The 55,772-nt window shown below is 64.5% G+C and carries 61 protein-coding genes and 2 tRNA genes (1 of these 63 only partly in view); 38 read left to right on the forward strand and 25 right to left on the reverse strand.

The window, feature by feature from the left end; genetic code table 11:
- The first annotated feature begins 629 nt into the window (after positions 1 to 629).
- The 19 genes from BOSE46_RS21470 to BOSE46_RS14280 all read left to right on the forward strand — a co-directional run bounded on the left by BOSE46_RS21470 (position 630) and on the right by BOSE46_RS14280 (position 18,927).
- Positions 630 to 2,261 (forward strand): hypothetical protein, encoded by a 1,632-nt coding sequence (locus BOSE46_RS21470; RefSeq protein WP_236551756.1) that lies wholly within the window; start codon positions 630 to 632, stop codon positions 2,259 to 2,261.
- 11 nt (positions 2,262 to 2,272) lie between these two features.
- A complete protein-coding gene (locus BOSE46_RS14195) occupies positions 2,273 to 3,715 on the forward strand; it encodes a phage portal protein (RefSeq protein WP_159540856.1) in 1,443 nt (480 codons plus the stop codon).
- Between the two features lie 67 nt (positions 3,716 to 3,782).
- Complete coding sequence (locus BOSE46_RS14200) at positions 3,783 to 4,688, forward strand: hypothetical protein (RefSeq protein ID WP_159540857.1); 906 nt, start codon at positions 3,783 to 3,785, stop codon at positions 4,686 to 4,688.
- Between the two features lie 58 nt (positions 4,689 to 4,746).
- A complete protein-coding gene (locus tag BOSE46_RS14205) occupies positions 4,747 to 5,361 on the forward strand; it encodes a hypothetical protein (protein ID WP_159540858.1) in 615 nt (204 codons plus the stop codon).
- Between the two features lie 12 nt (positions 5,362 to 5,373).
- On the forward strand, positions 5,374 to 5,736 hold the full coding sequence (locus tag BOSE46_RS14210; RefSeq protein ID WP_159540859.1) for a capsid cement protein: 363 nt from the start codon (positions 5,374 to 5,376) through the stop codon (positions 5,734 to 5,736).
- Between the two features lie 19 nt (positions 5,737 to 5,755).
- On the forward strand, positions 5,756 to 6,673 hold the full coding sequence (locus BOSE46_RS14215; RefSeq protein WP_159540860.1) for a hypothetical protein: 918 nt from the start codon (positions 5,756 to 5,758) through the stop codon (positions 6,671 to 6,673).
- A complete protein-coding gene (locus tag BOSE46_RS14220) occupies positions 6,673 to 6,882 on the forward strand; it encodes a hypothetical protein (protein WP_159540861.1) in 210 nt (69 codons plus the stop codon). Before BOSE46_RS14215 ends, BOSE46_RS14220 begins: the two co-directional genes overlap by 1 nt.
- A gap of 15 nt (positions 6,883 to 6,897) precedes the next feature.
- On the forward strand, positions 6,898 to 7,305 hold the full coding sequence (locus BOSE46_RS14225; RefSeq protein ID WP_159540862.1) for a Gp19/Gp15/Gp42 family protein: 408 nt from the start codon (positions 6,898 to 6,900) through the stop codon (positions 7,303 to 7,305).
- Positions 7,302 to 7,718 carry a DUF6093 family protein gene (locus BOSE46_RS14230; RefSeq protein ID WP_159540863.1) on the forward strand — a complete coding sequence of 139 codons (417 nt, stop codon included), beginning with the start codon at positions 7,302 to 7,304 and terminating at the stop codon, positions 7,716 to 7,718. The genes BOSE46_RS14225 and BOSE46_RS14230 overlap by 4 nt, the downstream gene beginning before the upstream one ends.
- The gene (locus BOSE46_RS14235) at positions 7,715 to 8,092 is read left to right on the forward strand and encodes a hypothetical protein (RefSeq protein ID WP_159540864.1); all 378 of its coding nucleotides are present in this window, start codon (positions 7,715 to 7,717) and stop codon (positions 8,090 to 8,092) included. Before BOSE46_RS14230 ends, BOSE46_RS14235 begins: the two co-directional genes overlap by 4 nt.
- A gap of 26 nt (positions 8,093 to 8,118) precedes the next feature.
- Entirely contained in the window at positions 8,119 to 8,490 is a 372-nt protein-coding gene (locus BOSE46_RS14240; protein WP_159540865.1) for a hypothetical protein, read from the forward strand.
- Positions 8,491 to 8,492: 2 nt separating this feature from the next.
- Positions 8,493 to 8,708: a hypothetical protein gene (locus BOSE46_RS14245; protein ID WP_159540866.1), complete on the forward strand. Its 216-nt coding sequence runs from the start codon at positions 8,493 to 8,495 to the stop codon at positions 8,706 to 8,708.
- Position 8,709: 1 nt separating this feature from the next.
- A complete protein-coding gene (locus tag BOSE46_RS14250) occupies positions 8,710 to 9,237 on the forward strand; it encodes a hypothetical protein (protein WP_159540867.1) in 528 nt (175 codons plus the stop codon).
- Between the two features lie 95 nt (positions 9,238 to 9,332).
- Positions 9,333 to 9,836 (forward strand): hypothetical protein, encoded by a 504-nt coding sequence (locus tag BOSE46_RS14255; protein ID WP_159540868.1) that lies wholly within the window; start codon positions 9,333 to 9,335, stop codon positions 9,834 to 9,836.
- A 104-nt stretch (positions 9,837 to 9,940) separates the two neighbouring features.
- Positions 9,941 to 10,282: a hypothetical protein gene (locus BOSE46_RS14260; RefSeq protein ID WP_159540869.1), complete on the forward strand. Its 342-nt coding sequence runs from the start codon at positions 9,941 to 9,943 to the stop codon at positions 10,280 to 10,282.
- Positions 10,283 to 10,463: 181 nt separating this feature from the next.
- Positions 10,464 to 13,229 carry a phage tail tape measure protein gene (locus BOSE46_RS14265; protein WP_159540870.1) on the forward strand — a complete coding sequence of 922 codons (2,766 nt, stop codon included), beginning with the start codon at positions 10,464 to 10,466 and terminating at the stop codon, positions 13,227 to 13,229.
- Positions 13,226 to 15,034 (forward strand): DNRLRE domain-containing protein, encoded by a 1,809-nt coding sequence (locus tag BOSE46_RS14270; protein WP_159540871.1) that lies wholly within the window; start codon positions 13,226 to 13,228, stop codon positions 15,032 to 15,034. The genes BOSE46_RS14265 and BOSE46_RS14270 overlap by 4 nt, the downstream gene beginning before the upstream one ends.
- A complete protein-coding gene (locus BOSE46_RS14275) occupies positions 15,034 to 16,182 on the forward strand; it encodes a hypothetical protein (RefSeq protein WP_159540872.1) in 1,149 nt (382 codons plus the stop codon). The genes BOSE46_RS14270 and BOSE46_RS14275 overlap by 1 nt, the downstream gene beginning before the upstream one ends.
- A 75-nt stretch (positions 16,183 to 16,257) precedes the next feature.
- Complete coding sequence (locus BOSE46_RS14280; protein ID WP_159540873.1) at positions 16,258 to 18,927, forward strand: hypothetical protein; 2,670 nt, start codon at positions 16,258 to 16,260, stop codon at positions 18,925 to 18,927.
- A 3-nt stretch (positions 18,928 to 18,930) separates the two neighbouring features.
- Here BOSE46_RS14280 and BOSE46_RS14285 read toward each other — a convergent pair whose 3' ends face one another.
- Positions 18,931 to 19,107, reverse strand: a complete 177-nt coding sequence (locus BOSE46_RS14285; protein ID WP_159540874.1) for a hypothetical protein — start codon at positions 19,105 to 19,107, stop codon at positions 18,931 to 18,933.
- 262 nt (positions 19,108 to 19,369) lie between these two features.
- On the opposite strand from BOSE46_RS14285, the gene BOSE46_RS14290 reads away from it, so the two are divergent.
- From BOSE46_RS14290 to BOSE46_RS14315, 6 genes are all read left to right on the forward strand, one after another.
- Positions 19,370 to 19,669: a hypothetical protein gene (locus BOSE46_RS14290; protein ID WP_159540875.1), complete on the forward strand. Its 300-nt coding sequence runs from the start codon at positions 19,370 to 19,372 to the stop codon at positions 19,667 to 19,669.
- The gene (locus BOSE46_RS14295; RefSeq protein WP_159540876.1) at positions 19,666 to 19,986 is read left to right on the forward strand and encodes a hypothetical protein; all 321 of its coding nucleotides are present in this window, start codon (positions 19,666 to 19,668) and stop codon (positions 19,984 to 19,986) included. The genes BOSE46_RS14290 and BOSE46_RS14295 overlap by 4 nt, the downstream gene beginning before the upstream one ends.
- Before the next feature lie 9 nt (positions 19,987 to 19,995).
- On the forward strand, positions 19,996 to 20,772 hold the full coding sequence (locus BOSE46_RS14300; RefSeq protein ID WP_159540877.1) for a head decoration protein: 777 nt from the start codon (positions 19,996 to 19,998) through the stop codon (positions 20,770 to 20,772).
- The gene (locus tag BOSE46_RS14305) at positions 20,772 to 22,529 is read left to right on the forward strand and encodes an SGNH/GDSL hydrolase family protein (RefSeq protein ID WP_159540878.1); all 1,758 of its coding nucleotides are present in this window, start codon (positions 20,772 to 20,774) and stop codon (positions 22,527 to 22,529) included. Before BOSE46_RS14300 ends, BOSE46_RS14305 begins: the two co-directional genes overlap by 1 nt.
- A gap of 157 nt (positions 22,530 to 22,686) precedes the next feature.
- A complete protein-coding gene (locus BOSE46_RS14310) occupies positions 22,687 to 23,193 on the forward strand; it encodes a hypothetical protein (protein ID WP_159540879.1) in 507 nt (168 codons plus the stop codon).
- Between the two features lie 52 nt (positions 23,194 to 23,245).
- Positions 23,246 to 23,563, forward strand: a complete 318-nt coding sequence (locus BOSE46_RS14315; protein ID WP_159540880.1) for a hypothetical protein — start codon at positions 23,246 to 23,248, stop codon at positions 23,561 to 23,563.
- 57 nt (positions 23,564 to 23,620) lie between these two features.
- Here BOSE46_RS14315 and BOSE46_RS14320 read toward each other — a convergent pair whose 3' ends face one another.
- Both BOSE46_RS14320 and BOSE46_RS14325 read right to left on the reverse strand, forming a co-directional pair.
- Positions 23,621 to 23,773 (reverse strand): ribbon-helix-helix protein, CopG family, encoded by a 153-nt coding sequence (locus BOSE46_RS14320; protein ID WP_159540881.1) that lies wholly within the window; start codon positions 23,771 to 23,773, stop codon positions 23,621 to 23,623.
- A gap of 250 nt (positions 23,774 to 24,023) precedes the next feature.
- A complete protein-coding gene (locus BOSE46_RS14325) occupies positions 24,024 to 24,326 on the reverse strand; it encodes a hypothetical protein (RefSeq protein WP_159540882.1) in 303 nt (100 codons plus the stop codon).
- Positions 24,327 to 24,513: 187 nt separating this feature from the next.
- On the opposite strand from BOSE46_RS14325, the gene BOSE46_RS14330 reads away from it, so the two are divergent.
- Entirely contained in the window at positions 24,514 to 25,941 is a 1,428-nt protein-coding gene (locus tag BOSE46_RS14330; RefSeq protein ID WP_159540883.1) for a hypothetical protein, read from the forward strand.
- 21 nt (positions 25,942 to 25,962) lie between these two features.
- Positions 25,963 to 26,148, forward strand: a complete 186-nt coding sequence (locus tag BOSE46_RS14335) for a hypothetical protein (RefSeq protein WP_159540884.1) — start codon at positions 25,963 to 25,965, stop codon at positions 26,146 to 26,148.
- 422 nt (positions 26,149 to 26,570) lie between these two features.
- On the opposite strand, the gene BOSE46_RS14340 is transcribed toward BOSE46_RS14335, so the two are convergent.
- The 4 genes from BOSE46_RS14340 to BOSE46_RS14355 all read right to left on the reverse strand — a co-directional run bounded on the left by BOSE46_RS14340 (position 26,571) and on the right by BOSE46_RS14355 (position 28,052).
- Positions 26,571 to 26,777 carry a hypothetical protein gene (locus BOSE46_RS14340; protein ID WP_159540885.1) on the reverse strand — a complete coding sequence of 69 codons (207 nt, stop codon included), beginning with the start codon at positions 26,775 to 26,777 and terminating at the stop codon, positions 26,571 to 26,573.
- A 47-nt stretch (positions 26,778 to 26,824) separates the two neighbouring features.
- Positions 26,825 to 27,265: a DUF6221 family protein gene (locus BOSE46_RS14345; protein WP_159540886.1), complete on the reverse strand. Its 441-nt coding sequence runs from the start codon at positions 27,263 to 27,265 to the stop codon at positions 26,825 to 26,827.
- Between the two features lie 285 nt (positions 27,266 to 27,550).
- Entirely contained in the window at positions 27,551 to 27,754 is a 204-nt protein-coding gene (locus BOSE46_RS14350; RefSeq protein WP_159540887.1) for a hypothetical protein, read from the reverse strand.
- A gap of 101 nt (positions 27,755 to 27,855) precedes the next feature.
- Positions 27,856 to 28,052 (reverse strand) — tRNA-Ile (locus BOSE46_RS14355).
- 27 nt (positions 28,053 to 28,079) lie between these two features.
- Here BOSE46_RS14355 and BOSE46_RS14360 point away from each other — a divergent pair.
- Complete coding sequence (locus BOSE46_RS14360; protein ID WP_159540888.1) at positions 28,080 to 28,820, forward strand: PIG-L deacetylase family protein; 741 nt, start codon at positions 28,080 to 28,082, stop codon at positions 28,818 to 28,820.
- 3 nt (positions 28,821 to 28,823) lie between these two features.
- On the opposite strand, the gene BOSE46_RS14365 is transcribed toward BOSE46_RS14360, so the two are convergent.
- Both BOSE46_RS14365 and BOSE46_RS14370 read right to left on the reverse strand, forming a co-directional pair.
- The gene (locus tag BOSE46_RS14365) at positions 28,824 to 29,336 is read right to left on the reverse strand and encodes a hypothetical protein (RefSeq protein ID WP_159540889.1); all 513 of its coding nucleotides are present in this window, start codon (positions 29,334 to 29,336) and stop codon (positions 28,824 to 28,826) included.
- A gap of 94 nt (positions 29,337 to 29,430) precedes the next feature.
- The gene (locus BOSE46_RS14370; protein WP_159540890.1) at positions 29,431 to 30,267 is read right to left on the reverse strand and encodes an alpha/beta fold hydrolase; all 837 of its coding nucleotides are present in this window, start codon (positions 30,265 to 30,267) and stop codon (positions 29,431 to 29,433) included.
- Between the two features lie 447 nt (positions 30,268 to 30,714).
- On the opposite strand from BOSE46_RS14370, the gene BOSE46_RS14375 reads away from it, so the two are divergent.
- From BOSE46_RS14375 to BOSE46_RS14390, 5 genes are all read left to right on the forward strand, one after another.
- Positions 30,715 to 32,478, forward strand: a complete 1,764-nt coding sequence (locus BOSE46_RS14375) for a hypothetical protein (RefSeq protein WP_159540891.1) — start codon at positions 30,715 to 30,717, stop codon at positions 32,476 to 32,478.
- A 64-nt stretch (positions 32,479 to 32,542) separates the two neighbouring features.
- Positions 32,543 to 33,061, forward strand: a complete 519-nt coding sequence (locus tag BOSE46_RS14380) for a hypothetical protein (RefSeq protein WP_159540892.1) — start codon at positions 32,543 to 32,545, stop codon at positions 33,059 to 33,061.
- Positions 33,051 to 35,588, forward strand: a complete 2,538-nt coding sequence (locus BOSE46_RS14385) for a tetratricopeptide repeat protein (RefSeq protein WP_159540893.1) — start codon at positions 33,051 to 33,053, stop codon at positions 35,586 to 35,588. Before BOSE46_RS14380 ends, BOSE46_RS14385 begins: the two co-directional genes overlap by 11 nt.
- Before the next feature lie 68 nt (positions 35,589 to 35,656).
- A complete protein-coding gene (locus BOSE46_RS21585; RefSeq protein WP_256366725.1) occupies positions 35,657 to 35,785 on the forward strand; it encodes a hypothetical protein in 129 nt (42 codons plus the stop codon).
- A gap of 58 nt (positions 35,786 to 35,843) precedes the next feature.
- A complete protein-coding gene (locus BOSE46_RS14390) occupies positions 35,844 to 36,611 on the forward strand; it encodes an abortive infection system antitoxin AbiGi family protein (RefSeq protein ID WP_159540894.1) in 768 nt (255 codons plus the stop codon).
- 46 nt (positions 36,612 to 36,657) lie between these two features.
- Here the strand turns inward: BOSE46_RS14390 and BOSE46_RS14395 are convergent, their stop codons facing one another.
- From BOSE46_RS14395 to dnaG, 5 genes are all read right to left on the reverse strand, one after another.
- Positions 36,658 to 37,530 carry a hypothetical protein gene (locus BOSE46_RS14395; protein WP_159540895.1) on the reverse strand — a complete coding sequence of 291 codons (873 nt, stop codon included), beginning with the start codon at positions 37,528 to 37,530 and terminating at the stop codon, positions 36,658 to 36,660.
- Between the two features lie 103 nt (positions 37,531 to 37,633).
- Entirely contained in the window at positions 37,634 to 37,918 is a 285-nt protein-coding gene (locus tag BOSE46_RS14400; protein ID WP_159540896.1) for a hypothetical protein, read from the reverse strand.
- 763 nt (positions 37,919 to 38,681) lie between these two features.
- Positions 38,682 to 38,754 (reverse strand) — tRNA-Asn (locus BOSE46_RS14405).
- Entirely contained in the window at positions 38,717 to 39,337 is a 621-nt protein-coding gene (locus BOSE46_RS21730) for a sigma-70 family RNA polymerase sigma factor (protein WP_159542793.1), read from the reverse strand. Before BOSE46_RS21730 ends, BOSE46_RS14405 begins: the two co-directional genes overlap by 38 nt.
- Before the next feature lie 76 nt (positions 39,338 to 39,413).
- Positions 39,414 to 41,297 carry a DNA primase gene (dnaG, locus tag BOSE46_RS14415; RefSeq protein ID WP_159540897.1) on the reverse strand — a complete coding sequence of 628 codons (1,884 nt, stop codon included), beginning with the start codon at positions 41,295 to 41,297 and terminating at the stop codon, positions 39,414 to 39,416.
- Between the two features lie 132 nt (positions 41,298 to 41,429).
- Here dnaG and BOSE46_RS14420 point away from each other — a divergent pair, with 132 nt between their 5' ends.
- Entirely contained in the window at positions 41,430 to 42,935 is a 1,506-nt protein-coding gene (locus BOSE46_RS14420; protein ID WP_159540898.1) for a hypothetical protein, read from the forward strand.
- 6 nt (positions 42,936 to 42,941) lie between these two features.
- Here the strand turns inward: BOSE46_RS14420 and BOSE46_RS14425 are convergent, their stop codons facing one another.
- Genes BOSE46_RS14425 through BOSE46_RS14450 form a run of 6 tightly spaced genes read right to left on the reverse strand, consistent with a single transcriptional unit; the run spans position 42,942 to position 46,972 of the window.
- The gene (locus BOSE46_RS14425; RefSeq protein ID WP_159540899.1) at positions 42,942 to 44,174 is read right to left on the reverse strand and encodes a deoxyguanosinetriphosphate triphosphohydrolase; all 1,233 of its coding nucleotides are present in this window, start codon (positions 44,172 to 44,174) and stop codon (positions 42,942 to 42,944) included.
- A complete protein-coding gene (locus tag BOSE46_RS14430) occupies positions 44,171 to 44,641 on the reverse strand; it encodes a GNAT family N-acetyltransferase (protein ID WP_159540900.1) in 471 nt (156 codons plus the stop codon). The genes BOSE46_RS14425 and BOSE46_RS14430 overlap by 4 nt, the downstream gene beginning before the upstream one ends.
- 13 nt (positions 44,642 to 44,654) lie before the next feature.
- Complete coding sequence (gene mutM, locus BOSE46_RS14435) at positions 44,655 to 45,506, reverse strand: bifunctional DNA-formamidopyrimidine glycosylase/DNA-(apurinic or apyrimidinic site) lyase (protein WP_159540901.1); 852 nt, start codon at positions 45,504 to 45,506, stop codon at positions 44,655 to 44,657.
- A gap of 9 nt (positions 45,507 to 45,515) precedes the next feature.
- Positions 45,516 to 46,190: a ribonuclease III gene (gene rnc, locus BOSE46_RS14440; RefSeq protein WP_256366726.1), complete on the reverse strand. Its 675-nt coding sequence runs from the start codon at positions 46,188 to 46,190 to the stop codon at positions 45,516 to 45,518.
- Between the two features lie 44 nt (positions 46,191 to 46,234).
- Positions 46,235 to 46,420, reverse strand: a complete 186-nt coding sequence (gene rpmF, locus BOSE46_RS14445) for a 50S ribosomal protein L32 (RefSeq protein ID WP_159540902.1) — start codon at positions 46,418 to 46,420, stop codon at positions 46,235 to 46,237.
- 3 nt (positions 46,421 to 46,423) lie between these two features.
- Positions 46,424 to 46,972: a DUF177 domain-containing protein gene (locus BOSE46_RS14450; protein WP_159540903.1), complete on the reverse strand. Its 549-nt coding sequence runs from the start codon at positions 46,970 to 46,972 to the stop codon at positions 46,424 to 46,426.
- Between the two features lie 179 nt (positions 46,973 to 47,151).
- Between BOSE46_RS14450 and dinB the strand changes: the two genes are divergently transcribed.
- Complete coding sequence (gene dinB / locus BOSE46_RS14455) at positions 47,152 to 48,336, forward strand: DNA polymerase IV (protein ID WP_159540904.1); 1,185 nt, start codon at positions 47,152 to 47,154, stop codon at positions 48,334 to 48,336.
- A 158-nt stretch (positions 48,337 to 48,494) separates the two neighbouring features.
- Here the strand turns inward: dinB and coaD are convergent, their stop codons facing one another.
- The 4 genes from coaD to BOSE46_RS14475 are packed head-to-tail and all read right to left on the reverse strand — an operon-like array spanning position 48,495 to position 53,242.
- Entirely contained in the window at positions 48,495 to 48,968 is a 474-nt protein-coding gene (gene coaD / locus BOSE46_RS14460; RefSeq protein WP_159540905.1) for a pantetheine-phosphate adenylyltransferase, read from the reverse strand.
- Between the two features lies 1 nt (position 48,969).
- Complete coding sequence (rsmD, locus tag BOSE46_RS14465; protein ID WP_159540906.1) at positions 48,970 to 49,515, reverse strand: 16S rRNA (guanine(966)-N(2))-methyltransferase RsmD; 546 nt, start codon at positions 49,513 to 49,515, stop codon at positions 48,970 to 48,972.
- Positions 49,512 to 51,653, reverse strand: a complete 2,142-nt coding sequence (gene recG, locus BOSE46_RS14470) for an ATP-dependent DNA helicase RecG (protein WP_159540907.1) — start codon at positions 51,651 to 51,653, stop codon at positions 49,512 to 49,514. Before recG ends, rsmD begins: the two co-directional genes overlap by 4 nt.
- Positions 51,653 to 53,242 carry a DAK2 domain-containing protein gene (locus tag BOSE46_RS14475; protein ID WP_159540908.1) on the reverse strand — a complete coding sequence of 530 codons (1,590 nt, stop codon included), beginning with the start codon at positions 53,240 to 53,242 and terminating at the stop codon, positions 51,653 to 51,655. The genes recG and BOSE46_RS14475 overlap by 1 nt, the downstream gene beginning before the upstream one ends.
- Positions 53,243 to 53,536: 294 nt before the next feature.
- On the opposite strand from BOSE46_RS14475, the gene rpmB reads away from it, so the two are divergent.
- From rpmB to BOSE46_RS14490, 3 genes are read left to right on the forward strand one after another with little or no spacing between them, the layout of a single operon-like run.
- Positions 53,537 to 53,722: a 50S ribosomal protein L28 gene (rpmB, locus tag BOSE46_RS14480; protein ID WP_159540909.1), complete on the forward strand. Its 186-nt coding sequence runs from the start codon at positions 53,537 to 53,539 to the stop codon at positions 53,720 to 53,722.
- Between the two features lie 53 nt (positions 53,723 to 53,775).
- The gene (locus BOSE46_RS14485) at positions 53,776 to 55,191 is read left to right on the forward strand and encodes an amidase (protein WP_159540910.1); all 1,416 of its coding nucleotides are present in this window, start codon (positions 53,776 to 53,778) and stop codon (positions 55,189 to 55,191) included.
- Positions 55,188 to 55,691: a GNAT family N-acetyltransferase gene (locus BOSE46_RS14490; RefSeq protein ID WP_159540911.1), complete on the forward strand. Its 504-nt coding sequence runs from the start codon at positions 55,188 to 55,190 to the stop codon at positions 55,689 to 55,691. The genes BOSE46_RS14485 and BOSE46_RS14490 overlap by 4 nt, the downstream gene beginning before the upstream one ends.
- A gap of 70 nt (positions 55,692 to 55,761) precedes the next feature.
- On the opposite strand, the gene BOSE46_RS14495 is transcribed toward BOSE46_RS14490, so the two are convergent.
- On the reverse strand, positions 55,762 to 55,772 hold the 3' end of the coding sequence (locus tag BOSE46_RS14495) for a thiamine-phosphate kinase (RefSeq protein WP_159540912.1). The gene runs 946 nt beyond the window's last position; only the last 11 of its 957 coding nucleotides appear in the window; its start codon lies beyond the right edge, outside the window; the stop codon is at positions 55,762 to 55,764.

Here is a 55,772-nt window from a genome sequence, read left to right on the forward strand (position 1 = left end):
CCCATCGACCCCTCCCCTCCCCCGCCCGAAACATAGACCGTGGGTAAGGGCTCTTTTCTCTGCGGAGGGTTCAAAGTCTTTCGAACCGTCCCGAATGCCTGCCGTCAGCGAGATGCTGAGCGGCTTTCCGTAGTGCAGCGAGATGCTGCCGAAGGAGTGATCCCGAATGGCTTCTGGTGGTGCTCGTAATCGTTCCGGCCCGCCGGCTGATGAGCGTTCCGGTCGTAGTGATCAGCGCGGCTACTCCCTGACCGCCTTGCCAGCGTCGTTCGATGGCGAGGTTCCGGCGTTCCCTCTCGCTGAGGCTTCGGTCCGTGAGCTTGAGTTGTGGGAAGAGAAGTGGCGCGGCCCACACGGTGCGGCTTGGTCGCAGCCTTCGGAGCGGTGGCGTTGGTGGGATGTGGCGTTGTGGGTTCGCACGGCTGTTCGTTGCGAAGACCCCGAGGCTCCTGCCGCACTCCTCGGCAATCTCCATCGTCTCGGTGATCGTGCTGGCCTTTCCACGGCTGGCCTTGCTGAGATGGGTTGGAAGGTTGCTGTCGATGAGACGGCTGGCAAGCGTTCCGAGAAGTCGACCACGGCAACGAAGCCGAAGTCGTCTCGTGATCGCATGAAGGTCGTCGGCGGCAGTGGCCGTTGATGACCTGACTCTGGACTTTGATCCGCTGCACACGCTCGGGTTCTTGCGAGTCGACTGGATCGAGCGGCACTGCAAGGTGCCAGGTGGCGTGTATGAGGGCGACGATCTCGCGTTCAACGGTTGGCAACTCTACTGCTCGGTGAATCATCACCGGATCGTGCCGGATGCGGTGGTCGATCCGCGCCGACTGCTGGCACCGTTTCACTACCGTCGATCAGTGGTCGTCGGGCCACAGAAGTGCGGCAAGTCTCCGTGGGGTGCCGGCGAGCTTCTCTGTGACGGCGTCGGGCCCTCGCTGTTTGCGGGTTGGGCACTCGGCGACGAGGTCTACCGCTGCGAGGATCACGGCTGCGGTTGCGGCTGGGAGTACGAATACGCTCCCGGTGAAGCGATGGGTATCCCTCGCCGCAAGTCTCTGCTGGGTCTTTTGGCCTATGCGGAGTCGCAGACGCAGAACGTGTATGAGCCGCTGCAGACGATGATCCATTCGGGTCCGCTGAGTGAGTTCGTGTTCGTCCGTGAGGGCTTCATCCGCCTTCCGAATCGCGGCAAGATCGTCCCTCTGTCGGCTGCGGCCCGTTCGAAGCTTGGCCAGCCGCTTACGGGCGGGCTTGGTGATGAGTCGGGCCTGTACACCTCGAGCAACAAGGTTCTCGACACGTGGCAGACGATGCGTCGCGGTATCGCTGCCATGCAGGGCCGGACGATCGAGCTTACGAACCCGTGGGATCCGATGGAGAACAGCGCGGCACAGCAGGCGTTCGAGTCTAAGCGGGATGACATCTTCCGGTACTACCGGAAGCCGCCCGCCGACCTGTCTTACGGGTCGAAGCGGGACCGTCACAAGATCCACGCCTACGTGTACGCCGATTCACCGTGGGTTGATCCGGCCGGCATTGACGCTGAGGCCGCTGAGCTTGTCGAGACCGACCCGACCCAGGCTGAACGGTTCTTCGGCAACAGGCTGGTTCAGGGTCTCGGCGCTTTCATCGACGATGCGTTGTGGACGCGTCAGACCCGGCTTGAGATCATCCCCGACAAGCGGATCTCGCTTGGCATGGATGGCTCGGTGTCTGGTGACTGGACAGTCATCCGCGCCGAGACAATCGACGGCCACCGCTTCACCCCAACCTATGGTCCTGACAACCGGCCCACGATCTGGAATCCGGCCGAATGGAACGGCAACATCCCACGAGGCGAAGTTGTTGCCGCCGCGGACCAATTGTTCCGCGAGTTCAAGATCGCCCGATTCTACATCGACCCGCGCCACTGGGAAACCCAGGCCGATGCGTGGGAGCTCGAGCATGGCGACGAAGTTGTGGTGCAGTGGCCGACGAACCAGATCGGGCGCATGTACCCGGCGCTGAACCGCTACCACACCGACCTTGTTGAGGATTCGACCACCCATGACGGGTGCGTCGTCACACGAACGCACGCGCTGAACGCCCGCAAGGTCGCGAAGGCCGGCGACCGGTACATCCTCGGGAAGCCCTCCGAACATCAGAAGATCGACGCCGAGATGGCTGACGTCCTCGCCCACGAAGCTGCAGCCGATGCCCGTGCTGGCGGTTGGGCGAGGATCCGCACCACCAAACCCCGCCGTATGGCCGTCATCCGCTGAGAGGAGCCGCTGTGAAGCTGAGCGACCTTTCAGACGAGGACTGGTTCAAGCGTCTGTCTGCGCGCCGCAACGCCAACACTGCGCAGATTCGCGACTGGTGGCAGCGGTACGACGGCGAACGGCTCCACTTGTGGGTGTCACGGTTGCTCGCTGAGCAGGATGACCGCTTTCCTGCGTTGACGATCAACTGGCATGAGAAGTTCATCGACACTATCGACCGGCGTTGCATCACGGAGGGTTTCCGGCTGCCTGGTTCCGATGAGTTTGACGAGGATCTGTGGAAGATCTGGCGCCGCAACGATCTGCCTGAGTTCGAGTCCGAGAACAACGTGGCTTCGCTGGTCACGGGCGTCTCGTACATGGTGGTTGGCCCGTCTGATGAGGGCGCGTTGATCACTGTGGAGTCGCCGGATCAGATGGCGATCGAGATCGACCCGCGCACCCGCAAGACGGTTGCGTCGTTGCTGTTCTACAAGTCGGATCAGAACGCGACGACCGACGACCGGGCTGTGCTGCAGGTCGCTGGCACCAATGGTTCACGGATGGTCGAGTTCGAGAACGGCAAGCCTGTCGGCGGTGGGCAGACGATGAAGTGGATGTCAGCACCGGCCAAGCTGCAGTCGTCTCCTGATGTGCCAGTGGTGCGGTTCCTGAACCGTCAACGCCAGCGTGTCGGTCGTTCCGAGCTCCGGGCCTTGGCGCCGCTCACCGATGCTGCGGACCTGATCGCCACCCACATGCTCGCCACCTCGCACTTCCATGCGATGCCGAGGATGTTGGCGATCGACGTCGCTGAGGCGATGTTCTTCAATGACGACGGCTCGATCAACCGGGACGCGGTCAAGTCGGCGACAGGCACCCTGTGGGTTGTTCCGGCCGAAGCTGACGACGATGGTAAGACGCTGCCGAAGGATGAGCAGGGTCCGACACCGGACATCAAGCAGCTTCCGGCCGCGGATCTGCGGAACTTCCACGAGAGCCTGAGCAGCTTGGGTCGTATCGGTGCTGGCTTGTGTGACATGAACCCGGCACAGTTCGGGTTCGGCGTTGCGGACAACCCCGCATCGGCGGATGGTATCCGTGCCGCGAAGGAAGACATGACGACCCGTGTTGAGCGGGTCCACGTGAGCCGTGGCGCTGGTTACGCACGAGTCATGCGCCTCTCTGCTGCTGTCGAGGGCCGCGACCCTGCCGGCATGGAGTTGCTCGAGACCATCTGGCGGGACCCGTCGAAGCCCACCAAGAGCGCGATGGCGGATGCGGCCACGAAGACTTACGCGGCCGGCATCTCAGACCTCCACCAGGCGCGTGTCGACTACGGCTACACGGCCACCACGATCGCCGCCATGGAAGCGCGAGAAGAAGCGGCCGGCGTCCGAGAGGACGACGCGTTCAACCGCGCCAACCGGCCACTGACGGACGACGGCAGTGCAGTCAACAGCGGCAACGCGTAACCAGTACCGGACCCAGCAGCGCATCCAAAAGGATGCACTCGCGGACCTACGCCGAATCTGGCGCAGGATGGGTGGTGACTGGAACACGTCGTGGCAGCGGATCAGCCCCGACGTCGTCGGTGTCGTCTCCTCCGCGCAGTTGAAGATGGCGCGAGAGTCCACTGACTACATGACGGCGTTCCTTGCTGAGGTTGATCTGGCTGATCAGCCCGTAGGCGACGTTCGACCCGCCAGTCTTGCCGGATACTCGTCAGACGGCTACCCCTTGGACGGGTTGCTGTACGGGAGCGTGGTCGCGGCGCGTGAGGCCGCAGCCGAGAAGGGTCTGAACGCCCCTCAGGCGCTCCGTGAGGGCCTGTCGTGGCTTGGTCCGGTGGTCTCGTCCCAGATAGCAGACGTGGGCCGCACGGCGACGATGCTGGGAACGGCGACCCGGTCGAATCTGACCGGCTACACCCGGTTCTTGAACCCTCCTTCATGTCAGCGTTGCGCTGTGCTCGCGGGCCGTGTCTACCGGTACTCGGCCGGGTTCCGCAGACATCCAAAATGTGACTGCGTTCACCAGCCCGCAGCCGGTGTTGATTGGGCGAAATCTGAGGGTTTCGTGTTCGATCCGACTGCGGATCTGTCGCTCATCAAGGATCTGTCTCGAGCTCAGCGGGCCGCGATCGAGGCCGGTGGCGACATCAACCAAGTCGTGAACGCCCGTCGCGGGATGTCGATGGTCGGTGAGGGCGCGAAGCGCCGGCAGATCACCACATCGGGAACGTCGGCTCGTGGCGTGTTTGGCCGTGCTGAGATTGCCCGCACTGGTCAGATCACTCGGGGCACGGCTCGCACACAAGGCGCGGTGTCGAACTATCGGCTCAGTACGACGACCACGGCCCGCCTCACCCCGCAGCAGATTGCGAAGCAGGCGCGTTCACGTGACGAGCTGGTCGCGTACCTGCGTCGCTACTCCTACATCACGTAGGCCCCAGATTTCCCCGGACGCGAGATGCCCCGGGACTGACTCCGAGACGGAGTGCATCATGGCTGAACCCACCACACCCACCCCCCAGGCTCCTGCTGCAGCGAAGCCTGCCGAACCCGCGGCCCCGGCGACACCGCCGGCCGCTGCAGCGAAGACCCCCGAGACGCCCAAAGCGCCACCGTGGGGCAGTGATGAGAACTTCAAGCCTGCAGAGGCGTGGGAGCTCATCCAGAACCTTCGCAAGGAAAAGGCCCCCGACACGTCGGCACTCGAGACGAAGGTGGCCGAAATGCAGGCATCAACAGAGGCCCGCAACAAGGCACTCGCCGAGGCTCTTGGTCTCACCGAACCCCCGAAGTCCGAAGACGCCCTGGCCGAGACGGTCAAGTCGTTGCAGGAGAAGTTCGAGGCTTCGCAGCGCGAGACCACACGGCTCCGTATAGCCGCCGAGAAGGGCGTCCCTGCGGAGTACCACCACCTCCTGACCGAGACGGACACGGAGAAGCTCACCGCCCAGGCCGAGATGGCCGCCGAGTACGCACGGCTCAAAGCCGCCGCTGCCGGCACCCCTGAGTTCCAGACCAATCCCGGTCAGGGCCAGGGCGGGGCACCCGGTTCCCCTGAGGCGCTCGCCGAAGCGGAATACGCCAAGTTCTATCCCCCTCCGAAATAGAAAGGCCATCTCATGGCTGAGTATCTCCCGGTCTACAAGCCAGGTCAGGCGTTGACGCTCAAGGCGTCGACGACGATCACGGCGCGTCAGGTCGTCGCCATCTCTGGCGTCAACACTGTCGCCCCGGCTGGTGCCGCTTCAACCGCCGTTGTCGGTGTGGCCGCGTTTGACGCGGTCCTGAACGACAACGTCACCATCTACGCCGGTGGCGTCCAGGAAGTTCTGGCGTCCGGTGCAGTCACGGCCGGTTCCCCGGTCATCGCCGGTGCAGCCGGCACGGTCGTCGCGTCCGCCACGCCTCCCGCCGGCCAGCAGGTCGGTATCGCCCTTACGACCGGAACTGACGTGGTTGTCCGCGTTCAGTTCGGCCGCTGAAAGCGAAAGGTAACCTCTCATGGCTACTTATCCTCCGCAGGGTCTCAGCTACACAGACCCGCTGCTCACTGCCTCTCGCTTCCTGGCGAACCCGTTGTTCGTCGCGCGGCGCATTCAGGAGCTCGCCGACTTGCGTTACGTCGGCAACCTGCTCCTGAGCGGTCGTCAGGAGACGACCGGTGGCGCTGTCGGCTACGAGACCGTGGAAGGCATCTTCGCTGACGCTGCCCCCGAGGTCGTCTCCCCCGGCGCTGAGTACACGATGACCACGATCAGCGACGGCCCTGCGGGTCTCGCTCGTGTCGTCAAGTCCGGCAAGGACACCCTCGTCACCGATGAGGCGATCAAGCGTCGCAACATGGACCCCGTCGAGAAGGGCCTGCGCAAGCTGGTCAACTCGCAGGGCAAGGCCATCGACGGTTCGGTCATCTCGCTCATCGCTTCGGCAGTCACCGCATCCGCGGCGGCTGGCACAGCGTGGGCGACCTCGACGACCATCCTTCGGGACATCCTGAAGGCCAAGGCCGCGATCCAGGCGAACGGTCTGGGCTACGAGCCCAACGTCCTGCTCGTCGATGACAACGCGTGGGCACTCCTCGCGTCGGATCCGACGATCGCTGCTGCGATGGCTCGTGAGGACAAGAGCAACCCGGTCTACTCGGGTCGCTTCAGCATCCTCGCCGGCCTCGAGGTCATCCCGACGAGCACGGCGAACCTGCCGGGCGCTGTCGGTACGAAGGCGTGGGTTCTGGACACGAACCAGCTGGGCTTCATCGCGACCGAGGATCTCGGTGGCGGTTACCAGCAGGCCACGGACCTCGTCCAGTCGAAGGTCATGCGTGTCGACGAGAACGACGCGTGGCGCCTGCGTGCCCGCGCGAACTTCGCGCCGGTCGTGACTGACCCGCTGGCCGGCTACGCGATCACCGGCATCTGATGTCGGCGGCTGCGAAGAAGGCCGAGTCGAAGTCTGACTCGGAGGTCCGACCGGCCAAGGGTGACTACCGCGTCACCGCACCGCTGGTCGCCGTCAAGAACGGCAAGGGCAGCGTCGTCCACCTGTTCCGTGGCGACGTTGTTCCCGAGGGGACGCAGCAGGAGTCGATCGACCACCTGCTCGACCTCGAGTACATCAGCAACAAGTAGGAAGGCGGGACGGCCATGGCTTACGCGTCAGCATCAGATGTTGAGGTAGAGCTCGGCCGTCCCGCGGTCTCCGCTGCCGAAACTGCGCAGTGGGAAGCATGGCTCGAGCGGGTGGAGCGTGCGATTCGTCGGCGCTTCACCCGTGAGGGCTACGACCTTGACGTACAGGTTGCCCTTGACGCGCCGACCGAGGAAGACGTCATCGATGTTGAGGTCGCCCGGGTCGTCGACAAGATCAACAACCCCACAAGCTCGACCTCGACCACAACTACCCGTTCGGTCGACGACGCTTCGATCTCGAACACGACCCGTCGCGAGGGTGTCGATACGGGTGAGGCTCTGACCATCACGGATGCGGAGTGGGTGTCGCTGTTGCCGGTGCGCCCGCGCCGGTCCAAGGCGTTCTCGATCCTTCCGTCATGACCGCAGATTTCGCCGCTCAGGTGGCGATCGGCCTGTCCGAGGGCCGCGCACTGGCCGAGTCGCTGATGACGGCGAGCATCACCGTGCGTTACAAGACCAGCCGCATGACACAGGATCCAGTCACCGGCAAGGAAGTCCCGGTCATGGCGGTGCGGTTCACGTCGCCGGCCAAGTTCCAGACGACAGGGTCACTCGCTACGAGCGATGTGGACTCGGGTGGCCGGCGTGTGGCTGTCGACCAGCTGCAGATCCACTACCCGGTGAGCAAGCCGCAGGTTGAGCAGGACGACGAGATCACCTGTGACACGAACCCGAACGATCCGCGGCTTGAGGGTCGCGTGTTCCTGGTTGGCGACCCGATGAACAAGACCTACGCCACCGCCACTCGCCTGAATGTGAGGGAGAAGCCGTGATCACTTTCGACACGCACGAGCTCTCCGCCCTGGCATCCGATCTGGGCAGGATGAGCGCCCGTTCCACCGGGGCGATGATCGGCGTCTTCAAGGCTGGTGGCGAGGAACTGGTGCAGACGTGGGCCGCGAATGCACGGTCGACGTCCGGTGAGCATGGCAAGCACTACCCCGACTCGATCGACTCTGAGATGCAGATCGGCAAGGACATCGTCATCGAGGTCGGCCCGAACCCCGCAAAGCCTCAGGGTGGCATGTCGTTCGAGAACGGCTCGAGGAACCAGCCGCCGCACCTTGACGGTCAGCGCGCCGCGGACACAGTGATCCCCCTGATTGACCGACGCATCGACGCAGCCCTCGCCCATCTGGGGCTCTGATGGCTGCCGACCTACAGAAGACGGCCGTGGCTGCTCTGGTAGCGGCGTGGCGTCCTGAGTCGGTCTTCGCTGGCGGTGAGGTGCCTCTCGCTCCATCGACCCCTTACAACGTGGTCTCTGCCAGTTCCGGTTCAGCGGAGAACTACAGCCTGTCAGCGCAGTTCGGCTCGCGTTCGTACCGCATCGCCGTGCAGGCATTCGGCGAAACGGCGGGCGAGGTTGACTTCGCTGTTGCGAAGGCGGACGCCGCGTTCCTCGACAAGAAGCTGACCGTCACCGGATGGGATCTCACGACCGCGCAAGTCGAGGCCGCGTCACCCCTGCTGCGTGACACCGACATCGGCGAACTGCTCTACAAGACCGTCACCTACACCCTCACCGCCTACCCCACGGAGTGATCATGACCAACTTTGTCCGCGTCCGGGACAACGAGACCGGCCACGAGTACAGCGTCGCTGAATCTCGTTTCGACCTCGAGCCCGACCTCTTCACCAAGCTCGACAAGCCCGCGACGGACCCGACCGGGGAACCGCTGCCAGCGAAGCACAAGACCACCGTGGCCAAGAAGGCTGCGGAAAACAAGGCCGCTGCGTCGGTCGACCAGAAGGAGAACTGACATGGCAGCACCTACCAAGCCCGCGCTCGTCAAGGCGTTCGGCAACGAAAGCTGGATCTTCGTCCTCACCATCGCATCGAAGACCGCACCCACCGCGGTCGAGATCGAAGCCGCCACCGGCATCAACCTGTCGTGCGCGCTTTTCGGCGACCAGGACGGCCTCTCGGGCACGACGGACAAGGTCACCCTGCCGCGGCGCTTGTGCGAGACGGTCACGTTTGAGTCGAACGGTGCCACATCGTTCTCGATGGCCGACATGGTCGTCAGCTTCGACGCTCAGGGCGCCCCGGCATCGGCCGGCAAGAAGGCATGGGAGGCACTCGTCGACAACTCGAGCGGCTACCTCGTCCAGCGTCTCGGCAAGTCCGGCACCACGGTCGTCGCTGCCGGCGACTACGTCAACGTCGTCCCGGTCCAGCTCGGCACGAAGGTTCCGACGAAGACCGGTACGGGCGCGGACGGTGTCGTCGCGTTCAGCCAGGCCGTGTCGATCACGGACACCCCGGCGTTCAACGTCGCTGTGGTCTGACCCCGGTTGTGGGAGGTCGGCCCTGCTCGGAGTCCGGCCTCCCACGCTTCACCTCTTTCTGAGCACTTCCGAGCATCCGAGCGCAGGAGTCCAGCATGGCCACCATCGAACCCCGCACCACTGTCGTCACCATCTACCAGGGCGACTACCTTGATCGCATCCGCCACCTCGAGCGCAAGTATGAGGCAGCGTTGGAGTCGGAGAAGTCGTCGTCTCGTCCGCTCGCCGCGGATGGTGAGTCGTCGACCGACATCGCCGATCAGCACGCCGAACTGGTGGCTGAGGCGGAAGTCTCGGCTCTCGACATCAAGGTCAAGGCGTTGGGTCGGCGGAAGTGGCGCGAGCTCGTAGCCGCTCACCCGCCGCGCGAGGACAGCCGCTCAGACCAAGCCGTAGGCGTCAACGAGGACACGTTCAAGGACGTCCTCATCGCAGCGTCGGTCGTCGAGCCGGACCTGTCCGAAGATGATCTGGACCAGTTGTCGGACATCGACAACGACCGGCTCTACTTCGCGGCGTTCGCGTTGAACCGGGCTGAGGCTCCGTCCCCAAAAGCGCACCTCGTCTCGCCGACGAGCACGGAGAGCGACGAGACCTAGAGATCGCGCGCAGCCTCGACACGTCGCTGCGCAGGTTCAACGGGTGGGAGCCGAAGCGCACCACCACGGTCACCGAATGGAAAGACGGCGTACCCGCCGCATGGGTGACCGAGGTCGAGCCTGAGTTCGACGTCAACGAGCGTGACAGCTGGTACGCGCTGGCTGAGTACGAAGCGGCCCTGTGCCCTCAGTGTGGGCAACTCCGGTCGATCTGTTCAGACCCCGCCACCGTGTTCCATCCGCGGCTCCACACGTGCTTCCTGACGAGTGCCCAGCAGATGCATGAACGTCGCTGGCGTCGCAAGTACGAAAAGACTGAACCCGACCGTGATGGCTGGCTGCCCACCGATGGCTCCTTCGTGTGGGTGTCAGACGATCCAGGTGAACCCGACGAGAACCCGTTCAGCGGTGACGACGATCCGCTGTCTGCGCTCCCTTCGCAATAGCGAGAACCGCCCCGCAATACAGGGTGCCGAGCGCGGCGATCGAAGCGAGGATGACCGCCCCGTTTCGCAGTAGGGCGATCGAGGCCATGGTCAGGACGAATCCGGCCATGCCGTAGTCGACCGGCTCCCACTTCCTCCACCTCATCGCCCCACCCTAAACCTTTCGAGAGGCGGTGTCTCCGTGACGAATCGCATCGTCAAGATCGTGCTGCGGGGCGACGTCTCGAATCTGGTTGCTGGTCTGAAGGTCGCATCGACTGCCACGGCGGATGCTGCGAACAGGATGACGGGTGCCTCGAAGGAGGCGACGAAGTATCGGGCGAGCTTGTCGTCTGTCGGTTCGGTCGCGGGCAAGGTCGGTCTGGTCGCTGCTGCTGGTCTTGGAGCGATCGTGGTCGCGACGGCTCGTTTCGACAAGGCCATGTCTGCGGTTCAGGCAGCGACACACGAGTCTGCCTCTTCGATGGAGACGTTGCGTGCTGCTGCGATCAAGGCCGGTGCTGACACGGTCTACTCGGCGTCTGAGGCTGCCGGTGCGATCGAGGAGTTGGCGAAGGCTGGCGTGTCGACGAAGGACATCCTTGCGGGTGGACTCTCGGGCTCGTTGAACCTGGCTGCCGCTGGCGCGATCGAGGTTGGTGACGCGGCCGAGATCGCCGCGACCGCGATGACTCAGTTCTCCCTCGGCGGCGACAAGGTCACGCACATCGCCGACCTGCTCGCTGCCGGTGCTGGCAAGGCGCAGGGTGGTGTCGACGACCTCGGCATGGCGCTGAAGCAGTCCGGTCTCGTCGCATCCCAGACGGGCCTCACGATCGAAGAGACCACCGGCACGCTCGCGGCGTTCGCGTCTGCTGGCCTGATCGGTTCCGACGCAGGTACTTCGTTCAAGACCATGTTGCAGTCGCTCACGCCGACCGGTGCGAAGGCTGCGAGCGAGATGGACCGACTCGGCATCACCGCGTATGACGCGCAGGGCAACTTCGTCGGGATGACCAAGTTCGCTGACAGCCTCAAGAACGGCCTGAAGGATCTCTCGGTCGAGCAGCAGAACGCGGCCATGAAGACAATCTTCGGCTCCGATGCTGTCCGTGCTGCCTCTGTGGTGTTCGCTCAGGGCGGCTCCGGGATCCAATCGTGGATCGACAAGGTTGACGAGTCCGGTTACGCCGCCGAGACCGCTGCGACTCGTCTCGACAATCTCTCGGGCGACCTTGAGCAGTTCAAGGGTTCGCTCGAGACTGCGCTGATCGGTGCTGGCGAAGATTCACAGGGCGGTCTCCGCGATCTGGTCCAAGGCGCCACCAACGCGGTCAACGTTTTCAATAACCTGCCCGGTCCTGTCCGATCCTCGACCGTGGCGCTTCTTGGCATCACCGCCATTCTCGGTGGCGGCCTGTGGTTCACAGCGAAGACCATTGCCGGCGTCGCAGCCATGCGCGCCAATCTGGTCGCGCTTGGTCCTGCAGGTGCTCGAGCAGCGGCTGGTATGCGTGCGGCTGGGGTCGCGGCTGCAGCGTTCGCGGCGATTGACATCGGCACCTCGCTGGCCGAATCGCTCGATGACCGCTCGACGGGCGAGATCGACAAGCTCGGCAAGAGTCTGCAGAGCCTGGCCAAGAGTGGCAAGGCGACCGGCGATCTCGCTGACCTGTTCGGCGATGACCTGCATGGCAAGTCTGTCCGCTTCGGTAAGGACATGGGCGGCATCGGTGACGCGCTGAAGTCGTTCTCGGACCTCTCCGACGACGGGGGTCTAACCGAGACCTTCACATGGCTCAAGGGTGGCGGCCCCGTTGGCAACAAGGGCGGACTGTACGCCCAGGTCGATGCCATAAAGGACATGGATTCCGCGCTGTCGCGCTTGAGTAAGAACGACCCCGAGGCTGCCGCGAAAGCGTTCTCAGAGCTGTCGAAGCGGGCTAAGGACACAGGGGCATCGGCCGCGGACATCTCGGCTGCGTTCCCGTCCATGACCGCTGCAATGGATTCGGCCGGTGATGCATCGAAGCAGACCGCTGACGAGATCACCGCGCTTGGTGGCGAGGCTGACAGTGCGGCGGGTGACGTCAAGAAGCTGAACGACGCACTGGATGGACTCCTTGATCCGTTGCTGGGTCAGGACGCCGCCATGAGTGCATGGAAAGAGTCAATCTCCACCCTGTCTGGCGAGCTCCGCAAGAACGGCAACACGCTCGACTCGAATACCCATAAGGGCCGCGAGAACCGCAACGCCATTCGCGATCGCGTAGAGGCGTTGAAGGCTTCCGTACAGGCAGACGGCGAGGCCGGCGCAACGGCTGGTGAAATGTCAGCCAAGATGCTCCGCGGCGCTGCCGGCATCCTCCGCGCTGGCGAGGCTGCGGGCATCTCGCGCGGAAAGATGAAGTCGTATCTCGCGACGCTGGGTCTGACCCCGTCGCAGATCAAGACCGTCATTCAGGCCGAGACTGGCGACGCGCTGAATAAGGTCCGCAACCTGCAGCAGTTCATCAACGGCATGCACGGCAAGACCGTGAAGATTCACATCGAGGGTGGCACCCCGGGTGGCATCACAAAGGCCAGCGGCGGCATCGTCGACTACTACGCCAATGGTGGGATTCGCGAGAACCACATTGCGCAGATCGCCCCGGCCGGTTCGATGCGCGTGTGGGCCGAACCGGAAACGGGTGGTGAGGCGTACATCCCGTTCGCTTCGTCGAAGCGGAAGCGGTCGCAGGAGATCGCACTCGAAACGGTATCTCGCCTCGGTGGCGTCGCAGCATTCGCAGATGGCGGCACCCACGGCGTGGGCGGTTCGTCCGGCGCCATGTCACTTTCTCTTGTTGGCGCTCGAGTCTCTATCGACAAGAACGGGATTGGCACCTTCGTGGACGGTCGCATCGAGGCTGCGATTTCCGGCCAGGAGAACTTCACTGCGGGACAACGACGGGCCGGTTCACGATGACGTTCACGACTCTTGCTCTCGCGTCTGATGCGTTGGTCCGAGAGAACAACCCGACCACGCCCTATGGTGCCTCCTCGTCGTCGTCGGTCAGTGGCGCCACGAGTGCCCGCCGACGCAGTCTGGGGTATTTCAATCTGCCGTTTCCGCGCGGGGTGCAGATCATCTCAGCAACGCTGACGGTGTTCCAGAAGGAGGCCGCTACGGGTGGCGCGCGGGTCATCGACGCGACACCGTTGGCGGCTGGTTATCAGGAGTCGAAGGTTACGTGGGACGACCAGCCCATCGCGGCTGGGACGGTCGGTTCGTCCCCATCGCAGGGCAATTCGGCGGTCATCGGGCGGCCATGGCCGATTGATCTGACAGCCACGATGCAGGCTGTTGCAGATGGTGCACCGTGGTACGGGTTCCGGTTGTCGTCGACGAATACGACGATTTTGCAACTGTTCGACCGCAGCGATCCCGACTTCGCTCCCGTCGTTGACATTGAGTTCGCCGATGCCCCGCAGGCGCCGACTGAGCTGGCCCCATCGTCTGCACGTTCGGTGTCGATTGCGCGTCCGACGTTGCGGTTCGACTTCTCAGATCTGACCGGTGACACGTCGATGGCGGCCCTGCAGGTGTGGATGAACCTCAGCGCCCCGTCCGTGACGCCATCGTTCGACTCGGGTGTTGTCGCTGCGGACCTTCCCGAGTATGTGCCGACGTTCGATGTGACTGTTGGTCAGGAGTGGTTCTGGCAGGCGGCTGTTCAGGATGGCGCTGGGCTCTGGTCGGATCGGTCCGAGTGGGTGTCGTTCAAGCGCACCGCGAAGCCGACTGTCGCGATCACCGCCCCGTCAACGTCGGTGTTCGAGCCGACGCCAACACTGGCGTGGACTGTGACGGGTGGGACGCAGAAGCAGTATCAGGTGTTCATCACCGACCCTGTCGATACGACGCTGGTTCTGTGGGACTCGCAGAAGCGGACCTCGACCTCGACGTCGTTGACGATGCCGAAGCTGACACCGCCCGTGCTGTCTCCGGGTGGTTCGTACCTGATGGTGTTGCGTGTGTGGGACACGGTCCTGCGCGAAGGTGTGCCGGGCGATCCGGTGTACACCGAGGTCACAAAGGCGTTCACGTTCGGCCTCTCAGGTGCTGTGACGGGCGTGTCATCACTGGTGGCGACTGGCGGCACCAGTCCGGGTATTCCGCTGACGTGGACGCGCGCCACCGCCCCCGACTCCTTCTCGGTCGTCCGTGATGGTGTCACGATCGCCACCAACCTCGACCCTACCGACCTGACCACAGGCGGCACTGGATACGCGTGGACCGACCGCGGCGCCACTCCGCGGCATGCGCACACCTACACGGTGCTCGCTGTGGTCGGCGGCCTCGCATCGCAGACCAACCCCACAGCCAACGCAACCACCACCCCGAACAGCCTCTGGGTTGTCTCCGCTGACGGCCTGCACGCTGTGGCGATTGCCAACCGCGATACGGACACGCCGCCAATTGACACCGTCGCGAGCGAGGTCTCCGAGGTTCACCGCCCGATCGGTGCCCGCAACCCGGTACTGCGGACCCAGTCGGTCTATGGCCGGGCGGGTTCAATCGCCGGTGCCCTAACCGTCCGCAGCTCGGCCGACTCGTTGGACGTGCAGCGTGCTCACTGGCGGGCGATCGTCGCGAACCGGTCCACGCCGGTGTACGTGACTGCTGTCGACACTGCGTTCCGGGCAACCCTGTACAACGTCCCCGACCACATCAAGGACGACCTCAACGATTTCGTCGATGTCGACTGTGACTACTTCGAGGTCCGCTGATGCTGGCGCTCGGTCTGCCCACCACTGAGGCGCGAGAGTACGCGTCACTGTTGGCGTCCACGTGCGAGCTGAAGACCACAGTGCAGATCCTCGACAACGAGCACAACGTCATCTCAACGGTGTCGCAGTTGCTGATGGATGGTCAGGTCAACGGCACTGTTCCCGCGTCTGGTGAGGTGTCCCGGACGGTGACGTTGACGTTCCTCGATCCGGGCCATTCGTTGGCATTGGACTCCAACTCCCCGTCTGACGGTGCCATGTATCTGGACCGCATGATTCGTGTCGTGTACTCGATGCGCGGGTCACGCTGGTTCGACGTCCCGGTCTTCACTGGTCCGATCATCAAGGTTGACCGTGACGGCGACTTCGTGAACGTTGAAGCGCACGGCAAGGAACGGTTCGCCCTCGGTGACGCGTACTCGCCTGGCACCCGGTCGGGGTTGAAGACGACCACGATCAGCGTCCTGTTGGGCATGTCTGGTGAGGTGTCCCGCTACATCAGCCTCCCGTCGTCGCGTCAGAGGTTGCCTAAGCGTTTGTCGATCGCTCGAGATTCGCAGCCGTGGGTGTTGGCAACGAAGGTTAACGCGTCGTTGACTGCTGGGCGGATCTTGTACTACGACGGCCGTGGTGTGTGCCGGTCGGTGAAGAAGCCTTCGAGGTCGTCGTTCACCGTGTCGAACAGCAACGGGATGCTGCTGTCCGACCCGCAGATTTCGTACTCGACCGATGAGATGAAGAACGTCGTGCGGGTGACGGGTGGCAAGCCGAAGGGTTCCAAGACCCCGGTGGTTGGTGTGGCGAAGGCTCCGTCGTCATCGCCGATGAACGCGTACAACATTGGCCGCAATAGCAAGCCGGTGTGGCGGGCGTTGTTCGAGGAGAATGGCGACCTTCGCACCACGGCCGCTGCGACTGCCCGCGCTCGTGACCTGCTCGAGGACTACTTGCTGCAGGTCGTGGATGTCACGTTCACATGCCTGCCCATCCCGCATCTTGAGCCGTGGGATCTGATCACGGTGAAGACGTCCGCGTTCACCCGTGTCGTGCGCGTGAAGTCGTTCTCCATGTCGTTGGTCACGGGTGGCATGACGATCGGCTACCAGACCAAGTTGACCCGGTTGCGCCGACGAGTGGGGAAGAAGTAGATGGAGTCAGGGAAGGTTGTCGCCGTTGTTGAGCGGGCCACTGGTTCCACCTTGGTGGGTGCTCACCTGGCTGGCGTGACTGACCTCGACGTCGATGACATCTACCCGTTCTCGGAGTCCGGTGGACTGCTGACGGTCGGCGCCAACACGTACACGTACCTGCCGTGGACTGAGGACGACTCACCGCTGACCCTGTCGTCACCGTTGCTGGCTGATGCCGAGGATGGCGACCCGGTCCTGTTGTCGCCGCTGTCGTTGACGAAGTACGCCACGGTGGTCCTCGGTTCCGATGACGAGCTCGAGCCTGGCGACGCGATTGAGGCGACGATTCAGCACAGTCTTGTGGCGATGTTCCCTGAGGGTATCCGCGACGATGACCAGTGCGAGACTGTCACCATCGTCGATGGTGACGACGGTTACGAAGTGTCGGACATCATCGGCCGGCCCGTCGTGTTCGACGGTGCGACCATCGACCCCGACACGGTGCCCCCCCATATCCCACCTGCCCCGTCGTCCTCCCCCGACGTGGCAACTCTGGGCGGTCTGAAGCTGATCTTCGTGAAGTGGGATGCCCTGGTGGGTGATGGCCCGTTCACGTATGAACTGCATGTGTCGACTTCGACGTTCACCCCGGTCGCTGGTGATCCTGCGACGTTGTTGGTGGAGACTCCTGCGACGATGGTTGCGGCGAAGACTCTGCCGGATGGTACGCCGTTCGTGTATGACACGGATTACTTTTTCTGTCTGATCGCGAAGACTCTGGGCGGCGTGGCTCCTGCTGGTGCGGTGGCGTCGGGTCGTATGGATCAGACGGCGTCGGGTGACCTTGCCGTGGGATCTGTGACCGCAGACCAACTCGCCGCGATCGTGACGTTCTCGACCCTGTTCCGCACGGCTGAGACGGGTCAGCGTGGCGAGTGGGACACGGACAGTTTGCGGTTCTATGACTCCGCTGACAACCTTGTGACTCGGCTGTCTGGCGATGACTCATTCTTCTCTGGTGACGCGACGATCAGCAGTCTTGAGACGCAGGCCGCGACGTTGGGTGGCGTGACGACTGGTCCTCCGGGTGGCACGTTCAAGGTCGGTTCGTCGATCGTGACTGCGCCGACCCTCGCCCTGGATCATGTGTCGGTTCCGCTGTCGCGTGTGGCGACACCGTTTGCCACGGCCACCAAATACATGACGGACACAGTCTCGACCGACTTGTGGACCTTTTTCACCTTCGGCTACACAGTCGACGACCGAGCCACCTTCGTCAACTCGACGGACGGCACCTCAGCGACGATGACGTGGTTCTCACCCTTCCCGTTCTCCACACCCCTCGCCTCGCGCAGTACCGCCATCTCTCCTACGAGGTTCTACGCTGCGGGAACGTCCGCCGGGTCGCTATACGTCATCCGAGGCGTCCGAGCGACCGGCATCGTCCCTGCGGAGTCCTACGCCAACCTCGGCGCCGCACCCGGCACTGGCGGCTATGCCACCAATGATCCGATCATCGGTTTGCAGGCTGGCACTGGTTACGTTCTTGTCGCACACCGCGTGCAGGGTGCGCAGACCATCAGCGGCCAGTCCTACGCCAACAACGAGGTCATGGTTCGCAAGTATTCGCCGTTCGCCACCGGCACCACCTTGACCATGACACTGACCCAGACCATCAAGACCGGCCTGATCGCGAACGGCCCCCTCGGCACAGTGCTGATGGACGACAACTCCGGCACGTTCGACATGCCCGCATCGGCTGGCAACAAAGCACTCGTACTGTCCGCGCCGGCAGGATTCACGGCAGGCTTCGGTGAACAGCATCGCGCTGTTGCCGTGGCGAATACCGGAGCGACCGTCACCGCCAGCGCGCTCCCGACATCGGGCGCACCCACGGCATGGTTCGGCAGCACCAACGAACGTGGCCTCTACTACGACGGCACCGCATTGTGGGGCACCGAAGGCACGGGCGATGTCGTCCGCAAATACGGCACCAGCAACGTCGTCGCGTCACCGGTCTACCACGGCTACACGTACTGGAACGGCACGCAAGAGACGATGCTGTCACCGACCGTCAACAAGGCCATCTTCGCCCGCTACAAGTCACAGTGGACCATCCCCACACTGCCCACCGGGATCACACAGGTGCGGTTGTACGAGTCCGCAGTCTCCACCCCACGGACCCGGTTCGAACGCGTCGGCACCTACACGGGTACAGCAGGATCACCCCTGACGATCCTCGCCAACCCGATCACCCCACCAGCCGGATCGGCAACCAACCCACCGCCCGCGAGCTCGAACCTCACCAATGGTTCCTCCTACCAAGTGTTCGACGACTTCGGCAACACCTGGCAAGGCGGCATCGTCAACCTGCCCGGACTGGCGACCAACGAGTCATATCAGGTCTCGCTCCCATCAACGGTCAACGTTGCGGTCACCACGAACGTCACATTGACCGGCCTGACCCAGTCGGTCACCTCCCCCGGCACCACAGCCGTGTACGACGTGAGCATCGACGCCGACGTACAAGTCGGTGTCACCGCGACGACCAACACGATCGAATGCCTCGTGGACGGCACCGCAGAGACCAAGCAACTGCTCTCAGGTGGCGTTGCGTTGTGGCGCGGATCAGCGAGTAAGACGTGGCGCATCACTGGCCTTTCGGCGGGCAGTCACACATTCAGCTTCCGGTCGAAGAACACCACCGCACAGTCCGTGAACATCAGCAGTCACACCGCCATGGTCGTCAAGCGAACCGCTTAGGCCTCACTCGCTGCGGCTGTGACTGTCTCGCGCCTTCGCATTCTCCGAGCGGATGAACGCACGGATCTTCGCCGAAGCATCAGTGCCCTCGGCCTCAGCCTGAGCCATGAATGGGTCCCAGTCCTCGTCGTCAACGCGGATGCTGCGGCGGGTCGTGCCCTTGCTTGTCACGCGGCTCATCTTGCCAGCCTGTGGGTTCACGGTGCTGCCGTGTGGTCGAGGTCGGCGCACTGAGCAGTGGCCGTGTCCGAGGGGCACCACGTCGGACGTCCGTCGAAGTGATGTGACACGACGGCCACGGCAAGGATCGCGAAGAGTGCGAGAACGCCGAGAATCCTGACGGCTGATACGTAACCACGGGGTGTCATGACACCCACAGTACGACTCGCGCTGAAGGGTGTCAAGCCACCCCCTCGACCACGACCAACCCACAGGAGTCCTCGTGTCCATCACACTCGGCAACCAGCCCGACTCGCTTCAAGTGGTCCTCACCCGGGATGCCGACTTCGTGTCCACGCTGACCAACAGCGACGGCGACTGGTCCCCCACCTGCACCATCGAACTGCGCATCGGTGACGACACGGTCTGGCCCGCAACGATCGTCGATAACGTCGCCTCGTTCGACGTCGACAAGGTTGCCGTCAACGATCTGCTCGAAGACGGCGCCACGAAGGTGCGACTGTTCTACACCGATGGCGCCGCGGACCTGTGCTGGGCGAAGGGTTCGGTGCGGCGCGCATGATCCTCGCCGCCGACACCAATGTCGTGGTGTCAACGCCTGGCATCCCGAACTTCGTGACCTCCACGCCGCACGTCCCGAACGTGGTGATCGCACCTGTCGTTGGTCCTCCCGGTGCTGCAGGCGGGGCGTTCCGCTTCACCCAGACCGTCCCCGCTTCGACATGGACGATCGCCCACAACCTCGGTCGCTACCCGGTGTTCAACCTCTTCCCGGCCGACTCTCCCAACACGCCGGTCTTCACCGACGTCACATACCCAGACGACAACACCGCCGTCGTCGAATGGCCCACCGCTGTCAGCGGCCGAGCCGAAGCATAAGGAGCAGTCATGGCAGCGAAGTTCGCAAAGGGCGTAGACCTCAACAATCAGCGGGCTATCAACCTCGCAGACGGCACCGCAGCAACCGATGGCGTCACCCTGCAGCAGTTGCAGGCGATGGTTCGTGGCCTGTCGTGGAAGGACGAGGTCCGTGCGGCATCGACCGCCAACGGCACCCTCGCATCCGCGTTCGCCAACGGTTCGACGCTCGACGGTGTCACGCTCGCGACCAACGACCGCATCCTGCTGAAGGACCAGTCGGCCGGCGCTGAGAACGGCATCTACACGGTCAACGCGTCAGGTGCGCCCACCCGTGCGGTCGACGCCGACTCCACAGCGGAGCTCGAGAACGCCACCGTGTTCGTGTCGACTGGCACCGTCAACGCTGACAAGGCATTCACACAGACCGCGACCGTCACCACACCCGGCACGACCGCGCAGACGTGGGTCCAGTTCGGTGGCGGTACCACTGTCACCGCAGGCAACGGTCTGACCGGCACCTCCACCATCTCCGTGCTGCTCGACACCGCATCAGGGCTCGTCGTCTCCGGTACTGGCCTCAAGGTCGACACCGCCGTCATGACCCGCAAGTACGCGGCCGACTGTGCAGCGACCACCAACCCGCAGACGTTCACCCACAGCCTCGGCACCAATGACGTCGAGGTCTACGTGTGGGAAGGCAACACGAAGGTGTACCCCGACATCACCAAGGGCTCAGGCACGGTCATTGTCGACTGGGGTAGCGCCCCGACTGCCTCGCAGTACCGCGTCGTGATCCAGGGCTGATGTCAGCACCGATCCGCAACGGCGTCAGCGTCCCGCCGCTGCCGACGTTCCAGCCTCGCGCTGGTCACTTCGACCCCGCAACCGGCGTCTATGTCCCGGTCGGGTGCAGGGGTCTACCCAAGTTCAACTCTGACCTCGCGAAGGTGCGGACGGGCTCGGCGACCGCCCGTGCCCAGGTCGCCCTCGCAGGCCACTCGCTCATGGCGGGTTACACGTCCAGCGTCGGCACATACGACCCAGGATCGGTCCTCCGCAAGATGCTGAGCCAGTCACTCGGCGTCAAGGCTGGCTCCGGACTGATTCCCACTTTCAACGGTGACGCGGTCGGGTTCACCGACGACTCGCGCTACTCCAAGTCCGGCACCTTCATCTGGCTCGGCAGTGCAGGGAACCTTGTGCCGTGGGCTTACGGCAGCACGCCCAACTGCTCGGTCACCCTCACCTCCAACACTCCCGGCACTGTTGTCGACATGCTCGTGTCGGATGGGTTCGGCAACCTCACCTACACGATCGACGGCTCCCCCGGCACGATCACAGTCGGTGGCACGTCCGCATACAAGCTCGTGACCGTCACGGGACTCGCGGACACCAACCACACGGTTACGGTCACCAGCGCTGCTGGCTCGGAGATCCTCGTTGGCGTCAACGTCCGCTACCCGTCCGACCTCGAGGTGCACGACTTTGGCATCGTCGGAACGTCGGCAGCGGACTGGATCGGCGGCTACAACTACGCAACGTCGCTCGGCACGATCGTCGGCATGGCTCCCTCATGTGTGGCGATCATGCTGGGCCACGCAGAGATCCAGGCGGGTACGTCCCGGGCCACGTACACGGCCAACATGCAGTCGATGATCAGCACGCTCACTGCTGCGGGTTCTGACATCATCCTGATCGGCACCATCCCGCTCGACACATACTCGGATGCTCAGTGGTTGCCATACCGTGAAGCACTGTACGACCTCGCGGACACGAACAACTGTCTCCTGGTCGACCCGTATCCGTACTTCGGCACCTACGCAGGCGGGGTCGCACTGGGCCTGTTCAACGGTGTGGACATTGCGCACCTGACGAACGCTGGCAACGCTGAGCTGATGCGCCTGGTCGCAGGCGCTTTCATGCAAGGCACCGGGAGCGGAGACCTGGCCCTGCAGAAGACGGCGAACCTGTCGGATGTCAGCGATGCTTCGGCGGCCCGCACCAGCCTTGGTCTTGGGACGGCAGCGACACAGGCGTCATCCGCGTTCCAGGCTGCTGATGCAGACCTGGCGACGATCGCCGGACTGACAGCGACAACCGGCAACATGATCCTGTCCGTTGCCAGTGCATGGGCGTCACAGACCCCGGCTCAGGTGAAGACGGCACTCGCACTCAACAACGTCGACAACACATCCGACGCGACGAAGAACTCGGCCACCGCGACCTTCACCAACAAGCGGGTCACCAAACGGATCTCCGCCCTCGCATCCGCAGCGACCATCACGATCCTCGGAGACTCGACAGACCTTGCCACAGTGACCGCGCTCGCCACGAACACCACGTTCGCTGCACCGTCCGGCACACCCACACATGGTCAAGAAATCTGGTTGCGGATCAAGGACAACGGCACCGCGCGCACCCTCACATGGAACGCGACCTTCCGCGCGATGGGCGTCACCCTGCCGACGACCACAGTCATCAGCAAGACCACGTACCTGCAGTTCATGTGGAACGCAACCGATGGCCGCTGGGACTGCCTCGACGTCAAGCAAGAAGCGTAACCGGACCACCTTCCAACCCCCTCGGAGGAATCATGAAGAAGATCGCACTCGCAGTCGTCGCGGCTGTTGTTGTCCTGCTGCCTGTTTCAGCTGACGGCGTACCAAGCCATCACGGCAAGCCGGTTGTCCAGCGCGTCATCGATTGGGACTGACCTCCATGCAGACGCTGTTGCCGATGGTGGAGCGATCGAGAAAGAATCCCTACGAGATCTCCATCGCCATCGCGTTGGCAGCGTTGAGCCTGTACGGCCTGTTCCTCACCCCGGCGTCCGCAAGTCTTGACGCAGGGTTGACGATCGCGCAACGGTTCCTCTACAGCGCACTCGGTCTTCTCGGCTCGGGCATCACACTGTGGGGACTTCGCTGCAAGCAACCGCACACCGGTCTCCTGATCGAACGAGCCGGCCAGTTCATGATGGGCTTCGGCGCCGCTGCGTTTGTCGCCGTCCTGTGCAAGGTGTCCACGTTCGACCAGTCCGGTTTGGTGACCGGGTCCGGTGCCGCTATCGCTGTGGCTGCGTTCTGGCGCTTCCGTCAGATCAATGTGGACCTGCGCACCTGGCACGAACGAGCGACGCACGCGACGGCGATCGTTGAGGCGGCGATTGCTGAGGTGGTCGAGCAGACACCCGCGCCGGGGACGGACCAAGACGATGCCGAGTAACCCGTGGGTCACGATCATCCTTGCGCTGATCGGTGCCGGTGGCGGTGGTGGCTTGGTCCTGCTGCTCAAGGCTCCCGGTGACATCAAGAAGACGAACGCCGAGACCGGGCTCACGAACACTCAGGCCGCGACTCAACTGTCTGAGTCGTGGGCGAAGCTGACCGCCGCACTGCAGGGCGAGGTAGCTAAGGCCGAGATGCGCGCCACGTCGGCAGAACAGCATGCGGTCGGCGCTGCAGCAGAGGCCAAGGGTTACCGCGATCAGATGGCTGCGATGACCGGCGAGATTACTGGTATGCGTGCGCAGATCGCGAGCATGCGCGAGCAAATCATCTCGCTTGAGCACGAACTCGCTGACCGCAACCCCTGATCCAACCCGCTGACCATCAACCCGCCATAGCCGCGGGGATATCGCCGAGCCCGGAGGTTAGGCGTCTTCCTTGATGCCGAGTTCCTTGACGATGGCGCGGCGCATGATCGTGGACTTGTCGACGCCCTCGACCTTGGCTCGTTCGCGCAACGCCTCGCGGATGGGTTCCTCAAGGCGCACGACCTCTTTACCCGTCCCCTTCGTTGGCATGGATGTGATGCTAGCGGGTGTCATACGCCTACTCCATAATCTGCTTTTCGGCCACAGCGCAGACACTCGCGCCATAGCCCTGATGTGCGGGTAGCCCGGTTCGTCCAACGATGACCGAGCCACCCGCACCTGTAGTAGAAGCACCACGGCAGCATCAGCGTGATCGCCACAACTTGATCAGCGCGTCGAGGATGAGAAAGCCAGCGACGAACCCAAGCGCGAATCCCACCGGGTCACTCATGAACGACTCCTAAGCATCCCGAACGACGTGCGAGACACGACGATCCAGGAACGGCGGCAGGTCACTCGCCACACCCTGCGGCAGGTCGGCCTCGATCGTCTCGGCATCGTTGATCTGGTCGCCCGGTTCGATGGTGAGAGTGATCGTTGACGGGCTGCCCATGTCGGCGTAATCGTCGACCGAGAACTCGACGGTCACTTGCCGATGATCGTCAGTCACGAACACGGCACCGCGACCAGTCTCGGGAGTCTGCAACGTGGCAATGCGGCGGTTCTTGATGAGTGTGCTGGTGGTCATTTCGTTCTCCTTCATAGGGGTTAGCCGCGAGCTTGAGCGAACCACAGGAACGCCCCAAGCAACGCAACCGGAATAGCAACGCACGCGCCAATTCCGAACAGGTATGCAAGCACACACAGAACGAGCCGCGTGTCATCACTAGGTGTCATACACCCCAACCTACACTAGGTGTCATACACCCACAATGACCATTGGAGCGCGCATGAGCAAGACTCTCTACCCCGGTGCGAACACGACTGCGCAGAACTTCGCGAGCAAGTACGTGGGCAGCACCATGTCGCCCAACGTCGTCGTCCTGCATTCGACAGAGGGTTGGGACTGGCCGTCGTACTCCGGTGGCGCGACCGCTCCACACTTCACGATCAAGCCGAACTTCGCCAAGAAGACGGTCGAGGTTCGCCAGCACTTCCCGGTCAACAAGTCGGCACGCGCACTGGAAAACCGAGGTGGCGGCGTCGAGACGAACACGCTCAACGCCGTGCAGATCGAACTCGTCGGCACGTGTGATCCGCCCACGCACAAGAAGCGTGGCACGGTCTCTCACATCTTCATGCCCGAGGCGCCGGACTGGTTCATCCAGGGTGTCGCCGACCTGCTGAAATGGCTGCACGCCGAGTGGCCCGACTTCCCGCTCAAGGATGCAGCCAAGCGCGGGTGGGGTGCGTACCCGTCGTCATACGGCGCATCGAGGTATCGACTGTCGTTCACCGAGTGGAACAACGCATACGGTGTCGTCGGCCACCAGCACGTACCGGAGAATAGCCACGGCGACCCCGGCAACTTCCCCATCGCCAAGCTGATCGCTGCGAGCAAGGCCGGGACTAAGCCTGAGCCGCCCGTGGATCCCCCGCCGCCTGTCGACCTTGGCCCCGAAGTCATCTCCACGACCCTGAACGCTGCCTCGTACAACGCGACCGGGGCACGCACCTACAAGGGCCGCGTCGACCGTTACGTCGTGCGCCGGCTCAAGTACCCGGTCGATGTCATGAACTTCCAAGAGGTCGGCAACGGCATCAACCGGGCCAGCAAGCCGAACTGCCTCATGCGCTCACGACTCGACACCAAGTTCGGTGCGGTCTACAAGCGTCGTGCTGGTGACAAGGGCCGCTACAACTACGTGAACCTGCTCCGGGTCAAGCACATCAAGGGCGGGCTCATCACGGCTGCACGGTCCACGCAATTCCGCTCGGACGACAAGCAGGCATCGTGGGAGGTCTACGAGAAGGACAGCATCCGCGCAATGGATGTGTCGTTCCATCTTGAGAACGACGAGGGTGCGGTCGCCGATGCCAAACGCGTCTCGTCCATGCTCAACATCGTCGCCCAGGCACTCGTCATCGCGAAGACGTACAAGGTCGACGTGCGCAACATCCTGTTCACGGGTGACACCAACTCGCAGGGCATGGTCGCCGCAGCAATGAAGGTCGCTCACTGGCGCAACGCTGCAACCGGCACCGAGTACGAGAACGCGCACACGTTCACGGACTGGAACGGTCGCGCACGTGAACGGTTCGACTACGCCTTCGTGCATGAGACCGCTGGACCCGCAACCGTGTCAGCCGTCCACCGCGACACCGACATCTCAGACCACGCAGAACTCGTCATCAGGCGCCACCTCACACGCGTCTGAAACCAACAGGAAGGCACCATCATGAATCCGTTGACAGACATCCTCCCCTCGGCTGTCCGTAGATACGTCTACGCCCTGCTATTTCTGGCGTCCCTGGTCTGGACGATCTATCAGGCGTCCGATGGTGACTGGCGCCAGTTCGTCGGCGGTGTAATTGTCGCGCTGACCTCGGCCACTGCGGCCTCGAACACCGGCAACGACGAGTAGGCAGTGTGATGTGTCAGCACCGTGAACATCGCACCGGCAACTGTGCGGAGTGTCGCGAGCTCGAAGCGTCACGACCGCCCATGCCGCAACTCTGGGGCGACGACGGGGACGACGGCTGATGAGGCTCGAGCGTGCACGTGCTGTCACGGTCGGCCTGCTGCTGATCGGTGGCGTCGCTGTTGTTGCTGCCGTCATCCTCGGTGCCATCGTGCAGGCTGTGACATGACCACCCGCCCACCGTTCCAGTCACCACGCACACTCGCCCACGACCTCGCAATCGGCCTATGGAACCTCATCACCGTGTACGCCGACGACGCATGGCGCGAATGTCGACGGTGGCGGATTGTTCGGATGCCGTAGAGCCTCGACATACAACAACGCCCGGTCATCATCTTCGGATGGTGACCGGGCGATTTCTGCGTTCAGTTGAGGTCGACTCGCAGAGTCTTGGCGTCCTCGGGATCGCACTCAGTCGTCCGCTTGGCGATGACCTGCGTGCCCATCTCGTACACCGCACCACACGTCGGGCAGTGGATGAAGTAGGCGAACATGTCGTCGATGTGCCCCGACTCGCCACACGCGCAGTTGAAGTCCAGACACACCTCGGTGCCCTTCCATTGAATGAACATGTCCACGTCCGAACCCTGTGGCCGGGTGAACGGAAACGGCTGCTCGCTCACAGCGACCACCCCTCCTGAAATCCAGGCTCCCCGGCATAGATCGAGGCAAGGGCTTTAAGCATCTGGTCGCCCAAGTACGGATCGTCAATGGGATCTCGCTTGCCAACTCCGAACTCGCCCTCGACCTGCAAGTCCAAACCCGTAGCCTCCGCTGCCAACTCCACGATCGCACGGTGCGCCTTGCATGTGGCGAGGACGCGGGCCGGATCGTTGCGGGCAAAATGCGCCGCTGTAGACGGGTCATCGCGATACTTCGACCAGTTCCCCATCCCGTCCGCGCTACTCGGAAGGGTGCGGCCAAAGGTGAACCGCTCGTCCTGACGATTGCCGCCCATGTCGAAGTTGTGATCGAGCGGCGGAACAGCCAATGCCGCCGCCTCGTCAGCCGCGATTCTGCTGAGGAGCCAGTCAGTCAGCGTTGCGGTGTCGGTGGTCATCGAGCTACCCGCTCGGCAGCGATAAGGTCATGGATCGAGTAGAGGGTGGCGCTATTCGGCATCGGTGGATGACCATCGCCACATGATCCGTCAGCGCGACGTGGCCACCCACACGCCGTCCCATTCACGAACGCGTTGCAACAGCCGAACTCCCACGCCTCGCCGAACGGTGGAGGTACCCGCACCCACTGGATGTCTGCAGTATCGGTGGTCATGCGTCCGACTCCTCAGCATCGTCCCACCACGGATCAGCGTATGTGTCAGCCGCGTCGTCAGGGTGCGAGGTCATGATGCTGCCAGCTCAACCGTGCGCGTCAGGTAGCCCGTTCCACCGCACGCGGCGTGGAACCTGGCCGGCGCGTAAAGCATCCCGTGGTCACAGTCAGGGCAATCCCGCTGCATGATGACCTCGCCATCGTTCCAACTCTCCCAAGGGGTCTCGCCATCTTCGGCAAGAGCGACGATCTCGGGTGCAGTAATCTTGCTCATGTTCGACTCCTTCATAGTCGGACAAGGCCCGCTGTTTCGCCCCTTAACCGGCGAGATGGCGGGCCGCTTCTTTCGATGGTACTCCCTGGGTGGGGCGGTTGCGGGGAGAGTTGGTGGTCCGTGGGGCAGAACGTGGGGCAGCCAGCGACCCGACAGGGCATTCACAGACCAGACCGCAAAGGTACAAAAGGGCGTCTGACCTGCACCGATACGGCCTAGACCGTGTCATACAAGTATCCACCACCACACACAGGAGGGATTATGAGTCCCCTGCTCTAACCAGCTGAGCTACCTCCCCATGGGAATGCGGGCTTAGCCTAACGGTATGGAACCCACACCCCTCGAACCTGTCGACGAGAGCTGGGAACGCGCGCTGGTCGTCGTCGCGCACCCGGACGACGTCGAGTTCGGCGCTGCCGCCGCGATCGCCCGATGGACCGACCAGGGCAAGTCGGTCGTCTACTGCATGGTGACCAGCGGCGAGGCCGGCATCGACGGCATCACCCCGGATGAGTGCCGCGAGATCCGGATCGCCGAAGAGATCGCATCGGCCAAGATCGTGGGCGTCGACGAGGTCGAGTTCCTCGGGTTGCCCGACGGCATCCTTGAGTACGGCGTGTCGCTGCGGCGGTCGATCACGGAGGTCGTGCGCAAGCACCGTCCGGACGTCATCATCACCAACAACTTCCGCGAGACCTGGGGTGGGTCGATGCCCAACCAGCCCGATCACATGGCTGTCGGACGCGCCGCGCTCAACACCGCCGGCGATGCGGGCAACCGCTGGATCTTCCCCGAGCAGCTCGTCGACGGCCTCGAGCCGTGGGGCGGCGTCAAGCAGGTGTGGGCTGCCGGCTCCCCCGACGGGCGGCACGCCGTGGACATCACGGACACGTTCGATCGCGGTGTCGAGTCACTCAGGGCCCACAAGGCGTACATCGACGGCCTGGGCTGGGAGAACTTCGACCCCGCGGAGATGCTCGAGGGCATGTCGCGGCCGACCGGCTCACGCCTCGGCGTCACGCACGCGACGTCGTTCGAGGTCTTCTCGATGACCTGGGGCGAGTGAGCCTCAGCCGCCTCCCGCGCCGCTCACGATCATGAGCGGGAAGTGGCGCAAGTCGTACTCGGACGCCACGAGAGCCACGGCCGCATCACGACGCTCCACAGCGAGGATCGTGCACTGCTCTGTCACCAACGCGCGACCACTCGTGAGGAGCTTGAGGACCCTCGCGTCATCGAGACCTCTCACGAGGGCAGGAACAACCTCGGTTCTCACCTCGGCGAGGACGAACTTCAAGCGATGTGTCGCAATCCATGAGCGCGTCCAAACGCGGATCCCCCAGCCAACGAGCGGCGCGTAGACAATCGCCGACAGCCTCCCGTCGCCCGGGATGAGACCGTATCCAGCAGCCGCTGCCGCGCCGCCCGCAGCGATCCCAAGGACGATCGAGATCCAACCGGCGCTCCGATCGATCCTCATCGCGGCATCCCGCCACGCGTCCCAGCGCCACGCGGACACGACGTTCTCTACGACGCGGACCGGTTCGGAGTTGGCTTGGTCCTCGTCCGGCTCCTCAGTCATGCTTCACGGTACGAGATCGACCCGTCCGGAAACCACGAAACGGCGCCGAGATCGGCGCTGACCAGCCTGCGGCTGCTCGGGCAACCGCGCAACGTCACCTCGGCAGCGGATTCACAATCGAGGCCCAGCGCTCGAGCTCAGCGGCTAGGCGTGCCGGCGCATCGAGCTGGATCAGATGGCCGGCACCGTCCAGCACCGTGAGGGTCGACCCCGCCACGAGGGTGTGCAAGCGATGGGCGCGATCGACCGGGATCCAGGTGTCGTCGGCACCCCAGATGATGTGGGTCGGTTCGTCGATCGACCCGTACGACGGCTCAATCTCATCGGTGAAGCGCTCGTCGGCCTGGGCGATCTGGCGGTAGAACGCCGCCTGCCCTGCGTCGCCCAGCCACGGTCTCACGAGCATGGCGAGGTCGTCGTCACGCAGCCCGCGGTGACTCGCACCCCGCACGTAGGACTCGACGACGCCGCGGTGGATCGCTGTCGGAAGCTGCCCGAAGACGTCAGCGTGCTGCTTGACCAGGTTGAAGAACGCAGAACCCCAAGGTCTCAGCGCCACGACGTCAACGAGGCACAGCGATGCGTACCGCACGTCGTGAAGCAGGCGTGCGCGGAGCGCCACTGCACCCCCGAAATCGTGTGCGACGACATGCGGGTGGTCGAGCCCCCACATTGAGAGCAGGTGGGCGAACAACTCGCCCTGAACACCGAGATCAACCGAGTGGTCAGGGTCCTTCGAGGAAGCGCCGTACCCGGGCATGTCCCACAGGTGCACCGTGAAACGTCCCGACAGGGCATCGGCGTACGGACGCCAGAGTGCCGACGACCACGGAGTCCCGTGCAGCAGCACGATGGGTGGACCCTCGCCGAACCGGTCCCACGCGACCGTCCGTCCCTGCCACTCGATCGTGCGGGTGAGCGAATGTGTCATCTCGACCAGTCTCCACCCTTGGGGTGTGGAGTTGCGGGCCAGTGCCAGAAACAGCTAAGCCTCCGCCGGGGCGGAGGCTTCTGCTCCCCCACTTGGACTCGAACCAAGAACCCTCCGATTACGACAGCAGTGCATCACGCGCCATCACCTCGCATCACCCATTGCTTCTTAAACCAGCAGATTTCACTTGATTCAAGGGCGATGTCCGTAACGGCGAGCAATGCCAAATACTCCACGATCATCACGTTTACCGGTAAGTAAATCGGTAACCTCGCAAAGGCCGTCAATAGCCAAGAGGCCGCGCAAGATGCGGGCACGAACGGGTTCGCCCTTTGCCTGATAGAGGCACTCTGTTTTGAGATCTAGCGAAGTAGCGAGTTTGCGACTGGTCGTCTAATACGGTGGAGCAACGGCCAATGTCACATTCTCCAACGAAAGTAGTTGCCGATGGATCAAGTCTCGTGGGATCGGATCGGAGGCGAATTGCTTGAGGCGATTGTTGGGGTTCTGCTCGCGAGGGAATTCGTCGATGTCGACCGAGTCCGCCCACAACAAGGCGATGGCGGACTCGACGTCATTGTGAAGGTGGGTCCTCAACTGTTCGACGTTTATCAGGTCAAGCGATTCTCGGAGACGCTCACCGACGACCAGAAGTCGAAGATTCGAAAGTCGCTCAAGAACGCGATCGCGACGCACAACGACAAGAACATTCCCGTTCACATTCGAAACTGGTACATCACCTTGCCCTATCAGGCGATGCTCTCAGAACGAACTTGGCTGACCCGCGCAGCCAAGAGACTAGAGACGCCATTCCCTCACGACTGGAAGGGCCTCGATTTCCTTGACTCCCTCGCGTCGAAGTATCCGTCGGTTATCGACTATTACCTGCGCGGCGGGCGCGAACGTCTGGAGTCGCGAATCGACGCACTTGGAGATTTTCGTTCGCTACGACAGCTTGCTGGACTTGGCGAGGCCGAAGCTGGGCAATTGTTAGAACCTGCCGACCTGACGCCGGCTCTCCAAGGTGTGTTTCGTGGTCTGAACGACGACGATCCCCACTATCGATACGACTTCGAAGTCACCGAAACGATGCCATTGCCGACCTCTCGGCCCGGCTTGGTGATGAGTTCATCTGTCGGGACTGAAGGGGTCTGCGTCTCCTACCATTTGATCGCGCGGTACAAAAATGCGACGGATGACCGACCGATCTCGTTGAACTTCGAGCTCGATTCAGCAGCAATGTCTGCGGAGGAACGCGCGGCGTGGCAAACGAGTATGCGCTACGGCGATGCAGTGACGGTGACTTCGGGGGCTTCTCTCTCGGTTGACGCGCCAGGTGGACTAGGCGGCCACTTTTCCGACGTACGGGTGACTCTTCTACCTCTCGACAGCGCGATGGTGACCGCGACGAATGGCGTTCGTTGGGCAGTCCTTGAAGAGGATGACTCGATTGTTGCGGAACTCGATATGAACATCACTAAGCGATCTGTCGGGCCTGCAGGCGGGCTACGAGTCGTCGGCGGCGACTACACAGAGACGATCAGTTTCGAACTTCGCGCGCAGCCCTCTGCTGGAGACCAGGCCGATCTTCGCGACGTGTCGATCCAACTTGCCGTTCGACCGGTGAGCGAGCTGCAAGGCCGGTACACGAAAGGCGTGCTCCCAGGGCTGCAGTTCATCGCCGCAGCGTCCTTGGGTGGTCGCTTGGCATTCGGTCCGCGATTCGGCGACATACGGACTGACCTTGCGATCGATATCCCGAAGACAGATTCAGACGACTTGGTTCTTCTGCAAGTCCTGACCGACCTGGATGAGCTTGGCGACCACGTCGGCGCTGCTCAGAAGGTCCCAGATCTGGCGGCATTGACTCATGCGCAGATGCGGAACCTCGCGCGAACAGTGGCGGCCGGACGGGGAGAACCTCAGAAGATGAATGCAATGCCAGTGCGGATACGTTGCGAGCGGACGTTCGCCGAGACCTTGGTTGAAACCGGTCCTCAACCGTTGGTCGTGCCGATTAGGCACCGCCTCGACCTCGGCAGCGAGTCGATCGAGTTGGATCACCTTGCCGTCTATTTCGAGCAGGGCGATGCGTCGATAGTTGAGGATGTGGAGGGCTCGGGATCGGTTTTGATCGAGGTAGTGTGCGCGGATAGCTCCGCGATGCATTTGTGCCTCTCGGATCGGCAAGAGGAGCGGCAGAGCGAATGAGGCTAGTTCCGCACAGCGCCGCGTTCGCCACACAGCAGGCAAGTGCCGCATTCGGGGGTACAGATTGAGCCGCGATCTGCGAGACGAGGTTCTTTACGGGCGCGACGTCGACCACGCAAGAATTTTCATCAGTTCCAAGATGGATGGAACGTTGGACGCCGAGCGCTCGGCAGCAGTCGATGCAGTGTCATCCGTAACCGGACATAGGGCCTGGTGGTGGGAGCGCGATGCGCCCATGGGAGTTCTTCATTCGGTAGAAGAGTGCGCAAAGTTTGCGCATCACAGCGATGGTTTGATCTTGCTCGTTGGCGGGCCATTATCGGATGTCATTTTTGCGGAGTATTTCGCAGCTCGTGATGGTGGTGCCGAGAGGTACATACTCATTCGCCAAGCGGATGTGCTGCCCGACGACGTCGAGAAATTCATCAGCGCGCAGCACAAGGAGCTTGTGACCCGAAAGTTCGCCAACATAGAAGAACTGAAGTCGCACATCTTCAATGCGCTGAGGCACACACAGATCCGCGCGCTTCGTCATCGCATTGTGGAACGAATTGAGTCCGGGGGCGGCGCGGATGGTGGATGATCGTAGGGACTTTTCTCCGCCTGAAGGCTGGCGTGATCGTGAGGACGGATCTGAACTTGTAGCCGGCGCTTTCGTCGCAGCACTGAAAAACGGATCTCATGCAGACCTGGTCGAGTACGCCGATATAGCAGCCGAGTTCGCTGACTACGGCATGCTCGGTGTTGCGACCCAGATGGTTAGGGGGCTGCTCTCGCGCATCGCGATGCAAAAGAACCGTCCGGCGGACGAGGTTCTTGCACTCCTGGATTCGAACGCTGTGGTCGACGCTAGCGGACTGATGGACATTCTCGGGGATCCGCAAACTTTGCTAGACGTGCGGATCCTTGGACTGATTGCCCATCTTGCGCGTGCCCAGAACCGCAACAACGACGCGCTACGGCACTTCATGGCAGCGGCGGAAGCAGCTGGATCACTTGGGTTTGAGCTGGACGAAGCAATCAACTACCAAAGCCTGGGCGCGTTGTACTCCGAGATCGGAGACCTAGAAGAGGCCACGAGCTTTTCCGATCGAGCGTTGGATATTTACGCCAGCATGGGGGATTGGGGTCGCCTGATTGCAACGCGCCTCAATCAAGTTCAGGTGCTGATCAGCCAGGAGAGGTATGCGGACGCAGAGTTGGTTCTGGACCAGCTACGTGAGCCTGTTCTGCGTCTTCGGGACGGGCACTACTCGGCGAGCTGGAAGCGTTGCGGGTTGCTCATTGAGATCAAGCAGGGCCAGGTAAATCTTGCGCGTGCGGAATTGGTCAAGCTTTATCAGAGCCGAATGCGAGCGGGCGATTTACGACTCGCTGAGACCCTCGCACGTGACATCGCGATCCTCACGGAAGATGTGCGAGATGAGAAGGCGGCAGTTCCGTGGTGGCGCAAGGCACTGACCCTAAGTCAGCGGCTTGGGGACCATCATGAGCAACAGATAATGGCTCACGCTCTGGCAGTCGCGCTGCTTCGCGACAACCAATTCGAAGATGCCATCGCGGCGTTCTCTGTTTCACTCGACGCTGATAGCAATGACGTGTACGAAGACGACGCGAATCAGGCGCTGGCCGATCGCGGCACGGCTCATCTCGCGTTCGCCCTCGATCTCCTGGAACGCGCCAAGCGTCGTACCAAGGACGCGAAGGCCAACGCCGAGGAGGCATGGACGCATCTCGCCACTGCTGAATCTGAGTTGCTGCGAAGCATCGAGTTCTTTCACGCGACGCGGGACATCGAATGGTCGCTACGGACCGCGACCAACTTGCGGGCCGTCTGGATCGCCGCCAATAAGCTTTCGTACGGAGCCCAAGTCATGGGCGGCTGGGCTAGGCAGGTCGAGAGCTGGGACAGTGGATACGCGGCGTCGCTTTATCGCCTCGCTGCGACTCTCAATGTCGAACCTGGTCAGGATTCCGAGTTGGCGAGCAGTCAGTTGCTGCAGGCTGCTGAGATCGACGCTCGAGAACAACGTTTGGATGCAAGCGCGGTGCTGGCAGACGCGCACATACTCGCACGTTCGGATCTTTCTCTCCTCGACCGGCTGGCTGCATTCGATCGGGCGATCGCACTTGCGCGGCAAGACGGGGACATGGCCCTCGTCGGCGATATTCTCAATGACTCCGCTCTCGTCGCCGTCGAAGAGCAGGATTGGGACAAAGCGAACGACCGCCTCCGTGCCGCTGATGAGGTCGCCGAACAGTCGTCCAATCGCGTGTTGGCCGCAATGGTGAAAGGCAACTTGGGCGAGATCTACTCGCGTCAATCACAGTTCGAGATCGCGCGACAGTATTTCGCAGAGGCGTCCGCGCTCGCCGAGCAGGTTGGGGACTTGGAATCGGCCGCTGACTCGATGGCGTCCTCCGCCAACTCGATGCTTTCCCTCGGCAAGTCAGCGGAGTTGGAGCAGGCGGTTCGCGACGCTGAAACGCTCGCGGAGAGATCAAGATCTTCAAGCGCTCGGGCGAGAGCCCGCAGTTCTCGGGCCAGCCTCCTCTACTCAAAGGGAGAGTTCTCGGAAGCATTTCGAGCTTGGGAGGACGCGTCGAAGCTGGTCGAGCCGAGCGAACGTCACGAGTACCGGCGTCTCGCGCTGGAAGCGCTGGTGGCCGAGGGCGACTATTCAAAGTTCAATGTCGCTCTGGAACGGTACTTCCGTGCCGCGCAGGCAGAAGGCACCCAGCTTCTCTTGGCCGGGCAGCTGTGGCACGTGGTCAGTGGATGGCTCAAGAGTGATCGAGTCCAACTTGCAGCCAAGGTACTCGCGTACTCAGTACTGCTCGCGATTGATGGCTACTCGTCCCTTCCGAATCGCGAAGAGGATGACACAGAGTCGGTGAGAGCGCGTGACCTACTCGGAATCACGACCGCGTTGGCTCCTGCTCGCATCTACCTCGAATGGGAAGACGAGCTTGGCCCGCTCAAGGTCGCACGCCTAAATCGACACTTTGAAAAATATGTGCGGTCGGCTATCGAAGACCCGAAGGATGCAGAAATCGTTATCGATTTGGTTCATACGTTCGGAGATGGGTGGGAAGAAGACGATGACTGATCTAGCTCGGTCGTGGCCACCGCTTGATGAACGTCTGAAAGTGTTCTTACGCGCGCAAGGCATCGATCGTGGAACCTCATGAGTTCGGCGAAATGCTCGATTGGATCGAGGCTATCGCGCAGGTCGGCGACGAAACGCTGCGAGTCTTCGACCTGAGGAATCCAGCAGTACGGGAGAATATTCGCACCGGCGGATGACCCGAGAAACCTCTACGAGAGCGGCGTTGAGGCCAACTACTGAGGCGACGAGGACTACATGGCCGACAAGATCGAGGATCTCCTACAGAGACGTACGGATCTCAGCACCTTTTTGATTCACCTCACGCGCAAGACCAAGAATTTCGACGCCCGCTCGAACTTGCTTGGGATCCTTCGCGAGCACGCCATCATTGCCCGCACCGAACTTGGGATGGCGCAGACCTATGCGACCCAGCTAGACGGAACCGCTGCCACTCAACGCGTGGTGTGCTTCACAGAGACGCCACTCGAACATGCGTGGATGATGACTCGCGAAATCGAGAACCGTCAGAGGTCGTTTGCCCCGTATGGAGTTGTTTTTACCAAGACAACTTGCCGCCGGCGCAGTTGCAATCCCGTGTGGTACCTCGACATAACGCCGGGACACGACTGGCTCACGCCACCTATCAACGAGTTGGTCAAGATGGCTGTCGAGAACTCGACAGTCAAAAAAGGGCAGATCGACAACGGTGTGCTTGCGGCCCAACCTATTTTTCGGCTCACGCCGTTCATTGAGCAGATGGGAAAGCCGCTGGAAGTTCGTAAGGAATTCTGGTGGGAGCGGGAGTGGCGACACGCTGGCGATTTCAGCTTCAGCCCCAGATCGGTAGTCGCGGTGCTCGCTCCGAGGAGCGAGCACGGTTCCCTTGAGACCGAGATTGCCGCCCTTGATGAGCGCTGGAAGAAGCGCAAGGTGCCACTTCTTGATCCTGAGTGGGGGCTCGAGCGCATGATCGCTGCACTTGCTCGGATCGATGAGGACGATGCTGGCCCGTGGCCTGAGTGATGCCAACCACGGGAATGCCGAAGGCCTAGCTGCCACGACGTTGTGGCTATAGAGCGAGCAGTAAGCCTGCAACGCCTATGAAGAACGAAGCTGCTCCCACTGCAATAGTCAGTGCTTTGCGTCCCCGAGGCGTCTCGCCGGGCTCGACTATCTCAAAGCAAGGGATCAAGATTCGGAAGAATGGGTTGAGAGCGAATGCCGAGATAAACCCGCCGCCAACCAGGCACACCAAAGCGAATGTCAGGACGATTGAGGCGTCGGCACGGTCGTCAGCGGGAGACCCTGCGTATCGCCAAAAGAAGAACGCGAGCGTGCACACAGCCCCCACTGCCATGCTGGCTCGGCCCTGACGAAGCCAAGTCCACCAAGGCATCCTTGCTCTCAGTTCGGCCGACAGAGTGTCGTACATTCCGCCGACCCATTGGCGATCTACTCCGGTCACTTTGAGCGTCACGGGCCATGCCTCGTCCATGCCCGATTTCATCGTCAGTTCGATCGTAGGGATGCCATGCTCGTCGTCGTACGAGCCAGAGTTTCGGATTCTGACCCTGCGAACGTCGCGCACGTCGACCTCGGCGAGGATTCGATCGAGCGTTCCCGTCCTTTCGATGTTGCCGCTGCGTGCATCAATGCTGGACGAGACGGATAGCGCATCCAAAAGATGCTCAGCTTCTCGTCGGCGCATCCTGTCGTCCCCCGGCAGGGACCGAACCGCGTCGTCATAAACCTTGGATAGAGAATCCTGCATGATCGTCACGAGACGGTCGAGATTGTCTCGACGCCCGACCCATGCCCTCAGCCGCACTTCGCGGGTGACGCGAACGGATTGGGACGGGGAGTCGCGCGGGTAAGTCGGAAGATCGCCCGCTGCATCCGCAAGTTCTGCACCTACCACTTCGCGCTCGGGCTGTTCGCTCATCCCCACAGACTGCCACGAGGCACCGACACTTAAGCGCAGCAATCACCGGCGGTAACCCCTTCGGAAACAACTCTGCTGCCTGGGGTTCCTTTGTCTCATTCGGTCAGCGCATGCCTGCCTCGACAAGCTCTCTCACTGCAGCTGGCGTCTCCTTGCACACGTTCGCGAAGTAGCAGGCTTCCGAATACCTGCGCCTGAGCGCGCTCCGTTCCCCCACAAATCCGACTTTTAAGTTCGTCAGCGCGAACACAACTCTGTCGCTCGTGAACCCCTGGAGCGCACGTCCGTCGCGTCGCTCGATCTCACCGATCATCCATCCCGATACGAGGCCGTCGACCACGTCATCCTGAGTGGTGACATTCGGATCATGATCGAGGTAGACGCCCACAAGCTCGTTGAGATATGGGCGACAAGCGTCGTGCGCTGCCAGGAATTCAGCCGTCTCATGTTGAGCGACTTGGGACGCGGCTCCAAAACCCCAAACGACATCAGGCTTCGAGATCTGAACATTTACCAACGTGATCTCGTGCCAAAATGTTCAGGCGCAGGGCGGTATAACCGCGGGGTACCTTGGCCTCCGCGCGACCCGTCGGGCGACCGAACCTGGATCGTAGGTTCATGCGCGCAGCCTAGACCGAAGTCGCGACAGTGATGCGGTTTCTGGTGGAGGGGGCGTAACCCCACCAGAGACAATCCACTCATCTGGGGTTCCTAGCAGCTCAAAAGTTGCCACTATCGAGAAGGCGCCCGAAATAGCAAGAGCCCCCACATCCTGAGGATGGGAGGGCGGTTGCGGTCGTGCGTTGGTGCAGTGTTGCTATCGGTTGGGCATGGCCGAAATGAACACCGCTTCCACTGAAGTGGCTGCTCCGTTTGCGTGGCCGCTGTTGCCCATCAGGTTCTTCGTCCCTGTGGTCCTGACTGACTCAAGACGTCCGAGTCCTGCGTGAGACTTGCCGACCAACTCCTGCAGGGCACAGCGATCCGTCGATGACTGCCAGCGTTTACCTTGCACGCGACTTCGACGGCGACAAATCCTCGTTGGCCGCACTACTCTGAATGCCGCTCCCGTTTACAGGCAACTTAACCGGTAACAGAAGCGCCTCTGACCTGCGAAGACTTACGTCAATGCTGGTCAGAGGCGTGTACTGCTCCCCCACTTGGACTCGAACCAAGAACCCTCCGATTAACAGTCGAATGCTCTGCCAATTGAGCTATGGGGGATCGGCTCCTCTTGCGAAGGAGCACGGTCAACTACTTTAGCAAGCCGCCGACGGAGTTGTCGCATCGCCTTGCCCTCGATCGTGCGGACCTGGGCGACCGTCAGGCCGAGGCGTTCGCCGACCACGCGACGAGGCATCGGGACGGCCAGCGGATCGCCCAGACCGAAGCGCAGGCGCAGCACCTCGGCGAGCTCGTCGGACATGCCGTCGAGCAGATCGGGATCAGCGGATTCGGCCTGCGGTGCCGGCCGGTCCTCGTCGCCGAGCGGCTGCTCCGGGCGGTGCTCGACGGACATCGCGGCGCCGATCCAGTGCCAGGCGTACGTCGCGAGGCGGGCGCCACGGTCGGGGTCGAAGCGGTCGATCGCCCGGATCAGCCCGACGGCGCCCGACTGCACGGCATCACGCAGCTCCTCCCCGTTGAGCCCCCTCAACCGCGCCCGCATCACGACGGCACGCATCCCGGCGGTGATCAGGGCTTCGCGCGCGTCCCGGTCGCCACGTCGCGCGAGGCGGGCGAGGGTGAGCTCCTCGGCCGCGTCCATCGGCGGCAGGGAGAGCAGCTCCCGTACGAATCTGTCCATGCCCCCAGACTCGGTCGAGACGCGGGCCTGGTGCCCGGCTCGCCTGGTGTCCTGTGGACTGCGGAGAGTACGCGGGTCAGCTGGGGACGTCGCCGCCGAGCGAACGGTCCCGCAGGGTGCGGAACTGCTGCTCGAGGGCGATCAGCTCGCCGAACATCCGGTTGTAGGACTCGGCCTGCTCGATCGGGTTGGTGCGCTGCAGCTTGGACTTGACCTCGGTGATGCGCCGCCCGCACGTCAGCATCTGCAGCCGCAGGATCACCGACGCGACGACCGCGGCGGTGTTGCTCTCGCGGGCGCGCATGGGCTCGACGGCCGCGACCGAGAGCACGCGCTTGGCGTCGTCGTCGTGCACAGACTCGGCGAGCCGGGGAAGCCAGTTGGTGTCGGGACCGGTCGGCCAGGTCATGCCCTGGATGTGCTTCCAGAGGTACTTGGACACGAAGTGCGTGAAGTCGTTGTCGTCGAGCTCGTCGGCGTGCTCGCGGGCGAGATGCGGGTACTGCACGATCGCCTTGAGCGCCTCGCGCTCGTCGGCGAACTGGGGTGCGCCGAAGCTGACGACCTGGCTCGGCGGCTGGGCGACCGGCGCCTCGGCGGTCGCCTGCGTGGCGGCCGCGGGCTTCGTCGTCGCACGCCTGCGGTGCTCGGCTCGCACCTGCTCGATGTCGCTGCCGACGCGGCCGGCGATCTCGCGGAGCAGCTCGTCGACCTTGGACTTGTCGCGGATCGCCGACGCCAACGACACCGCCTCGCGTACGGCGTCGACACGCTGGTCGCCACGATCGAGGTCGTACTTGCTCAGCATGTTGTCGAGCACGAACCGGTAGAGCGGTATGCGCGACGCCACGAGCTCGCGGACGGCGGCATCGCCCTCGGCGAGGCGCAAGTCGCACGGGTCCATGCCGCGGGCCTCGACCGCGACATAGGTCTGGGCGACGAACTGTTGGTCACCGCTGAACGTCTTGAGCGCGGCCCGCTGGCCGGCCTCGTCGCCGTCGAACGTGAAGATGACCTCGCCGTGGAATGCCTGGTCGTCGAGCATCAGCCGGCGCATGACGCGGGCGTGGTCCTCGCCGAAGGCGGTGCCGCACGTCGCGACCGCGGTCGTCACGCCTGCCTCGTGGCAGGCCATGACGTCGGTGTAGCCCTCGACGATGACGGCCTGGCCCGACGAGGAGATCGAGCGGCGGGCGAGGTCGAGGCCGTAGAGCACCTGGCTCTTCTTGTAGATCGGTGTCTCGGAGGTGTTGAGGTACTTGGCCTCGACGCGGTCGTCGTCGAACATGCGGCGCGCACCGAAGCCGATGATCTCGCCGGTCATCTCGCGGATGGGCCACAGCAGCCGGCCGCGGAACCGGTCGTAGAGGCCGCGCGAACCGCTGGCAGCCAGGCCACCGATCGTGAGCTCCTCGTCGGTGAACCCCTTGGACTTGAGGTGGGCGACGAGCGCCTCTCCCCCACGCGGCGCGAACCCCATGCCGAACCTCTCGGCGGCGGCCTGGTCGAAGCCGCGGTCCTTGACGAACTGACGGCCGACCTCGGCGTCCTTGGAGCTCTGCAGCGCGGCGGCGTAGAACTCCCCCGCCTCTCGGTGCGCGGCAAGCAGCCGTGGCCGCTGGTTGGGGTCACGGCGGGGGCCGGTGTGGCCGCCGTCCTCGTAGCGCAGGGTGATGCCGGCCTTGGCGGCGAGCCGTTCGACGGTCTCGACGAAGCTCAGGCCCTCGATCTCCATGACGAACCGGAACACGTCGCCGCCCGCACCGCAGCCGAAGCAGTGATAGGACCCGACCGACGGGCGTACGTTGAACGACGGCGACTTCTCGTCGTGGAACGGGCACAGACCCTTGCGCGAGCCGCCGCCGGCGTTCTTGAGCGTGACGTACTGCTCGATGACCTCGTCGATGCGGGTGCGCTCACGGACGAGCTGGATGTCCTCGTCCTTGATGCGTCCGGCCATGGGGTGAATGTTAGTCGGCCCCACCCACGGCTTGTCCGGCCGAGGCGAACATCTGTGCATCACCCACCCGGGGGCGTAGTGTGACAGGCGATTCCTGCTGCAGCGACAGGACTATGCGCATTGGGAGGCGCCATGGTCACATACGCGAAGTACACGATGTCGGACGCGCTCGCACGGGCCAAGAAGCTCGACGGCAAGAAGAACCAGGTCGGCTACTGCTTGCTCGAGGTCGTCGAGATCTTCGGCCTGACCGGGCCCTACAGCTGGGGTGGCCACGGCGAGAAATGGGCCTACAACTTCTGGCTGTCAGCGGTCAAGAACGGCAAGGTCGTCAAGACCAACGACCCCAAGGACATCCCCGCGGGCGCGATGGTCTTCCACGCACCACGGCCCAAGGCGACGACGAACGGTGGCAAGGCCGGTCACGTCGCGGTCGGCGCGGGAGGCGGCAAGGAATACTCGACCGACCGGCCCAAGGATGGGATCCGCGGCAAGGTCACGATCAAGTCGATCGAGAAGTCGTGGAAGAAGGAGCTCGTCGGCTACATCCTCGTCACGGGTGACGGCGTCACGCTCACGGACCGGCCCAAGTCGGAGTCCACGGACAAGATGGATCCGGCCGCGTACTTCATCGGTGCACATGGTCCGCACGTGATGTGGCTCGGCGAGCGCCTGGTGCTCCATCTCACGAGTCTCGGCATCGTCCCGCCGTACGCCACGGGCCCGAGCCCGGACTTCACGGTCACCGACCGCAAGGCCGTCCAGCTCTTCCAGGAGGCGCAGGGCTGGATCGGCGATGCCGCCGACGGCTATCCGGGCGACACGACCCTCAAGCGGCTCGCGAGGACACCCGCGGAGGCTCCGATCCGCGCGATGTCGGGCAACATGCTCGGGTCGCGAGATCACTTCATGGTCAAGCAGCGCGTCGTGTCGATGAACTGCGCGGGCTACGACAAGGTCAAGGGCGCGAAGACGTCACAGAAGAGGGCCCCCAAGATCGGCGCACAGATCCTGAAGTACGTGCCGACCGTGATCTGTCTGCAGGAGCTCGAGATCCACAGCCTGGACGAGATGGACGCCGCACTCGAGCCCGGCGGGTTTCGACGCGTCTCCAAGGGTGGCAAGGGCCGTGAGATCTACCTGGGTCCGCGATGCACCCAGGTCTCGTCCGGCCTCCGGTTCGTGCCCACCGAGCTCGACGACGACGACAAGCCGTGGGCCTGGGTGGCGTACGAGTGCGAGGGCACGCGCTGTCTCGCGGTCTCGTTCCACAACGAGAACGAGGGCAACAGCGTCCAGAAGCAGCAGCTGAAGGAGGTCGTGACGAGGGCGCTCGAGCTCGCCGACGAGAACCAGGTCCCGTACGCCAACGTGTTCGTCACCGGTGACACGAACCTGCCGTCAGCGGAAGACGACGTCGAGGAGTGGAACTGGATCTCTGGCGGCAAGCACGCCACGAAGAAGGTCAACTACAAGTACAAGACCGCCTCGAAGTGGGGGCCCAAGCGCGAGGGCAAGCCGATCGACGTCGACCTGTTCCGCCTCAACACCACGATCGACAAGTACTTCCAGCACGTCGACAACAAGCTGTCGGACCACTACCTGCACTACGTCGACTTCCAGAGCATCGGCCGCTGACGTACGTCAGTTGAGCAGGCGGAGGGCCCAGGTGCGCGCCGAGGCGTCGGTCAGGCTGGCGACCTGGTCGATCACGACGCGGCGCCTCGCGGCATCGTCCGCGGCATGCGCGAAGTCGAGGGCGAACTCGGCCTCGAGCTCCTGGCCGTCGGACTTGTCGAGCACCTCGACGAGCGCCAACAACAGCTCACGCTGACGGCTGAGCGGACCGGCCCGGTCGTCGGACCGCATGACGTAGTGGGCCGCGATCGACTTGAGCACGGTGATCTCGTCGCGCGTGTCGTCCGGCACCTCGAGATCAGCGGCGAAGCGGATGAGCGGGCCGCCGCCCCACGTGTCGACTGTCGCCAGCTCAGCGGCGTGCGCGAACCGGCCGATCAGCGCGCTCGTGAGGCTCTTGAGCACAGCGCGGGCGGCACGGCTGCCGTCGAACGGCGTGGTCGGCCATTCCACCATCTCCTGGAGCCGGCCGAGCGCGGCGTCGAGCCGGTCGTCAGTGGCACCGGAGTCGTACCAGTCACGCGCGACGCCGTGGATCGCGTCGCGATCGAGCTCGCCCGACCGCAGCACGAACCAGCCGCCCACGACGCCGTCCTCGACGTCGTGCACGGAGTACGCGATGTCGTCCGCGAGATCCATGACCTGCGCCTCGATGGGCCGGCGCATCGCGGGTGCCTCCTCGCGGAGCCACTCGAAGACGGGCACGTCGTCGGCGTACGCGCCGAACTTGCCGCTGCCATCGGGCGCCTCGCCACGGAGCCACGGATACTTCACGCACGCCGAGAGCGTCGCGCGGGTGAGGTTGAGGCCGACGCTCGATCCGTCGGCGGCGAAGGCCTTGGACTCGAGCCGGCTGAGGATCCGCAGCGTCTGGGCGTTGCCCTCGAACCCGCCGCAGGACTGGGCCGCGTCGTCCAGGGCCGCCTCGCCGTTGTGACCGAAGGGTGGATGGCCGAGGTCGTGTGCGAGAGCGGCCGAGTCGACGATGTCCGGATCGCACCCGAGCGCCTTGCCGAGCTCCCTAGCGACCTGCGCGACCTCGAGGGTGTGGGTCAGGCGGTTGCGGACGAAGTCGTCGAAGCCGGCACCCATGACCTGCGTCTTGGCCGACAGCCGCCGCAGGGCTGCGGAGTGCACGACCCGCGCCCGGTCGCGCTCGAAGGGCGTACGACCGGAGCGCTTCGGCGGCTCGTCGACGAAGCGCGCGCGGGCCTCGTCGCCATAGGGTGCGTCGGTCATCGGATCTGCTTGGCCATGTTGATGTTGGTCGCCTCGAAGCCGGCCGACTCGTACAGGCTGACGGCGGCCGTGTTGTTGGCGAACACGTGGAGCTTGAGGACGCCGATGCTGTGATCAGCGCACCATTCCTCCGCGGCTGTGAGGAGCTCGCGGCCGAGACCCTTGCCGCGGTGGGCCTCACCGACCTCGATGTCGTAGATCATCGTGGTGGGTACCGTCAGCTCCGGATCGGTGAACAGCCACAGGACACCAACCTCCTCGCCGTCGACGAGGGCGACGAAGATGTCGTGGCCGGGCGTGTCGAGGCCTTGGGGCAGATCCTGGGCGTTCTCCTTGACTGAGCGCTCCAGCGCACCCTCGGCCGGCCAGTTGCCGGAGTCGACCTTCTCCTTGGCGAACGCGACCACCAGGTGCTCCTGCCACGACACGAAACGCTCGGGAGACATCGGCTGCAACGTGAGGGGCACGGTGCCAGCGTAGTCAGAACTTCCCGTTGCGCGGGCGGGGCTGGCACGTGGGACACCAGTAGGACGAGCGGTTCATGAACGCATCGCGGCGGATCGGCGTGCCGCACCGCTGGCACGGCTTGCCCTCCTGCCCGTATGCCTGCAGGGACCGCTCGAAGTAGCCGCTGTTGCCGTTGACGTTGACGTAGAGCGCGTCGAACGACGTGCCGCCCTGCGCCAGGGCCTCGAGCATGACCTCGCCGATGTGCACCAGCAGCCCCTCGACCTCGCGGGTGCGCAGGTGGCGGGTGTTGCGGGCGTAGTGCAGTGGCGTGCGCCAGAGCGACTCGTCGGCATAGATGTTGCCGACCCCGGAGATCAGGGTCTGGTCGAGGATCGCCCGCTTGACGCCGGTCTCACGCTTGCGGAGCCGCGCGCTGAACTCCGCAGGGTCGAACAGCGGGTCGAGCGGGTCGCGGGCGATGTGCGCGATCTCCGGCGGTAGCTCCGCGCCGTCCTCGCTGAACGACATGCCGCCGAAGATGCGTTGGTCGGCGAACCGCAGCTCGCGACCGTCGTCGAGCGTCAGCGCGATGCGCAGGTGCCGGGGCTCGGGCGCGCCGATGTCGGAGACGAGGAACTGACCGCTCATGCCGAGGTGGCACAAGATGGCGTCGTCATGGTCGAGCTGGATCCAGAGATACTTGCCGCGCCGGGCGGCGCCAACGACCGTACGGCCTGCGAGCCGGCTCGTGAAGTCGGCCGCCCCGGGCAGGTGGCGGCGCACGGAGCGTACGTCGTGGACCACGGCCTGCGTGATCGTGCGACCGACGACATGCTCCTGGATGCCGAGACGGACGACTTCGACCTCTGGCAGCTCTGGCACGTACGAAGCCTAGGCGGGGTCGGCGACAGAACTCTCGAGAGCGGCGTTGATCGAGCGCCACGCGATCTCGGCGACCATCTGCTCGGCCTCCTTCTTGGAGCGGCCGGTGCCGCCTCCGAAGACCCGCTCGCCGACATGCACCTCTGCGGTGAAGGACTTGTCATGGTCGGGGCCGGTGCCCTCGAGGACGTAGTGCGGCACGCCGAGGTCGTTGTTGGCGGCGATCTCCTGGAGGGACGTCTTCCAGTCGAGACCGGCGCCGAGCTCGGCCGCCACGGCGATCACGGGGTCGAAGATGCGGTGGATGACCTCGGCCGATCGTTCGATGCCGAACTGCACGTAGATCGCGCCGAGCAGGGCCTCCACGGTGTCGGACAGGATCGACGCCTTGTCGCGACCGCCCGTGGTCTCCTCGCCGCGGCCGAGGCGCACGTGGTCACCGACGCCGAGGGTGCGGGCCACCTCGGCGAGGGCCTTGGCGCTGACGACGGCAGCGCGGAGCTTGGCGAGCTGGCCCTCGGGGAGCTCGGGGTGCTCGGTGAAGAGCGTGTCGGTGACGACCAGCCCCAGCACCGAGTCGCCGAGGAACTCGAGGCGCTCGTTGTTGGGGACGCCACCGTTCTCGTACGCGTACGAGCGATGTGTCAGGGCATGCTGAAGGAGCCCCGCGTCCAGGTCCTCCACACCGAGAACCTGCCGGAGCCCATCAGCATTGATTGCTGCAGAGATCAGAGGACCTGGCGACGCTCGCCGCGAGCTCCGTACTGTCCGCACTTGGTGCACGCGTGATGCGGCTGCACCTTCGAGTCGCACGCGGGGTTCGCGCAGTCGACGATCGCGGTCTTGGTGGACTTCCACTGTGCACGACGATGGCGCGTGTTGCTGCGCGATGTCTTCCTCTTCGGGACTGCCACGATCTACTCCTTGCTGTCGTCGGACGTGATGTCCGACCCTGTCTGGTCGGCTGGCGGGACCGGTTGCTCCGCCAGCTGGCTCAACGATGCCCACCTCGGGTCGATCGCCTCACCGTGTGTGTGATCTGGATCGTCCGCGAGCCGTGCTCCACATTCGGGGCACAATCCCGGACACTCCGGACCACACAACGGGTTGTGCGGCAGTGCGAGCACCACCGCGTCCCGCAGGACGGTCTCGAGGTCGAGCAGGTCGTCCTCGAGGAAGAACTCCTCTTCTTCGGCCTCTTCCGTGTCAGAAGGTGCCTCGTAGAGGTACAACTCCTGGAATCCCACCACGACAGCTTCGTCGATCGGGTCCAGGCACCGCACACACTCGCCCACGGCCCGCGCCGAGATGGTGCCTGTTGCCAGAACACCTTCCATGATGGCCTCGAGCCGAAGCTCGATCTCCATCGGGGAATCCTCGGGCACGCTGTAGACGTCGTAACCCATGTCTGCCGGCGCCGGAACGGTCAAGGTGTGCGTACGTTCGGCGCCCGGTTTGCGACCCATCTCGTGGGTGTCGAAAACCAACGGTCCCGAAAGCACGGCTTGCCCATCTGTCCAAGTGCACGACAAAACTTCAACCTGCGAACAGGCCGAAGAGAATCGTAACCCGCCGGGCCCAGCCGAAGCCAATCGCCCTTCGCCTGCAGAGACCGTTTGTCCCCGCTCGGTGACACGATGCAGGTATGTCCGAGGGTACGGTCCTGCACGCTGACCTCGACGCGTTCTACGCGTCGGTCGAGCAGCGCGACGACCCCTCGCTGCGCGGTCGGCCGGTCATCGTCGGCGGTGGCGTCGTGCTGGCGGCGAGCTATGAGGCCAAGGCACGCGGAGTTCGTACGGCCATGGGCGGCCGCCAGGCGCTGCGGCTGTGCCCCGACGCCGTGGTCGTGCCGCCGCGGATGAAGGCCTACACGCAGGCGAGCCGCGACGTGTTCGACGTGTTCCGCGACACCACGCCGATGGTTGAGGGGCTCTCGATCGACGAGGCGTTCCTCGAGGTCGGCGGGCTCCGGCGCATCCGCGGTCTGCCGTCGTCGATCGCCGAGCAGCTGCGCCACGACGTGCGCACCAAGGTCGGGCTGCCCATCTCGGTCGGCGTCGCGCGGACCAAGTACCTCGCCAAGGTCGCGAGCGCGGTCTCCAAGCCCGAGGGCATGCTCGTCGTGCCGATCGAGAAGGAGCTCGAGTTCCTCCACGCGCTGCCGGTCGAGCGGCTGTGGGGCGTCGGCAAGGTCACCTCGCAGAAGCTCCGCGACCAGCGCATCGTCACGGTCGGCGACGTCGCCAAGCTGTACGAGATCGAGCTCGTGCAGCTGCTCGGCCCCGGCAGCGGGCATCACCTCCACGCGTTGGCGCACAACCGCGACCCGCGACCGGTCGTCGTCGGCAAGCGGCGCGGGTCGATGGGCGCCCAGCACGCCATCGGCCGTGGCCCGCACTCCCCCGACGAGATCGACCTGGCGCTGCTGACGCTCGTCGACCGCGTCACCCGACGGATGCGGGCTGCCGGGCGTACGGGCCGGACCGTGACGATCCGGCTGCGATTCGGCGACTTCACTCGTTCGACGAGCTCCCACACGCTGGACCGGCCGACGGCGCACAACACGACGGTGCTCGAGGTGGCCCGGCTGCTGCTGGCGTCGAGGGCCGGAGCGATCAAGGAGCGCGGCATCACCCTGATCGGCGTCTCGGTCGGCTCGCTCGACGACAACCCGGCCCAGCTGGCGTTGCCGCTCGACGTCACGAGCGGAGCGCAGCTCGACGAGGCGATCGACGCGGTGCGCGACAAGTACGGCTCGAAGTCGCTGCGTCGGGCCGTGCAGCTCGGCAAGCGCGAACATCTCGCCGTGCCCCAGCTCCCTGACTGATGCCGCTCTTCGCTCGCCAGGGAGGCCGTCCGCGGCCGACCGTGAGGGAGCGCCAGCGACCGAGGCGATGGTGACGTGAGATCAGCGACCTGCGCGAGCCCCCTTCGCTTCGCTCACATTCGGCCGCGGGCGGCCTCATTAGGGGGCGAGTACGCGCGTCAGGCGTACTTGGCCTTCAGCTCGGTCAGGACGAAGTCGGGGACCAGGCGGGAGACGTCGCCACCGTGCTTGGCGACCTCCTTGACCAGGCTCGACGCCAGGAAGGAGTACTCCGGAGTCGTGGGGATGAACAACGTGTCGACCTCGGTGAGGCTGCCGTTCATCTGCGCCATCTGCAGCTCGTAGTCGAAGTCGGTGACCGCGCGCAGGCCCTTGACGATCGCGGAGACCCCGTTGTCGGTGCAGAAGTCGACCAGCAGTCCGTTGAACGACGCCGTCGACACGTTCGGGAACTGCGCCGTCGCCCGGTCGAGCAGCTCGAGCCGCTCGTCGATCGTGAAGAGGCCCCTCTTGCTCTCGTTGACGAGCACCGCGACGACGACCTCGTCGAACAGCCGGGAGGCCCTCTCGATGATGTCGAGGTGACCGTTGGTCACGGGGTCGAACGAGCCGGGGCACACGACCTTGGTCATGTCAGCGACCGTACCAAACCGTCGTCTCGCCGTACTTCTTGTGACGGAGACCTTCGACACCCTCCGGCCACTCGAACGGATCGCGTGTCGCCCGCTCGACGACGAACAGCGCTTCGGCCGCCGAGATCTCCTTGGCACGGCGTACGAGCCCGGTCAGCTGCGTGGTGGGCAACGCGTACGGCGGGTCGAGGAACACGAGGTCGAACCCGTCGTCGTGCTCCCGCTCGAGGAAACCGCTCGCCGTTGCCTTCACGACCGCGGCCCCGGAAACACCCAAGCTCTTGATGTTGCCCTTGATCACCGCTGCCGCACGCGCGTCGGACTCGACGAAGGTTGCGTGACTGGCGCCCCGCGAAAGCGTCTCCAGCCCGAGGGCGCCGGAACCGGCGAAGAGGTCGAGGACCTGCAGGCTCTCGAACCCACCGAGCTCGGACTGGATCGACGAGAACATCGCCTCGCGGACCCGGTCGGACGTCGGGCGCGTGCCGTCGCCCTTGGGCGTCTCGATGCGCCGGCCGCCGTAGTGGCCGGCGATGATCCGGGTCATGTGCGCTCCAGGTAGTCGGCCTGCTCGGAGCGCTCGAGCTCCTGCACGGCGGCGGCCAGTCCGGGATGCGACGCCAGCTTCGGGTCGGCCTCGACGATGGCGTCCGCGACACGACGGGCCTCCTCGATGACCTCACCGTCCTTGACGACCGACAGCAGCCGGAGGCTCGACCGGATGCCCGACTGACGCGCACCCAGCACGTCACCCTCGCGGCGCAGCTCGACATCGAGCCGCGACAGCTCGAAGCCGTCCGACGTCGATGCCACTGCGTCGAGCCGCTCACGGGCCGGCGTGTCGACCTCCGACGCGGTCACCAGCAGGCACAGCCCGGCCTCCGACCCACGGCCGACGCGGCCCCGCAGCTGGTGCAGCTGCGACATGCCGAAGCGGTCGGCGTCCATGACGACCATGACCGTCGCGTTGGGCACGTCGACGCCGACCTCGACGACCGTCGTGGCGACGAGCACGTCGATCTCGCCGCGCGCGAACGCGTTCATCGCGGTGTCCTTGTCGTCGGGCGTCATGCGCCCGTGCAGGCTGCCGAGCCGCAGGCCGTGCAGCGCGCCGCCCTCGAGCTCTTCGCGCAGCTCGAGGAGCGAACGGGTGTCCTTCTCGCCACCGTCGTCGCCTTCGCCGATGCGCGACACCACGACGTACGCCTGACGGCCGCGGCCGACCTCCTCGCGTACGCGCTCCCAGCCGCGGTCGAGCCACTGCGGCCGCTCGTTGTAGGGCACGACGGTCGTCTGGATCGGCTGACGACCGGCCGGCAGCTCACGCAGGGTCGAGACCTCGAGGTCGCCGAACACCGACATCGCGAGCGTGCGCGGGATCGGGGTCGCGGTCATGACCAGCACGTGCGGGGTGACCTCGGCGCGATCGACCAGGGCGGCGCGCTGCTCGACGCCGAAGCGGTGCTGCTCGTCGACGACCAGCAGGCCGAGCTCGGCGAACTGCACGTGGTCCTGGATCAGCGCGTGGGTGCCGATGACGATGCCGGCCTCCCCCGACGCGGCGTCGAGCAGAGACTCCTTGCGCGCCTTGGCACCCTGCGAGCCGGTCAGCAGGCGCACACGGGTGGCCCCGTCGGCGCCGCCGAGCATGCCGCCCTTGGCCAGGTCGCCGAGCATCGCGGTGATGCCGCGGTAGTGCTGCGCTGCGAGCACCTCGGTCGGAGCCAGCAAGGCGGTCTGGGCTCCCGCGTCGACGACCTGCAGCATGGCCAGCAGGGCCACGATCGTCTTGCCGGATCCGACCTCGCCCTGCAGCAGACGGTGCATCGGGTGCGTTCGGGTCAGGTCGGCGGAGATCTCATCGACAACGGACTTCTGGCCCCCCGTGAGCTCGAACGGCAGCTGCTGCTCGAAGCGCTCGCGGAGCCCACCCGGTGCAAGGGGACGCGAAGCCGCCCTCTCGTGCTCGAGCGCGTTGCGGCGCTGGGCGAAGATCGTCTGGACGACGAACGCCTCCTCGAACCGGAACCGGTCGCGGCCGCCCTGCCAGTCCTTGGCGTTGCGTGGGCGGTGGATCGCCTCGAACGAGCCCTTGAGGTCGAAGAAGCCATGAGCCGCGCGTACGTCGTCGGGCAACGGGTCGTCGAGCGGTCCGATCGCGTCGAGGCACATCTCGACGCACTGCGCGATCTTCCACGACGCCATGGCGGCGGTCGCCCGGTAGAGAGGGATGAAGCCGCGGCCCAGTCTCGCGCCACCGGCAGGATCGTCGGTCTCGGTGAGCGCCTCCCAGTCCGGATGAGTCAGCTGCAGCTTGCCGTTGAACATCGTGACCACGCCCGCCGCCAGACCCAGCGAGTCCGGCGTCATCGACTTGAGGCGCCACGCCTGTTGGAAGAACGTCAACGTGAGGTGGCCCGTGCCGTCGGTGACCACGACCTCCGTGCGGGTGCGCCGGCCACCCGGGCCGAACGAGTAGTTCTTGGCCGAGGCGACCCTCGCCATGATCGTGACGTGCGCGCCCACCTCGAGCTTCGACAGGTCCGTGAGCTTGCCGAGCTCGGCGTAGCGCCGCGGATAGTGCCGCAGCAGGTCCTCGACGACGACCATGCCGAACGCCTTGGTGAGTGGCTTGGTGGTCTTGTCGCCGAGGACGTTGACCAGCTTGGTCGAGAGCTCGACCATCACTCCACCGCGATGAACAGCGGATAGTTCTCCTGGCCGCCGTCGTAGACCACGAGATCGACGTCGGGGCGCAGCGTGCGGAGGTATTCGGAGATCGACTGCTCGATCAGCCCCTCGGCGCCCTCACCCAACACGACCGTCAGCATCTCACCAGCCGGTGACAGGATGCGGTCGATGACCTCGTACGCCACCGCGAGGATGTCCTGGCCGACGACCGCGAAGTCGCCCGCCACCACTCCCAGCACGTCACCGACGTCGCACGGCCCGACCATCGTCATGCCGGGCTCGGTGGCGATCGTGACGGCTCCGTGCTGCGTATGGGCGGCGGCGCTCGACATCGCCACGACGACCTCGTCGAAGCCCAGGCCGGCGTCGTGCACGGCGAGCGCGGCGAGGCCCTGCACCTGGGCGTGCGTCGGGATCACCGCGACGCGGATGCCGTCCTGGCGGGCGGCCTGTGCGGCGGCCTCGAACTGCCGGACGTACCTCTGGTTGTTGGGCAGCACGATGACCTCGTCGGCCCCGGCGGCGCGCAGCGATGCGCTCATCTCGGCGACGGTCAGCGGCCGTCCGCGGGTGAACTCCAGGGTCTGCGCCCCGGCCTCCTGGCAGAGCGCCGTGAGGCCCTCGCCGGTCGTCGCAGCGACCACGACCCGGCCTGCACGTGGGGCGTGTGCCATCTGGTCGGCGAAGTGCGTGACCGCGATGCGATAGGGCCGCCCCACCGTGATGCCGGCCTCGATGGCCGCGCCCACGTCGTCGACGTGCACGTGGACGTTCCAGAGCCGGTCGCCACCGACGACCACGAGCGAGTCGCCGAGCGGCATCAGCGTCGAGCGAAGCTCAGCGATGCGGTCGTCCTCGGCCTCGAGGAGATACATGACCTCGTACGAGGGACCGTCCGCGCTCAGGTCGTCGCCGGCACCGACCGCCGGGACCGGGATGCTGCTGGCTGCAGGCTTGGGGATGCGTCCGGTCAGCGCCTGCTCCGTGGCGTCCAGCACCACGACGAGCGCGCGGCCGCCGGCATCGACGACACCGGCGCGGGCCAGCAGCTCCATCTGCTCGGGCGTGCGGGCCAAGGCCTCACGTGCGGCCCGGGCCGCCTCGCCGAAGACCGTGCGTCCGTCGACGCCGGCAGCAGCCGACTCGGTGGCTCCGTCGGCGGCGCCCTTGGCGACCGAGAGGATCGTGCCCTCGACCGGTGCGCCGACGGCCGCCCATGCGGCATCCGAGGCCGCGACGAACGCCTGAGCGACGTCAGCCGCCGAGACGTCACCGCCGGCCAGGTCGAGGTCGCGGAAGCATGCGCGTACGAGCTGGGACAAGATCACGCCGGTGTTGCCCTTGGCCCCGGTCAGCAGCCCGTCGACATACGCCTTGACCAGCTCGGGGAACGTCACGTCGGGGCCCACCGCCGCCACCGCGTCGGCGCCGGAGACGAAGGTCAGGTAGGCGTTGGTCCCGGTGTCGCTGTCCGGGACGGGGAACACGTTGAGGGCGTCGATCTCGGCCCGGGCCGACGACAACGCCCCGGCGCACAGCTGCGTCCACGCGCGGAACGCCGCGGGGTTGAGGGTGAGGCCCATGGGGCGAGGCTATCGGTCAGGACCGCCGGAGGGCGGGAGCGGCCGTGCATAGAACCTCACCACGCCTCGCAGCATGGCGGCTTCGCCGCGGAACGCTCGCCCCCTACTCGCAGAGCTCGTGGGGGGACCCCCAGCTCCGCTGGCGCGCCTCGACGTTCGGCCGCGGACGGCCTCAGTCGAGGCGGATTCGCGTCGGCGTGAGGTCTTCGGCTATTCTTGAGCGGTTGTCGTCGCACCGTCAGGCCGCGGGGACAGCCCCATTCATCAAAGTTGTCTAACCCTCAGGAGTTCGCCGTGGCTGCGGTCTGTGACGTGTGCGCCAAGGGACCCGGCTTCGGCCACAACGTCTCCTTCTCGCACCGACGCACGAAGCGTCGTTTCAACCCCAACATCCAGCGCGTTCGCGCTGTCGTGAACGGGACCCCCAAGCATGTCAACGTGTGCACCTCGTGCCTCAAGGCCGGCAAGGTCTCTCGCTGATCTTGGCAGCCAGCCTCTGGCTGCAGGTTGCGATGTGACCCTAGAGTCATCTCGTGACCACTGAGAAATCCAGTCGCGTACACGCGTTCGGCGACGACGCACTCGGCGACCTCGACACTGTCGGGGTCGCCGCTGCTGTTGCTGCAGGCCAGATCAGCGCCCGCGAGGCGGCTGAGGCGGCGATCGCCCGCGCGGAGCTGGTGAACCCCGAGCTCAACGCGATCCAGCATCGCGACTTCGAACGCGGTCTCGCGGCGTCCGACGATCCCGCCGACGGCGTCTTCGCCGGTGTACCGACATTCGTCAAGGACAACACCGACTTCGCCGGGCTGCCGTCGGACCAGGGCTCGCTCGCGGTCAACTCTCGGCCCGCCGCCGCGCACGCGCCGTTCACGGAGCAGTTCCTGTCGGCCGGGTTCACCGTGCTCGGCAAGTCGACCATGCCGGAGTTCGGCTTCAACGCGACGACCGAGTACGCGACCCTGCCGCCGACCCGCAACCCGTGGAACACCGGCTACTCCGCTGGTGCGTCGTCCGGTGGTGCCGCAGCCCTGGTGGCGTCCGGCGTCGTGCCGATCGCGCACGCCAACGACGGCGGCGGGTCGATCCGCATCCCCGCCGCTGCGTGCGGTCTGGTCGGCCTCAAGCCGACCCGCGGACGCGTCGTGCCGGCAGCGGACGCCGCGAAGATGCCGGTCGACATCATCTCCAACGGCGTCGTCACGCGTACGGTGCGCGACACGGCGCACTTCATGGCGGCCACCCAGTCGTACCGTCCAGCAGCGGGCCTCAAGCCTCTCGGTCTCGTCGAGGGTCCTGCAGACCGGCGCCTGCGCATCGGTCTGATCGTCGACTCGGTCACCGGCATCCCCACCGACGAGGACACCCGCAAGGCCGTCCTGGCCACCTCAGACCTGCTCGCGTCGCTGGGGCACGACGTCGTCGAGGTCGGTGCCCCGGTCCATCCCGCGTTCGCCGAGGACTTCAAGCACTACTGGGGCCTCATGGCGTTCTCACTGCAGCGATTCGGCCGCAAGGTCATGGGTCCGGACTTCGACAAGACGCTCACCGACCCGCTCACCCGAGGGCTGGCTCGGCGCTTCGTGCAGCAGGCCTGGCGTACGCCCGGCGCGCTCCGCCGGCTCAAGCGGTCAGACGTGCCGTACCGGGCGGCCTTCCGCGACGTCGACGTGATCCTGTCGCCGACGCTCGGGCACACCACACCGGAGCTCGGGTTCCTGTCGCCGGCCGTCGAGTTCCGCACCCTCTTCGACCGCCTCGAGGCCTACGCCGCGTTCACACCGGTCAACAACGCGTCTGGCGGGCCGGCGATCTCGCTCCCCCTTGGCCGTTCGTCGGCTGACCTGCCGATCGGCGTGCACTTCTCGGCCGACCACGGGGACGAGCAGATCCTGCTGGAGCTCGCGTACGAGCTCGAGGCCGCCCAGCCGTTCGCGTCGATTCGTTGAGCCTCATCCTTCGTCGTCTCGCTCTCGAGGACGAGGCCGACGTCACGGCTGCCGTCGCCGAGCTCGCCGCGGAGGGCGGCCACTGGTCGTACCGCTACCGGCCCGACCTCGCCTGGGCCGACTACGTCGCGCTCGTCCACGGCTGGGAGGAGGGTCGCGACCTCCCCGGTGACTTCGTGGCGAATGCCGACCTCGTCGCCGAGGTCGACGGGGTGGTCGTCGGCCGGTCGTCACTGCGGTTCGAGCTCAACGAGTTCCTCCGGACGCTGGGTGGGCACATCGGCTACGCGGTGCGTCCGCAGTTCCGCGGTCGCGGACATGCCACGGAGATGCTGCGGCAGTCGGCCGACCTGCTGCGGGCACGCGGCATCAGCCGGATCCTGGTGACGTGCGACGACGACAACATCGCCTCCGCGAAGGTCATCGAGGCCAACGGCGGCGTGCTCGAGAGCGTGGTGCCCGGCGTCGCCGACATGCCCAAGCGCCGCTACTGGCTCTGAGCCGAGCCCAGATGTGGATTCGAGTGCACCAGCGGCGCCGCTGGTGCACTCGAATCCAAATCTCGGGGGTCTAGCGCCAGT

This window comes from Aeromicrobium sp. 9AM (assembly GCF_902506105.1).
GTDB lineage: Bacteria > Actinomycetota > Actinomycetes > Propionibacteriales > Nocardioidaceae > Aeromicrobium.

Excerpts from the sequence above, each read along its gene's own strand:
- BOSE46_RS14360 (WP_159540888.1), top strand. The coding sequence starts at position 28,080 with ATGGAACCCACACCCCTCGAACCTGTCGACGAGAGCTGGGAACGCGCG.
- BOSE46_RS14385 (WP_159540893.1), top strand. The coding sequence starts at position 33,051 with ATGGTGGATGATCGTAGGGACTTTTCTCCGCCTGAAGGCTGGCGTGAT.
- BOSE46_RS14420 (WP_159540898.1), top strand. The coding sequence starts at position 41,430 with ATGGTCACATACGCGAAGTACACGATGTCGGACGCGCTCGCACGGGCC.
- BOSE46_RS14325 (WP_159540882.1), bottom strand. The coding sequence starts at position 24,326 with ATGAAGGAGAACGAAATGACCACCAGCACACTCATCAAGAACCGCCGC.
- BOSE46_RS14300 (WP_159540877.1), top strand. The coding sequence starts at position 19,996 with ATGGCAGCGAAGTTCGCAAAGGGCGTAGACCTCAACAATCAGCGGGCT.
- BOSE46_RS14340 (WP_159540885.1), bottom strand. The coding sequence starts at position 26,777 with ATGTTCATTCAATGGAAGGGCACCGAGGTGTGTCTGGACTTCAACTGC.
- dinB (WP_159540904.1), top strand. The coding sequence starts at position 47,152 with ATGTCCGAGGGTACGGTCCTGCACGCTGACCTCGACGCGTTCTACGCG.
- dnaG (WP_159540897.1), bottom strand. The coding sequence starts at position 41,297 with ATGGCCGGACGCATCAAGGACGAGGACATCCAGCTCGTCCGTGAGCGC.
- BOSE46_RS14475 (WP_159540908.1), bottom strand. The coding sequence starts at position 53,242 with ATGGGCCTCACCCTCAACCCCGCGGCGTTCCGCGCGTGGACGCAGCTG.
- BOSE46_RS14365 (WP_159540889.1), bottom strand. The coding sequence starts at position 29,336 with ATGACTGAGGAGCCGGACGAGGACCAAGCCAACTCCGAACCGGTCCGC.
- BOSE46_RS14310 (WP_159540879.1), top strand. The coding sequence starts at position 22,687 with ATGCAGACGCTGTTGCCGATGGTGGAGCGATCGAGAAAGAATCCCTAC.
- BOSE46_RS14390 (WP_159540894.1), top strand. The coding sequence starts at position 35,844 with ATGGCCGACAAGATCGAGGATCTCCTACAGAGACGTACGGATCTCAGC.
- BOSE46_RS14335 (WP_159540884.1), top strand. The coding sequence starts at position 25,963 with ATGAATCCGTTGACAGACATCCTCCCCTCGGCTGTCCGTAGATACGTC.
- BOSE46_RS14330 (WP_159540883.1), top strand. The coding sequence starts at position 24,514 with ATGAGCAAGACTCTCTACCCCGGTGCGAACACGACTGCGCAGAACTTC.
- BOSE46_RS21730 (WP_159542793.1), bottom strand. The coding sequence starts at position 39,337 with ATGGACAGATTCGTACGGGAGCTGCTCTCCCTGCCGCCGATGGACGCG.
- BOSE46_RS14220 (WP_159540861.1), top strand. The coding sequence starts at position 6,673 with ATGTCGGCGGCTGCGAAGAAGGCCGAGTCGAAGTCTGACTCGGAGGTC.
- BOSE46_RS14285 (WP_159540874.1), bottom strand. The coding sequence starts at position 19,107 with ATGAGCCGCGTGACAAGCAAGGGCACGACCCGCCGCAGCATCCGCGTT.
- BOSE46_RS14395 (WP_159540895.1), bottom strand. The coding sequence starts at position 37,530 with ATGAGCGAACAGCCCGAGCGCGAAGTGGTAGGTGCAGAACTTGCGGAT.
- BOSE46_RS14350 (WP_159540887.1), bottom strand. The coding sequence starts at position 27,754 with ATGAGCAAGATTACTGCACCCGAGATCGTCGCTCTTGCCGAAGATGGC.
- BOSE46_RS14225 (WP_159540862.1), top strand. The coding sequence starts at position 6,898 with ATGGCTTACGCGTCAGCATCAGATGTTGAGGTAGAGCTCGGCCGTCCC.
- BOSE46_RS14255 (WP_159540868.1), top strand. The coding sequence starts at position 9,333 with ATGGCCACCATCGAACCCCGCACCACTGTCGTCACCATCTACCAGGGC.
- recG (WP_159540907.1), bottom strand. The coding sequence starts at position 51,653 with ATGGTCGAGCTCTCGACCAAGCTGGTCAACGTCCTCGGCGACAAGACC.
- BOSE46_RS14375 (WP_159540891.1), top strand. The coding sequence starts at position 30,715 with ATGGATCAAGTCTCGTGGGATCGGATCGGAGGCGAATTGCTTGAGGCG.
- coaD (WP_159540905.1), bottom strand. The coding sequence starts at position 48,968 with ATGACCAAGGTCGTGTGCCCCGGCTCGTTCGACCCCGTGACCAACGGT.
- BOSE46_RS14200 (WP_159540857.1), top strand. The coding sequence starts at position 3,783 with ATGGGTGGTGACTGGAACACGTCGTGGCAGCGGATCAGCCCCGACGTC.
- BOSE46_RS14250 (WP_159540867.1), top strand. The coding sequence starts at position 8,710 with ATGGCAGCACCTACCAAGCCCGCGCTCGTCAAGGCGTTCGGCAACGAA.
- BOSE46_RS14345 (WP_159540886.1), bottom strand. The coding sequence starts at position 27,265 with ATGACCACCGACACCGCAACGCTGACTGACTGGCTCCTCAGCAGAATC.
- BOSE46_RS14210 (WP_159540859.1), top strand. The coding sequence starts at position 5,374 with ATGGCTGAGTATCTCCCGGTCTACAAGCCAGGTCAGGCGTTGACGCTC.
- rsmD (WP_159540906.1), bottom strand. The coding sequence starts at position 49,515 with ATGACCCGGATCATCGCCGGCCACTACGGCGGCCGGCGCATCGAGACG.
- BOSE46_RS14320 (WP_159540881.1), bottom strand. The coding sequence starts at position 23,773 with ATGCCAACGAAGGGGACGGGTAAAGAGGTCGTGCGCCTTGAGGAACCC.
- BOSE46_RS14425 (WP_159540899.1), bottom strand. The coding sequence starts at position 44,174 with ATGACCGACGCACCCTATGGCGACGAGGCCCGCGCGCGCTTCGTCGAC.
- BOSE46_RS14230 (WP_159540863.1), top strand. The coding sequence starts at position 7,302 with ATGACCGCAGATTTCGCCGCTCAGGTGGCGATCGGCCTGTCCGAGGGC.
- BOSE46_RS14205 (WP_159540858.1), top strand. The coding sequence starts at position 4,747 with ATGGCTGAACCCACCACACCCACCCCCCAGGCTCCTGCTGCAGCGAAG.
- BOSE46_RS14270 (WP_159540871.1), top strand. The coding sequence starts at position 13,226 with ATGACGTTCACGACTCTTGCTCTCGCGTCTGATGCGTTGGTCCGAGAG.
- BOSE46_RS14305 (WP_159540878.1), top strand. The coding sequence starts at position 20,772 with ATGTCAGCACCGATCCGCAACGGCGTCAGCGTCCCGCCGCTGCCGACG.
- BOSE46_RS14245 (WP_159540866.1), top strand. The coding sequence starts at position 8,493 with ATGACCAACTTTGTCCGCGTCCGGGACAACGAGACCGGCCACGAGTAC.
- BOSE46_RS14450 (WP_159540903.1), bottom strand. The coding sequence starts at position 46,972 with ATGGGTCGCAAACCGGGCGCCGAACGTACGCACACCTTGACCGTTCCG.
- BOSE46_RS14275 (WP_159540872.1), top strand. The coding sequence starts at position 15,034 with ATGCTGGCGCTCGGTCTGCCCACCACTGAGGCGCGAGAGTACGCGTCA.
- BOSE46_RS14295 (WP_159540876.1), top strand. The coding sequence starts at position 19,666 with ATGATCCTCGCCGCCGACACCAATGTCGTGGTGTCAACGCCTGGCATC.
- BOSE46_RS14370 (WP_159540890.1), bottom strand. The coding sequence starts at position 30,267 with ATGACACATTCGCTCACCCGCACGATCGAGTGGCAGGGACGGACGGTC.
- BOSE46_RS14215 (WP_159540860.1), top strand. The coding sequence starts at position 5,756 with ATGGCTACTTATCCTCCGCAGGGTCTCAGCTACACAGACCCGCTGCTC.